The sequence below is a fragment of the Amycolatopsis sp. TNS106 genome (assembly GCF_019330265.1).
In the GTDB taxonomy this organism is placed as follows: domain Bacteria; phylum Actinomycetota; class Actinomycetes; order Mycobacteriales; family Pseudonocardiaceae; genus Amycolatopsis; species Amycolatopsis lurida.
Genome location: NZ_CP024972.1, coordinates 1311425 through 1369095, shown reverse-complemented (window position 1 = coordinate 1369095; position 57671 = coordinate 1311425). Strand labels below are relative to the sequence as shown.

51 protein-coding genes and 4 tRNA genes (2 of these 55 running past the window's edge) are annotated in these 57671 nt (G+C 67.1%); 18 read left to right on the top strand and 37 right to left on the bottom strand.

Annotation, left to right across the window (positions count from 1 at the left end; translation table 11 throughout):
- From CVV72_RS06060 to CVV72_RS06050, 3 genes are all read right to left on the bottom strand, one after another.
- Positions 1-258: the beginning of a phosphatidylinositol mannoside acyltransferase gene (locus CVV72_RS06060; RefSeq protein WP_034307832.1), read on the bottom strand. The gene continues 660 nt to the left of window position 1, outside the view; 258 of the gene's 918 nt are visible here — the first part of the coding sequence; the start codon lies at positions 256-258; the stop codon falls past the left edge of the window.
- Positions 255-896 carry a phosphatidylinositol phosphate synthase gene (gene pgsA, locus CVV72_RS06055; RefSeq protein ID WP_125683102.1) on the bottom strand — a complete coding sequence of 214 codons (642 nt, stop codon included), beginning with the start codon at positions 894-896 and terminating at the stop codon, positions 255-257. Before pgsA ends, CVV72_RS06060 begins: the two co-directional genes overlap by 4 nt.
- Positions 897-998: 102 nt before the next feature.
- Positions 999-1541 carry a MarR family winged helix-turn-helix transcriptional regulator gene (locus CVV72_RS06050; RefSeq protein ID WP_219151432.1) on the bottom strand — a complete coding sequence of 181 codons (543 nt, stop codon included), beginning with the start codon at positions 1539-1541 and terminating at the stop codon, positions 999-1001.
- 118 nt (positions 1542-1659) lie between these two features.
- Between CVV72_RS06050 and CVV72_RS06045 the strand changes: the two genes are divergently transcribed.
- Positions 1660-2202 carry a YceI family protein gene (locus CVV72_RS06045; RefSeq protein WP_034307837.1) on the top strand — a complete coding sequence of 181 codons (543 nt, stop codon included), beginning with the start codon at positions 1660-1662 and terminating at the stop codon, positions 2200-2202.
- A 78-nt stretch (positions 2203-2280) separates the two neighbouring features.
- Here CVV72_RS06045 and CVV72_RS06040 read toward each other — a convergent pair whose 3' ends face one another.
- The 5 genes from CVV72_RS06040 to CVV72_RS06020 form a co-directional block, all read right to left on the bottom strand.
- Complete coding sequence (locus CVV72_RS06040) at positions 2281-2817, bottom strand: HIT domain-containing protein (RefSeq protein WP_219151431.1); 537 nt, start codon at positions 2815-2817, stop codon at positions 2281-2283.
- Positions 2814-4841 carry a threonine--tRNA ligase gene (gene thrS / locus CVV72_RS06035; protein ID WP_255632550.1) on the bottom strand — a complete coding sequence of 676 codons (2028 nt, stop codon included), beginning with the start codon at positions 4839-4841 and terminating at the stop codon, positions 2814-2816. Before thrS ends, CVV72_RS06040 begins: the two co-directional genes overlap by 4 nt.
- A 180-nt stretch (positions 4842-5021) precedes the next feature.
- Positions 5022-5636 carry a malonic semialdehyde reductase gene (locus CVV72_RS06030; RefSeq protein WP_219151429.1) on the bottom strand — a complete coding sequence of 205 codons (615 nt, stop codon included), beginning with the start codon at positions 5634-5636 and terminating at the stop codon, positions 5022-5024.
- Between the two features lie 109 nt (positions 5637-5745).
- Positions 5746-7272 (bottom strand): sugar transferase, encoded by a 1527-nt coding sequence (locus CVV72_RS06025; RefSeq protein WP_219151428.1) that lies wholly within the window; start codon positions 7270-7272, stop codon positions 5746-5748.
- Positions 7273-8164: 892 nt separating this feature from the next.
- A tRNA-Val gene (locus CVV72_RS06020) sits at positions 8165-8236 on the bottom strand.
- 400 nt (positions 8237-8636) lie between these two features.
- Here CVV72_RS06020 and CVV72_RS06015 point away from each other — a divergent pair.
- The 4 genes from CVV72_RS06015 (at position 8637) to CVV72_RS06000 (ending at position 9443) form a co-directional block, all read left to right on the top strand.
- Positions 8637-9062 (top strand): SsgA family sporulation/cell division regulator, encoded by a 426-nt coding sequence (locus CVV72_RS06015; RefSeq protein ID WP_033293569.1) that lies wholly within the window; start codon positions 8637-8639, stop codon positions 9060-9062.
- A 136-nt stretch (positions 9063-9198) separates the two neighbouring features.
- Positions 9199-9271, top strand: a tRNA-Gly gene (locus CVV72_RS06010).
- 25 nt (positions 9272-9296) lie between these two features.
- Positions 9297-9367 (top strand) — tRNA-Cys (locus CVV72_RS06005).
- 1 nt (position 9368) lies between these two features.
- Positions 9369-9443: transfer RNA gene (locus CVV72_RS06000), tRNA-Val, on the top strand.
- Between the two features lie 9 nt (positions 9444-9452).
- Here CVV72_RS06000 and CVV72_RS05995 read toward each other — a convergent pair.
- On the bottom strand, positions 9453-10322 hold the full coding sequence (locus tag CVV72_RS05995; RefSeq protein ID WP_255632549.1) for a site-specific integrase: 870 nt from the start codon (positions 10320-10322) through the stop codon (positions 9453-9455).
- 233 nt (positions 10323-10555) lie between these two features.
- Between CVV72_RS05995 and CVV72_RS05990 the strand changes: the two genes are divergently transcribed.
- Positions 10556-11173 carry a hypothetical protein gene (locus CVV72_RS05990; RefSeq protein ID WP_219151427.1) on the top strand — a complete coding sequence of 206 codons (618 nt, stop codon included), beginning with the start codon at positions 10556-10558 and terminating at the stop codon, positions 11171-11173.
- An 81-nt stretch (positions 11174-11254) separates the two neighbouring features.
- Here CVV72_RS05990 and CVV72_RS05985 read toward each other — a convergent pair whose 3' ends face one another.
- The 5 genes from CVV72_RS05985 to CVV72_RS05965 all read right to left on the bottom strand — a co-directional run bounded on the left by CVV72_RS05985 (position 11255) and on the right by CVV72_RS05965 (position 19296).
- Positions 11255-11797 (bottom strand): DUF4034 domain-containing protein, encoded by a 543-nt coding sequence (locus CVV72_RS05985; RefSeq protein ID WP_219151426.1) that lies wholly within the window; start codon positions 11795-11797, stop codon positions 11255-11257.
- A 429-nt stretch (positions 11798-12226) separates the two neighbouring features.
- Complete coding sequence (locus tag CVV72_RS05980; RefSeq protein ID WP_219151425.1) at positions 12227-16114, bottom strand: NACHT and WD repeat domain-containing protein; 3888 nt, start codon at positions 16112-16114, stop codon at positions 12227-12229.
- Entirely contained in the window at positions 16111-16545 is a 435-nt protein-coding gene (locus CVV72_RS05975; RefSeq protein WP_219151424.1) for a hypothetical protein, read from the bottom strand. The genes CVV72_RS05980 and CVV72_RS05975 overlap by 4 nt, the downstream gene beginning before the upstream one ends.
- A 20-nt stretch (positions 16546-16565) precedes the next feature.
- Complete coding sequence (locus CVV72_RS05970) at positions 16566-18695, bottom strand: PQQ-binding-like beta-propeller repeat protein (RefSeq protein WP_219151423.1); 2130 nt, start codon at positions 18693-18695, stop codon at positions 16566-16568.
- A 10-nt stretch (positions 18696-18705) separates the two neighbouring features.
- A complete protein-coding gene (locus CVV72_RS05965; RefSeq protein ID WP_219151422.1) occupies positions 18706-19296 on the bottom strand; it encodes a TIR domain-containing protein in 591 nt (196 codons plus the stop codon).
- Between the two features lie 163 nt (positions 19297-19459).
- Between CVV72_RS05965 and CVV72_RS05960 the strand changes: the two genes are divergently transcribed.
- Positions 19460-20596 (top strand): helix-turn-helix domain-containing protein, encoded by a 1137-nt coding sequence (locus CVV72_RS05960; RefSeq protein ID WP_219151421.1) that lies wholly within the window; start codon positions 19460-19462, stop codon positions 20594-20596.
- 187 nt (positions 20597-20783) lie between these two features.
- On the opposite strand, the gene CVV72_RS05955 is transcribed toward CVV72_RS05960, so the two are convergent.
- The 3 genes from CVV72_RS05955 to CVV72_RS05945 all read right to left on the bottom strand — a co-directional run bounded on the left by CVV72_RS05955 (position 20784) and on the right by CVV72_RS05945 (position 22917).
- Positions 20784-21203: an OB-fold nucleic acid binding domain-containing protein gene (locus CVV72_RS05955; protein ID WP_219151420.1), complete on the bottom strand. Its 420-nt coding sequence runs from the start codon at positions 21201-21203 to the stop codon at positions 20784-20786.
- 147 nt (positions 21204-21350) lie between these two features.
- Positions 21351-21602, bottom strand: a complete 252-nt coding sequence (locus CVV72_RS41915) for an integrase core domain-containing protein (protein ID WP_370641948.1) — start codon at positions 21600-21602, stop codon at positions 21351-21353.
- A 37-nt stretch (positions 21603-21639) separates the two neighbouring features.
- A complete protein-coding gene (locus tag CVV72_RS05945; protein WP_219151418.1) occupies positions 21640-22917 on the bottom strand; it encodes an IS256 family transposase in 1278 nt (425 codons plus the stop codon).
- Between the two features lie 219 nt (positions 22918-23136).
- Here CVV72_RS05945 and CVV72_RS05940 point away from each other — a divergent pair, with 219 nt between their 5' ends.
- From CVV72_RS05940 to CVV72_RS05930, 3 genes are read left to right on the top strand one after another with little or no spacing between them, the layout of a single operon-like run.
- Positions 23137-23919: an alpha/beta hydrolase family protein gene (locus tag CVV72_RS05940; RefSeq protein ID WP_219151417.1), complete on the top strand. Its 783-nt coding sequence runs from the start codon at positions 23137-23139 to the stop codon at positions 23917-23919.
- Positions 23916-24950 carry a rhomboid family intramembrane serine protease gene (locus CVV72_RS05935; protein WP_219151416.1) on the top strand — a complete coding sequence of 345 codons (1035 nt, stop codon included), beginning with the start codon at positions 23916-23918 and terminating at the stop codon, positions 24948-24950. The genes CVV72_RS05940 and CVV72_RS05935 overlap by 4 nt, the downstream gene beginning before the upstream one ends.
- 21 nt (positions 24951-24971) lie before the next feature.
- Positions 24972-26369: a bifunctional lysylphosphatidylglycerol flippase/synthetase MprF gene (locus CVV72_RS05930; protein ID WP_219151415.1), complete on the top strand. Its 1398-nt coding sequence runs from the start codon at positions 24972-24974 to the stop codon at positions 26367-26369.
- A gap of 293 nt (positions 26370-26662) precedes the next feature.
- Here CVV72_RS05930 and CVV72_RS41910 read toward each other — a convergent pair whose 3' ends face one another.
- On the bottom strand, positions 26663-26821 hold the full coding sequence (locus CVV72_RS41910) for a polymorphic toxin-type HINT domain-containing protein (protein WP_219151414.1): 159 nt from the start codon (positions 26819-26821) through the stop codon (positions 26663-26665).
- Positions 26822-27560: 739 nt separating this feature from the next.
- On the opposite strand from CVV72_RS41910, the gene CVV72_RS05920 reads away from it, so the two are divergent.
- The gene (locus CVV72_RS05920) at positions 27561-29417 is read left to right on the top strand and encodes a serine/threonine-protein kinase (RefSeq protein ID WP_219151413.1); all 1857 of its coding nucleotides are present in this window, start codon (positions 27561-27563) and stop codon (positions 29415-29417) included.
- Between the two features lie 9 nt (positions 29418-29426).
- The gene (locus CVV72_RS05915; protein ID WP_219151412.1) at positions 29427-31271 is read left to right on the top strand and encodes a serine/threonine-protein kinase; all 1845 of its coding nucleotides are present in this window, start codon (positions 29427-29429) and stop codon (positions 31269-31271) included.
- Here the strand turns inward: CVV72_RS05915 and CVV72_RS05910 are convergent.
- The 12 genes from CVV72_RS05910 to CVV72_RS05855 all read right to left on the bottom strand — a co-directional run bounded on the left by CVV72_RS05910 (position 31268) and on the right by CVV72_RS05855 (position 48600).
- A complete protein-coding gene (locus CVV72_RS05910) occupies positions 31268-32077 on the bottom strand; it encodes an RICIN domain-containing protein (RefSeq protein ID WP_219151411.1) in 810 nt (269 codons plus the stop codon). The genes CVV72_RS05915 and CVV72_RS05910 overlap by 4 nt on opposite strands.
- Before the next feature lie 78 nt (positions 32078-32155).
- Positions 32156-32293, bottom strand: a complete 138-nt coding sequence (locus CVV72_RS41505; RefSeq protein ID WP_255632755.1) for a hypothetical protein — start codon at positions 32291-32293, stop codon at positions 32156-32158.
- A 266-nt stretch (positions 32294-32559) separates the two neighbouring features.
- Positions 32560-33807: a hypothetical protein gene (locus tag CVV72_RS05900; protein WP_219151410.1), complete on the bottom strand. Its 1248-nt coding sequence runs from the start codon at positions 33805-33807 to the stop codon at positions 32560-32562.
- A 961-nt stretch (positions 33808-34768) separates the two neighbouring features.
- On the bottom strand, positions 34769-35236 hold the full coding sequence (locus CVV72_RS05895; protein WP_219151409.1) for a hypothetical protein: 468 nt from the start codon (positions 35234-35236) through the stop codon (positions 34769-34771).
- Between the two features lie 328 nt (positions 35237-35564).
- A complete protein-coding gene (locus CVV72_RS05890; RefSeq protein ID WP_219151408.1) occupies positions 35565-37163 on the bottom strand; it encodes an ABC transporter substrate-binding protein in 1599 nt (532 codons plus the stop codon).
- A gap of 10 nt (positions 37164-37173) precedes the next feature.
- Entirely contained in the window at positions 37174-38076 is a 903-nt protein-coding gene (locus CVV72_RS05885) for a serine hydrolase (RefSeq protein ID WP_219151407.1), read from the bottom strand.
- Entirely contained in the window at positions 38073-39461 is a 1389-nt protein-coding gene (locus tag CVV72_RS05880; protein WP_219151406.1) for a serine hydrolase, read from the bottom strand. The genes CVV72_RS05885 and CVV72_RS05880 overlap by 4 nt, the downstream gene beginning before the upstream one ends.
- A gap of 123 nt (positions 39462-39584) precedes the next feature.
- Complete coding sequence (locus tag CVV72_RS05875; RefSeq protein WP_255632548.1) at positions 39585-41231, bottom strand: CdaR family transcriptional regulator; 1647 nt, start codon at positions 41229-41231, stop codon at positions 39585-39587.
- A gap of 764 nt (positions 41232-41995) precedes the next feature.
- Complete coding sequence (locus tag CVV72_RS05870) at positions 41996-42286, bottom strand: STAS domain-containing protein (protein WP_219151405.1); 291 nt, start codon at positions 42284-42286, stop codon at positions 41996-41998.
- The gene (locus CVV72_RS05865) at positions 42286-46389 is read right to left on the bottom strand and encodes a SpoIIE family protein phosphatase (protein WP_255632547.1); all 4104 of its coding nucleotides are present in this window, start codon (positions 46387-46389) and stop codon (positions 42286-42288) included. The genes CVV72_RS05870 and CVV72_RS05865 overlap by 1 nt, the downstream gene beginning before the upstream one ends.
- Positions 46390-46567: 178 nt before the next feature.
- Positions 46568-47800 (bottom strand): PP2C family protein-serine/threonine phosphatase, encoded by a 1233-nt coding sequence (locus CVV72_RS05860; RefSeq protein WP_255632546.1) that lies wholly within the window; start codon positions 47798-47800, stop codon positions 46568-46570.
- Entirely contained in the window at positions 47800-48600 is an 801-nt protein-coding gene (locus CVV72_RS05855) for an alpha/beta fold hydrolase (RefSeq protein ID WP_219151404.1), read from the bottom strand. Before CVV72_RS05855 ends, CVV72_RS05860 begins: the two co-directional genes overlap by 1 nt.
- Before the next feature lie 131 nt (positions 48601-48731).
- On the opposite strand from CVV72_RS05855, the gene CVV72_RS05850 reads away from it, so the two are divergent.
- The 3 genes from CVV72_RS05850 to CVV72_RS05840 all read left to right on the top strand — a co-directional run bounded on the left by CVV72_RS05850 (position 48732) and on the right by CVV72_RS05840 (position 50371).
- A complete protein-coding gene (locus CVV72_RS05850; RefSeq protein ID WP_219151403.1) occupies positions 48732-49160 on the top strand; it encodes an N-acetyltransferase in 429 nt (142 codons plus the stop codon).
- 441 nt (positions 49161-49601) lie between these two features.
- Positions 49602-49757 carry a hypothetical protein gene (locus CVV72_RS05845; protein WP_101607226.1) on the top strand — a complete coding sequence of 52 codons (156 nt, stop codon included), beginning with the start codon at positions 49602-49604 and terminating at the stop codon, positions 49755-49757.
- A gap of 104 nt (positions 49758-49861) precedes the next feature.
- Positions 49862-50371, top strand: coding sequence for a hypothetical protein (locus CVV72_RS05840; protein WP_219151402.1), 510 nt, complete (start codon positions 49862-49864; stop codon positions 50369-50371).
- Between the two features lie 243 nt (positions 50372-50614).
- On the opposite strand, the gene CVV72_RS05835 is transcribed toward CVV72_RS05840, so the two are convergent.
- From CVV72_RS05835 to CVV72_RS05825, 3 genes are all read right to left on the bottom strand, one after another.
- Positions 50615-51001, bottom strand: coding sequence for a hypothetical protein (locus CVV72_RS05835; RefSeq protein WP_219151401.1), 387 nt, complete (start codon positions 50999-51001; stop codon positions 50615-50617).
- Positions 51002-51320: 319 nt separating this feature from the next.
- On the bottom strand, positions 51321-51620 hold the full coding sequence (locus CVV72_RS05830) for a DUF2695 domain-containing protein (RefSeq protein WP_219151400.1): 300 nt from the start codon (positions 51618-51620) through the stop codon (positions 51321-51323).
- A 50-nt stretch (positions 51621-51670) separates the two neighbouring features.
- Positions 51671-52189, bottom strand: coding sequence for a hypothetical protein (locus tag CVV72_RS05825; protein ID WP_219151399.1), 519 nt, complete (start codon positions 52187-52189; stop codon positions 51671-51673).
- A gap of 138 nt (positions 52190-52327) precedes the next feature.
- On the opposite strand from CVV72_RS05825, the gene CVV72_RS05820 reads away from it, so the two are divergent.
- A complete protein-coding gene (locus tag CVV72_RS05820; protein ID WP_219151398.1) occupies positions 52328-52636 on the top strand; it encodes a putative quinol monooxygenase in 309 nt (102 codons plus the stop codon).
- A gap of 525 nt (positions 52637-53161) precedes the next feature.
- On the opposite strand, the gene CVV72_RS05815 is transcribed toward CVV72_RS05820, so the two are convergent.
- Positions 53162-53335, bottom strand: a complete 174-nt coding sequence (locus CVV72_RS05815; RefSeq protein ID WP_219151397.1) for a hypothetical protein — start codon at positions 53333-53335, stop codon at positions 53162-53164.
- Here CVV72_RS05815 and CVV72_RS05810 point away from each other — a divergent pair.
- Positions 53334-54044 (top strand): hypothetical protein, encoded by a 711-nt coding sequence (locus tag CVV72_RS05810; RefSeq protein ID WP_219151396.1) that lies wholly within the window; start codon positions 53334-53336, stop codon positions 54042-54044. The genes CVV72_RS05815 and CVV72_RS05810 overlap by 2 nt on opposite strands.
- Before the next feature lie 513 nt (positions 54045-54557).
- Here CVV72_RS05810 and CVV72_RS05805 read toward each other — a convergent pair.
- The gene (locus tag CVV72_RS05805; protein WP_219151395.1) at positions 54558-55277 is read right to left on the bottom strand and encodes a hypothetical protein; all 720 of its coding nucleotides are present in this window, start codon (positions 55275-55277) and stop codon (positions 54558-54560) included.
- 284 nt (positions 55278-55561) lie between these two features.
- Positions 55562-55891: a hypothetical protein gene (locus CVV72_RS05800; RefSeq protein WP_219151394.1), complete on the bottom strand. Its 330-nt coding sequence runs from the start codon at positions 55889-55891 to the stop codon at positions 55562-55564.
- Positions 55892-55995: 104 nt separating this feature from the next.
- Between CVV72_RS05800 and CVV72_RS05795 the strand changes: the two genes are divergently transcribed.
- The gene (locus tag CVV72_RS05795) at positions 55996-56421 is read left to right on the top strand and encodes a hypothetical protein (RefSeq protein WP_219151393.1); all 426 of its coding nucleotides are present in this window, start codon (positions 55996-55998) and stop codon (positions 56419-56421) included.
- 141 nt (positions 56422-56562) lie between these two features.
- Here CVV72_RS05795 and CVV72_RS05790 read toward each other — a convergent pair whose 3' ends face one another.
- Positions 56563-57671, bottom strand: partial view of a DUF11 domain-containing protein gene (locus CVV72_RS05790; protein ID WP_255632754.1) — the final stretch only. It continues 3529 nt past the right edge of the window; the window shows 1109 of its 4638 coding nt (coding positions 3530-4638); the start codon falls outside the window, past its right edge; the stop codon is at positions 56563-56565.

Here is a 57671-nt window from a genome sequence, read left to right as displayed (position 1 = left end):
CCGGAACATCTCGTGCCAGTAGCGCGCGTAGGAGCGCATCGCGCGGCGGGTCAGTTCGTCGAGCTCGACACCGTCGGCCTGCGGCACCACCCTGGCGAGATTGCGCCGCAACTGGCGGACGCCGCCTCCGTCTCGGCGGACGGCGAGGTCGGCGCCCAGCCCGAAGGTCACCGCGCCGGCGGACTCCGGCAGCCAGCGCGCGAGCCGCCAGCCCGCCGCGTAGCCGAAGTCGCTGAGCCGCTGGGAGAACCCGCTCATGCTCCGCCCTCCGCGGCGGGTGGCCCGGCCGCTTTGGCGGCCCTCGCCGCCTTGGCCACCGCGGCTGTCCGCTGCAGCAGGGTGATCACCGAAAGCACCGCGAGGAGCCAGAGCGAGATGTCCACGGTGTACGGAACGCCCAGACCGTGCAGTCCGGTTCCCACGAGGGCGATGATCAGGCGTTCCGCGCGTTCGACGAGGCCGCCGTCGGCCTCCAGCCCGGAAGCCTCGGCGCGGGCCTTGACGTACGAGATGACCTGCGCGAGCACCAGGCAGATCAGCGCGGCGGCCGCGGCCGGGCGGTTGTCGTCGTGGACGAAGCACCACCACGCGATCGCGGCGAACAACGCGCCGTCGACCAGTCTGTCGCAGGTCGCGTCGAGGACGGCCCCGAACGCCGTGCCGTACCCGCGGGCGCGGGCCATCGCGCCGTCGAGCAGGTCCAGCATCGCGAAGCCCCAGACGGTGAAGGTGCCCCACAGCAGCATGTCGTTGGGAAAGAACCCGAGCGCGCACAACACCGCCCCGGCCGTGCCGATGACGGTCATCGCGTTCGGGGTCAGCCCGGCGCGCACGAGCACCTTCCCCATCGGGTCGGTGACGCGGGAAACGGAGGCGCGCGCGAAAATGTTGAGCATCGGTTCTTCAGGTGCACCTAAGCAGCAGGGTCGGGTGGCCGCCCGAAGCCTATCCACCCGCACCGACAGCAGTGACGCGCCCGCCCCCGGACCGGGTTCCGGTCAGTCCGCTTTGGCCAGTTCGGCCGAGCTCTCGAGGTCCGCGAGGGTCTCTTCCCGCATCGCCAGTTCCGCCTCGGCGGCGGCGCATTTCGGCGACAGCCGCCCCAGGACGGCGGCGCTGATCTCGCCGAGCGCCTTCACCTGTTCGGGGGTCAGCGGATCGAAGAGGCTCTCGCGGACGGCCTCGACGTGCCCGGGCGCGGCCTCCTCCAGCGCCGCGAAACCCTCAGGGGTCAGCACCGCCCAGGAGCCGCGTTTGTCGGTGGGGCAGGACTCACGGCGCACCCAGCCGTTCGCCTCGAGCCGCGCGACCGCGTGGGAGAGCCTGCTGCGCGACGCTTTGCGCGCGTCGGCCAGTTCGCTCATCCTCAGCCGCCTGTCCGGCGCTTCGGACAGGGCGACGAGCACTTCGTAGTACGTATGAGGCATGCCCGCCTCGTGCTGAAGCTGGCCCTCCAGGTGCGCTTGCAGCATTCGCGTGGCCGCGGAGAAGTCGCGCCAGACCTTTTGCTCCTCGTCGGAGAGCCATCGGGGTTCGGACATGCCGCCCATTCTACCCCTGGTTGAATGCTCAACCAAATTGCGCTACAGTCATGGTTGAGCGCTCAACCAGACGAGGGTTCACCAGGACCACACTCAGACTTTTTGGAGATCGACTCTCATGACCACCACCGAGATCCCGGGCTACGTCGCAGGCAAGTGGACGATCGACACCGCCCACTCCGACATCGCCTACACCGTGAAGCACCTCGGCCTGGCCAAGTCCCGGGGCAACTTCACCGCCTTCACCGGTGAGGTCGTCACGGCCGACAACATCCTCGACTCGTCGGTCACCGTCGAGATCGACGCCTCGTCGGTCGCCAGCGGTGTCGACGGGCGCGACACGCACCTCAAGTCCGAGGACTTCTTCCACGTCGACGAGCACCCGGTCATCACGTTCCGCTCGACCGGCATTCGCGAGGACGGCGGCGACTACGTCATCGACGGCGAGCTCACCTGGCGCGGCAAGACCGTCCCGGTCTCGCTCGAGGCCGAGTTCAACGGCATCGGCACCAACCCGGCCAACGACAACGCCACCACCCTCGGCGTCTCGGCCACCGCGACCGTGAACCGCCGCGACTTCGGCATCGGCCCGGAGGGCAACGCCTTCCTGTCCGAGAAGGTCAAGATCGACATCGAGCTGCAGGCCGCGCTCAACGCCTGAGCCACTGCGCGTGAAGGCCCCCTTCCCTCGGCTGAACCGAGGGAAGGGGGCCTTCACGCACTTCACAGCCCAGGCGGCCTACCAGGCGTCCGCCAGCAGCTGCCGGGTCTCCCCCAGCAACTGCGGCAGCACCTTCGTATGCCCGATCACCGGCATGAAGTTCGCGTCGCCACCCCACCTCGGCACCACGTGCTGGTGCAGATGCGCGGCGATCCCCGCGCCGGCGATCACGCCCTGGTTCATCCCGATGTTGAACCCGTGCGCCGACGAAACCTCCCGGATCACCCGCATCGCGTGCTGGGTGAACTCCGCCACCTCGACGGTCTCTTCCGCCGTCAGATCCGTGTAGTCCGCGACATGGCGGTACGGCACGGCCATCAGGTGACCGGGGTTGTACGGGTACAGGTTCAGCACCACGTACACGGTCTTCCCGCGCGCGATGATCAGCGCGTCCTCGTCGTTCTTCTCCGGAAGATGACAGAACGGGCAGCCCTCGTCGGGCTTCTTGGACCCCTGCACGTAGGCGAGCCGATGCGGGGTCCACAGGCGCTGTAACGCGTCCGGGACCCCCACCCCGTCCTGTCCGACGACTTCAGGGCCATCGGGGCCCGTCACCGGAGTACCGCCTCCAAGCCCGCCGCGGTCGGCGAAGCGTTCTCGCGGCGCTGGACCCAGCCGGCGATCGCCTCGACCGCGTCGGCCACCGGGACACCGTTGATCTGGCCACCGTCGCGGAACCGGAACGACACTGCACCCGCTTCGACGTCCTTCGCGCCCGCCAAGAGCATGAAGGGCACCTTCTGCGTGGTGTGGGTGCGGATCTTCTTCTGCATCCGGTCGTCACTCGCGTCCACGTTGACCCGGATCCCCTTGGCCCGCAGCGCCTTCTCGACCCCGCGCAGGTGATCGACCTGGTCCTCGGTGATCGGGATGCCGACCACCTGGACCGGCGACAGCCACGCCGGGAACGCGCCGGCGTAGTGCTCGGTCAGCACGCCGAAGAACCGCTCGATCGAGCCGAACAGCGCGCGGTGGATCATCACCGGGCGCTGTCGGCTGCCGTCGGCCGCGGTGTACTCCAGTTCGAACTTCTCGGGAAGCATGAAGTCCAGCTGGATGGTCGACATCTGCCAGGTGCGGCCCAGGGCGTCCTTCGCCTGCACGGAGATCTTCGGCCCGTAGAACGCGGCGCCACCCGGATCCGGCACCAGTTCCAGCCCCGAGTCCACGGCGGCCGTGCGCAGCACCTCGGTTGCCTCGGCCCAGACCTCTTCGGAACCGATGTACTTCTCGTCGTTCCGAGTGGACAGTTCGAGGTAGAAGTCGTCGAGACCGTAGTCGCGCAACAGGTTCAGCACGAAGTCCAAAAGGGACTTCAGCTCACCGGGCACCTGCTCGAGGGTGCAGAAGATGTGCGCGTCGTCCTGCGTCATGCCCCGGACCCGGGTGAGCCCGTGGACAACGCCGGACTTCTCGTAGCGGTACACCGAGCCGAACTCGAACATCCGCAGCGGCAGTTCCCGGTAGGAACGCCCGCGCGAGCGGAAGATCAGGTCGTGGAACGGGCAGTTCATCGGCTTGAGGTAGTAGTCCTGGCCGGGCTTGCGGACCGTGCCGTCCTCGTTGTGCTCGGCGTCGAGGTGCATCGCCGGGTACATGCCGTCGCGGTACCAATCGAGGTGACCGGAGGTCTCGAAGAGCGCGCCCTTGGTGATGTGCGGCGAGTAGACGAAGTCGTACCCGGCCTCGACGTGCCGCTGGCGCGAGTAGTTCTCCATCTCCTGCCGGATGATCCCGCCCTTGGGGTGGAACACCGGCAGGCCCGAGCCGATCTCGTCGGGGAAGGAGAACAGGTCCAGCTCGACCCCGAGCTTGCGGTGATCGCGCCGCTCGGCCTCGGCGAGCCGCTCCAGGTAGACGTCTTGCGCCTCGGTGGATTCCCACGCGGTGCCGTAGATCCGCTGCAGCTGCGGGTTCTTGTCGTCACCGCGCCAGTAGGCGGCCGCGACGCGGGTGAGCTTGAACGCCGGGATGAACTTGGTGGTCGGCACGTGCGGGCCGCGGCAGAGGTCGCTCCACACGCGCTCCTTGGTGCGCGGGTCGAGGTTGTCGTAGATGGTCAGCTCGCCGCCGCCGACCTCCATCACCTCGGAGGTGTCCACTGTGGAGTCTTCGGACTTGATGTCCACGAGTTCCAGCTTGAACGGCTCGTCGGCCAGTTCCTTCTTGGCCTCGTCGACCGAGTCGAAGACGCGGCGGGAGAACTGCTGCGCGCCCTTCACGATCTGCTTCATGCGCTTTTCGAGCGCCTGCAGGTCTTCCGGGGTGAACGGGGTGTCGACGGCGAAGTCGTAGTAGAAGCCGTCCTTGACCGGCGGCCCGATGCCGAGCTTGGCCTGCGGGAACTGCTGCTGCACGGCCTGGGCGAGCACGTGGGCGGCCGAGTGGCGGATGACGCTGCGGCCGTCCTCGGTGTTCGCCGCGACGGCTTCGACCTCGACCTCGGCCTCCGGGGCCCAGGAGAGATCGCGGAGGTTCCCCTCGGCGTCGCGCACGACGACGATCGTGTCCGGCCCCTTGGTCGGCAGCCCGGCTTCGCGGACCGCGGTGCCCGCCGTAGTGCCCGCCGGTACCACCACGCGCGAGGCGGTTGCGGCTGCTACTGACGACGGCTGGGACACGATGGACTCCTCGCGATGCAAGCGGATGTTTCGTGTGATGTTAGTCGTCACCCGTCGCACGGCTCACGCGCATTACCCCTAACAGCACGAAGGCCTCCTTCCCATCGGAAGAAGGCCTTCGCGTATCGCGGAACGAGGTCAGACGGTCTCGACGACCTCGTCGAAGTCCAGCCGCGGCAGGCGGTCGAACCAGGGGTTGTCGCCCGGCTTGCCGACGTTGATCACGACGAGGGACTTCCACGGCTTGTCCGCGAAGAACTCCTTGTCGATGCCCTCGGCGTCGAAGCCGGTCATCGGGCCGGCGGCCAGCCCGGCGGCACGGACACCGATGATGAAGTAGCCGACCTGCAGCAGCGCGTTGAGCTTGGCGGTCTCGACGCGGCCCGCCTCGTCGGCGAACAGGTCCTTGGCGCCCGGGAAGTGCGGGAACGTGCGCGGCAGGTTCTCGTGGAACTCGGTGTCGGCGGCCAGCACGACGGTCACGGGCGCGGCCTCGGTCTTGGCGCGGTTGCCCTCGGACATCAGCGGGGCGAGACGCTTCTTGCCCTCGTCGGTGCGGATCACCAGCGCGCGCAGCGGCTGGTTGTTCATCGACGTCGGCGCCCACTTGACCAGCTCGTAGATCGCGCGGATCTGCTCGTCGGTCACCGGCTCGTCGCTGAAGCTGTTCGCGGTGCGGGCCTCGCGGAACAACAGGTCCTGAACGTCCTGCGGGAGGTTCAAGGCTTCGGTCGGCTCAACGCTGGTGGTCATGGGTGGATCTTCCTTCCGTACGCGTCCTGTACCCGGTCCCAACCTAGTTGAGCGCTGAACTATTTCTCGCTCAACTATCTCTGCGTGTGGGTCCGGTCACAGGAGCGCGTCAGTAGGCGCCTCGCCCCTGCACCACGGCACGGAAGGTCTTCCACAGGATCACCAGGTCGAGGGCGAGCGACCAGTCCTCGACGTAACGCAGGTCGAGGCGGATGCTCTCGGCCCAGCTGAGGTCGCTGCGGCCGCTGACCTGCCAGAGGCCGGTCAGCCCCGGCTTGACCAGGAGACGGCGGCGCGCGTCGGGGGCGTACTTCGCGGTCTCCTCGGGCAGCGGCGGCCGGGGGCCGACGAGCGACATCCGCCCGCTCACGACGTTGAGCAGCTGCGGCAATTCGTCGAGGGAGTATCGGCGAAGGAGGCCGCCGACCCGGGTGACCCTCGGGTCCTTGCGCATCTTGAACAACGGGCCCGCGCCTTCGTTGTCCGCCTGGAGGTCCTGCTTGAGCTTGTCGGCGTTCGTGACCATCGTGCGGAACTTCAGCATCGTGAAGGCGTGCCCGTCGCGGCCGACGCGACGCTGCCGGTAGATCACCGGTCCGCGGTCGTCGAGCTTGATCGCGACCGCGATCGCCAGCAGCAAGGGGGAAACGAGGGTGAGGAGCAGGGCGGAACCGAACCGGTCGAGCGCCTCCTTCACCAGACGGCGGCCGCCGGTGAACATCGGCGCGGTGACCCGGAGCAGGGGCATGCCGAGCACGCCGGAGACGTTCAGCCTGGGACCGGCGACCTCCATCAGCATCGGCGCGACCACCATCTCGGCCGAAGTGCCTTCGAGGTCCCAGGCGAGCCGCTGCAGGCGTTTCGGATTCCAGTGCTGATCGGCGGTCACGGCGACCACCCGGTAGCCGCCGCGGCGGACGTGGCCCGCGAGATCGTCGAACTTCCCGACGATCGGGACGCCTTCCACCTCACCGCTCCCCCGGTCCACACCGGCACCGGAGTACGTGCAGACGGCTTCCACGCGCCACCCGACATGCGGATCGGCCTTGGTACGCGCGATGAGGTCGGCGACCGTGTCGGGACTTCCGGCCGCGAGCACCGGCAGCAGGCATTCACCGAGCCGCCTGCGCCGGTGCAGCACCTGTCTCAGCGCGTACCGCTGCAGGAACATGAAGACGGAGATCATCGGGACGACGATGAAGACCCACGGCTGCACGGCGAGCGCACCGAAGAGCAGGCCGCCCAACGCGACCAGAACGGCGGTGGTCACCAGGCCACGCCCCAGCGTCCGGTACTCCTCCGCGCCCTCGCCCAGCACACGCGGGCTCCAGGCTCGGCAGACCGACAATCCGAACAGGAAGGCCGCGGCGGTACCGAGCGCGTGCATGTCGTGCGGATCGGATCGATCGATCAAGAAGGCGCTCATCACGATGAGCACGAAAGCGGTGAAAACGTCACTACCGATGACCCAGGCGCGGTAGCGCGATTCCCAAGCCGCGTAAGGCGGCCGCGCCGAAGTCGTGCCGACCGCGGCGACGTTGCCCGTACCCCGTTGCGGGGGGAGCGGGATCGACTGGAGGTCGATGTGCTGCGGCGTCCCGTTGACGGTGGACGACGGCCGCACCGACTCTTCCATCAGACCTCCCGGAGTGGGGATTCCCGAACGCCGGATCGACACGCTGTGTAAATGAGAGCGATTTCGAAGAGTGATCGATTCGCAAGCTTTCTCAACGGCCGATGGGGCGACACACGCCAAGGTATCGGCCACTCTCCGGCCATCGTTACAAGGATTTCCAGCCACACCCTTGGCGGGCATCCGGCAAATGAATGCCGTGTTGATAACAACATGATGACGATGCGTAATAGACCGTATCCGCCGAACAACTACTCAAAGTAGTCATGAATTCCCCTGTCTCGCGGCCACTCGGAGCACCGCCTCCCCGATCGGCCGAACAGCCCCGAAAACTCCACAGTGGACGGTTCGCGCGAGTCGATCACCGGCCGGTCTACTGTGGATTTCCCGTACTCGGAGAACGTTCGCCGCCCGGGCGCGCTGACCGCAAGCCGACCTACCTTGTCAATCGGTCACCGGAGTGGCGTTTCGTCACATCACGTCAGCATCACGGCGAGCGCCGCCGCCGGGGCCGGACGGCGAGGCTCTCCCCCATGGCCCGCATCACCTTTTCCGTGGTCTGGACCTTTCGGCGGACGTTTCGTGCCGAGGATCACAAAGAAGTCTCGATCGCCGGGTCGTGCGACATTTTCGTGACGTGACGCGGGATGTCCGACGAATGTCCACTCCGGCCGGAACGATGGGCTTCGGGGATCTTCGAACCGTGCCATCCGCGCGACCCGCGGCCAGGGCGGGAAATTCGGCCGTGCCGCCGGCGCCGCCCGGCACGGCAGAAGTACCGCCCCCACATAACCCGCGTCCGACCTGGGGATCGAATGCCACCGGACAGCGCACGGCGGACACTGCCCGAGAATGAATCAAGGCCCCGGACCATCGGTCCAGGGCCTTCATCCGGTGGGCGATACTGGGATCGAACCAGTGACCTCTTCGGTGTGAACGAAGCGCTCTCCCGCTGAGCTAATCGCCCGCTCGCGGTGTCCGGCAGACTCTACCCCACGACTTTAGGGGGCCTGCAAACGGGTGGTTCCGCCCGACCACACTCCGCTCACCAGCAAATACGGAGCGAACAACCACGAGCTAGCCGGGGCTGTCCCCGCCGGGGGGTGCCCGCGACGCGTTTCGACATTCGTGCGACGGTGCTATCGCGTGACGACTAAACCGCGCAGTATGTACATGTGGACTGCCTGCAGGGCGCATGTAGGGCTGCGCGTCGCGCGGGTGATGATGGGGTGATGGAGGATGAACCCGGGGTCCGATGACCCCGTCCGGGTGATCTGCGGCAAAACCGCGTTCCGATCGGCCGGCCGATACGTCACATCATCGCCACTCGGTTCGACCGGGCCGGGAAGGAGACGAAGGGTAGGACGATGCGCAACGATCACGTGACGCTCCGCTCGACGGCGGTGTTCGACCTCCTGGCGCCGCGGACCCCCGCGGTTCCGGTCAAGGTGGAACTGCGATACGACACACGCGACCCCTACGCGGTCGTGGCCGCCTTCCGTACCGGCCGCGCCGGCTGGGTCGAGTGGGTCTACGCACGCGACCTCCTCGCGGACGGCCTCCTGGCCGACGCGGGCGACGGCGACGTACGCATCCGCCCCTCCGTCGAAGACCCCGAGTCCGTCCTCATCGAACTGAACTCGCCGTCCGGGCACGCCATGTTCGAGGCGTCCGCTCAAGAGCTGGCCGACTTCCTCGACCGGACGTACGACGTCGTGCTCCCGGGCAACGAGCACCTCTGGGTCGACGTCGACGATGCCCTGACCCACCTGATCCCCCACGATCTGGCCTGATGACGGGCTTGCGAACAGCAAGTGGCACCCCGGTTGCAGGGCCGTTTTCGGGATCGGATAGTGTTCACACACACCACGGCGACGGGGTGAGAGACAGAACCACGAGGTTCTGACCTCCCATCCGAACCGAGGATGTGCGGATGTAGCGCAGCTGGTAGCGCATCACCTTGCCAAGGTGAGGGTCGCGGGTTCGAATCCCGTCATCCGCTCGGAAGGCCCTCTCGGGCCTGACACGGTGGAGTGGCCGAGAGGCGAGGCAACGGCCTGCAAAGCCGTGTACACGGGTTCGAATCCCGTCTCCACCTCGCGCGATTAGCTCAGCGGGAGAGCGCTTCCCTGACACGGAAGAGGTCACTGGTTCAATCCCAGTATCGCGCACCATCTGTTTTCTCAGGTCAGAAGCCCTGCTCCTCCTTGGAGGGGCGGGGCCTCAGTCGTTCTCAAGACGGCATCCGGTGGCCTTCGGAGCCGTCTCGAGCCGCATGTCCCCGAACGTGGCGTGTAGGTGCGGGAACCACTCCCCAGCTTCGTCCGCTCACTCGGCGTGAGCGCGACCAACGAACCGATCCACCGGGTCTCGAGCGCCTGCAGAATCTGACGACGCATCAGCGGAGTCACGTGGTCGTAGACCCTCGCGATGCCTTTCATCTTCTGCCCCAGCCGCGCCCGACGGGCAACCTCGGGGATGCCGTCCTCGGCAAGCCAGGTGCTGTGACTGTGCCGGCCCTCGTGGAAGGTGAACGTCGGCAGGATCGGCTGCACCACTTCCGCCGACCGCGTGTGTTCAGCGTCACTGCCGTCCCACACCGGGCGCCAGTAGCGGTTGCGGAAGTTCGACCGCCGCAACGGCTGCACAGCACGAAACCCGAGAACGAACCCTGCGAGCTCAAGCCCGCTCTCGTAGAGACGCATCGACGCCCTCAGCGCCTGCACCGGCGTCGCGACAAGGTTCTCGACCTCGAACTCGCCCGACGTGACACGAATCCCGGCGCACGGGTTCGCAGGAATCTTCCGAGCCTTAACCGCGGCACCGAGGATTGTCGAGAACAGCGAGAAGATCGACGCCACCGACGAGTCGGCGTAGTCCTCGTACAACTCCGAGAGCCACTTCTCGATCTCGACGTAGCTGTTGAAGATCCCGGCCAGCGGCCAGGACGACCACTGTGGGAGCAGATGGTTGTCCAGAAAGGACCGGTACTTCGCCGATGTCGTCGGCTCCAGCCGCGGACCGACCGCGTCCATGAACTCCTCGGCGAACACGCCGAACAACATCTCCGCTTCCCGCGGGCCCAGCCACAGGTTGCGCCGGATCAGCGCCTCCTGCTCCACACCCCACGCCTCGGCGGCCTTCTCTGAGTCGAACCCGGCTCGGCTCCCCCACGTCCCATCAGGACGTTTGAACCGAGAACGCCATCCTGGCGTGCAACGTCGTCTACAACGTCGCCGACTCGCGCCCCTTCCTGCACGCCCTGACCGGACACGCCCGGCGGCGAGTGATCGTCGAAGTGGGCGCCGCGCACCCGCTCACCGAACTGAACCCGCTGTGGCGACGCTTCCACGGCATCGACCGTCCCACGGGACCGACCGCCGAGGAATTCCTCGCCACGCTCAGCGAACTCGACATCGAACCCACCACGGTCCGGTGGCGCCGCCAACCGGAGGCCGAGTACGCCACCTTTGCCGAACTGACCGACGTCACCCGCAGGCGGCTGTGTCTCCCCGCCGACGCCGAACCCGAGTCGGCCACCGCGCTGCGCGAACTCGGCGTCGACCCGGACCTGCCGCCGGATCTCGGCTCGTCCGGGCGCGATCTGGTGACGGTCAGCTGGCTGGGCCGGGCCGGGCGTTTGACGGCCGCCACCCGCTCCACCGTGCCGAGCTTGAGCCGTTCGCTGCGCGTCACCTCGAATCCGGCCGGAGCGAGCAACGGCAGCCGGCGAGCCGACGGCACCGTCGTCGAGCCCGCGCGCGCCGTGGACGTGCCGCTGGCTGTGCGTCTCGACTTCACCGAGGGAAAAGTGTGGTTCGTCGGAGGCGACGAGATCATGGTCGTCTTCTCGCCCGAGAAGATCCGCGACATGGGCTTCAAGGACATCACATTTCTTCAGTAGCTCAGTTACGCACTCGTCGGCATGTCAGTGCGTCAGCTGCGGCCCGGCTACGCCTCGTTCCCGGGCTCGAACCTCGCGCGATCAGTCGTGATGCCTGTGAGGGGGTTGAGCCGTCGGAAGAGTCGAACGCAGTGATCGCGCGACTGCCTGCACAACGGGCGCGGGTAACCCCAGGGTCGGCATCGATTGCAGTTCCACCTCGAACTCGAGATCGACCTCTGCACAGTCGCAATCCAGGTACTCCTCCACGGCCAAGCAACGGCTGGCCAAGTCCGAGTCGAAATCCGGCGACCCGAACCGGGCCATGAGGCGAATCATCGGCGCGGTGACCACGGCCGGCCGAGCACGAAGGTCGTCCGCCATCAAGCGGGCGACAAGATCCGCTGACTCATCCTGGCCGGGAACTGAGACCCCGTACCGCTCACACGCGGCGGCCACCAGCGGTTCAGTGTCCCACCCGCTCACCCGACGACTCAGGCCCGCCAGCTCAGCGATCTCAGGATCTTCAATGCCCTCAAGAAGCAGGCTGACCGCCACATCCGGCCAGTCGCCCGGCTGCAGGACACCATGGGACTCCGCCACCTTCGCCACCAAGAGCGCCGTTCGCACCGAGACATCGTCCACCCGTCGACCTTAACGTCCGCTCATCGGCATGAGCGGGAGTTACACCGCTCGTTTACAGTCCCTCGACCTGATGCGAGCAGGGATATGGAATCGTTGGTGCTGCTGTGCCGCCACGATCGCCTCCGTCTTCTGGACGGGACCTCGTCACGGTCGTCGGTGTCGCTGTGGACAAACTGATCCGGACCCAGTTGGCGGGCACCGACACTAGGTCGACGTCGTGGTTCTGCCGCAGGCAGGTACCCGTCGGTGGCGTGCTGGTCGGTGCGCTGGCGCAGGGCTGTGTCACCCTCGGAGTGGGAGCCGCGCCCAACAGCGTGAGCTCGCGCAGCTCCAAGAGTGGATCCTTGATGCATGCTGCGGCGGGCAGCACGATTCGAACGTTCTTCTTCACCAGTCGCTCATGTTCTCTGCTCTCGTGAACTGTGCCGATCATGCCTGAGGGCAGGGTGGCGTGTACTCGACTATCGGGACGTATGTGCTCCAGTTCTGACTGTTCAAGGCGCCGGCGCTGTTCGCGCAGATGGCCCGGATCGCGGCCTCGACGTTCAGGTTCCAGACAGTGGCGACCCCGTTGTCGGTGGTGGCGGCCAGGGAGTGACCGTCCGGACTGAACGCCAACACAGAGACGGGTCCGGTGGCGACGGTCAGCGGTTCACCGATCTCGGTCGGGTGGTCGGGGTCGACGACGTTCCATAATGCGATGGTGCCCACGCTCGCATGGCCTGCGGCGGCCAGGGTTTTGCCGTCAGGGCTGAACGCGATCGACCAGAGGCTGCTGCCGGGCATCACCAGGGGCTGGCCTCTCGGGGTGAGGTGATTAAGGTCGGTGCTGTCCCAGAGGGTGATGGTGCCATTGCTGTTCCCGGTGGCCAGGGTGTGGCCGTCAGGGCTGAAGGCCACCCAGGTATGGGTTCCGGCGGGTTGAGGTAGCGGTTGACCGATGCGAACCGACGGTGCGAAAGCCGTCGTGCTCCACAGACCGACCTCGTGGGTGCTGCTGTCGCCGCCGGTGGCCAGCGTGCGACCATCAGGGCTGAACGCGATCGACACGATGGATCTCGTGTGATCCGTACGGATCTCGCCTTTGGTGGTGGGATGCGCGGGGTCGCTGACGTTCCAGAGGGCGATACCGGAGGACTTCTCGTAGTCGTCTCCGGCCGCGGCCAGGGTATGGCCGTCGGGGCTGAACCCGAGGGAGAAGATCAGCCCGCCGGCTCCGGTGAGTGGCTCTCCGAGGCGAACGGGATGGTCAGGTTCGGCCATGTTCCACAAGGTCACGGTGCCGACGCTGTCGCCGGCGGCCAAGGTACGACCGTCAGGACTGAACGCCACTGCATTGACCGCCTGGGAACTCACAGCCAAGGGCGCACCTCTGGGGGCCGGATGACTGGGATCAGTCGTATTCCACAAACTGACGGTGCCGTTCTGGTTCCCGGCGGCCAGGGTGCGGCCATCCGGGCGGAACGCGACCGAAGCGAGGTTGCCACCCCCGCCGATCAGCTGCGTCGGCGGCAGGTTCCACAGATCCACGTTGCCATCGGCATTCCCCGCCGCGAGAGTGCGGCTGTCAGGGCTGAACGCGACCGCCATGACCGGTAGAGGAGGACCCGCCAGCGGCTTGCCCAATGGTGACACACGCTCCGGGGCGGTGACATTCCACAAGTGGACGGTGTGATCGGCGCTGCCTGCGGCCAGCATGTGACCGTCGGGACTGAACGCGACCGACATCACCGCTTGGGCGGGCCCGGTCAGCGGCTTGCCCAACGGGACCGGATGTTCCAGGTCAGTGAGGCTCCACAGGCGCACGGTGTTGTCTGTGACTCCGGCGGCGAGTGTGTGACCGTCGGGACTGAACGCGACCGAATTGACTCCGCTACCGACGGTCAGCGGCTCGCCTCGGAGCTTCGGGTGACTCGGGTCGAGGGTGTTCCACAGCCCGATGGTGTCGGTGCCAGTGCCCGCCGTGGCACCACAGGCGGCCGCGAGTGTGCGACCGTCCGGACTGAACGCCAAGGAACGGAGATACATACAGGTCGCGAACGCCTCTCCTTCCGAGGTGACGTCACTGGGGCGGGCGACATTCCACAGGCTCACGATTCCAGCGGCCCGTCCAGCGGCCAGAGTGCGGCCGTCCGGGCTGAATGCCAGCGAATTGAAGGAGCTCATGAAGTCGAAGGGACTCACGCCAACGCTCGCCGGCCGGCCCAGCAGGACCGGATGGCTGGGGCTGGTCAGATTCCACAAATCGACGAAGCCGCCGGAGCCGGAGTTACCGACGTGGTTGGAATGGCCACCGACAGCCAGGGTGCGGCCGTCCGGGCTGAACTTGACCGCCAGGACGGAGTCGACGGAAGCGTCTTCGGGAAGGGGCCCGCCCAACGCGACCGGGTGGCTGGGGTCAGAGACATCCCAGAGCTGGACGATGTTCTTGTTCACGTAGCCGACGGCCAGCGTGTGCCCGTCCGGGCTGTAGGCCACGGTGTAGGCAGAGCCCTTGGATCCAGGCAACCGGATACCCATCGGCGTGTTCTCAGCGGTGATCAACCGGGATGTCGCCTGCGGGGTCGGGTTCATGCGGTAGGCGACCAGGGCGAGTTGCGCGGACAGCGCGGGCTCGGTGGGCGCCAGCTGCAAAGACTTTGAGGTGACGGCGGCATTGACAGCTTCGTCGCGAGCTTGGATCGCGTTGGCGTTCTGCACGAACGCGACCACGGCGGCGACAGAGGCGACCACAGCGAGCACGCTGATCGCCGCGACGGCTGACCGCCGGAGCCGCTGCCCGCGACGCTGATGGCGCTGGGCGGTGGCCAGAAACTCGCGGGCCTCGGCGCTGAGGTCCTGCGTGTGCTTTTCGGCCCAGGTCTGAGCGAGCTCCAGGCGGTTGCCGCGATACAACGCGCCTGGCTCCTGCCCGGCGTCATCCCAGGCAGCGGCGGCCTCTTCGAGGTCCTGCCGGACCAGGTTGCCGTCCCGGTCCTGCTCGATCCACTTCCGCAGGCGCGGCCAGGCTTGGATCAACACCTCATGCGTGATCGTCACAGCGTCCTGATCGCGAGTCAGGAGCCTGCCGCGGGTGAAGTTGTCCAGGACAGCCTTGGTCGCCTCCGGATCCGGTGCGTGCCTGAGCAGATCGTCGTATCTGGCTCGACGACGGGTGTCGTCCGCGTCGCGTCCCACGGTGACCAGTCGCAGGAACACCCACCGTGCGATGTCGCGACTCGTCGGCGGAAGCGCGTCGAACAGCCGGTCCGCCGTATTGGCGAGAGCACGCTGGATCCCGCCGGTGACCCGATATCCGTCCACGGTCAGCCGGTGGCCGCTGCGTTGCTGCCAGGTTGCCCGTAGCGCGTGTGCCAGCAGTGGCAACCGACCGGCGGCGCCCGCGCCTGCCAGGCCTCCGACCGCTCCGAGGTCGGTCAACAACACTTCGACCAAGCCGTCTTCGACCTCGAGGTTCACATCCGCGGCGGGAAGGCGGATCGCCTCCTTGAGTTCGCTCTCGGTCATCGGGCCCAGCACCACCGGTCCGGCCTGCAGTGCCGCCCGAAGCTGTGGATAAGGCGTGCAGGCGGCGTAGAAGTCCGCACGCACGCTCAGTACCACCGCGGTATCGCCCGCGGGCTTGGCCAGGTGGTCCAATACCTCGACGAACCACTCACGCTCGGCCTCATCGGCGCACGCCGTGAAGACCTCCTCGAACTGGTCCACCACCACGATCAGACCAGTCTCGGGACGCTCGCCGGCCTTCGACGCGGCGTCGGAACCAGTCATCCTGCGCAAATCCAGCGAACACCGCGCTGGATCGGACCGCCAGGACTCGGCCTGGCCGCGGGCATCGTCGGCATCAGCTCCGGCGGCGACGGCCAGCGCCAGAGCGGGGGACGCCGTCGGGGTGAGCAGCAACCGTGGCCACTCGCTCGATCCCTTCACTGGCAGCCGGCCTCCACCCAGCGCCGGGAGCACGCCAGCCGCGAGGAGCGAGGATTTCCCCGCCCCGGACGGACCGATCAGCATCAGCGGACCGCCCTCGTGTATCCGGGCGTCCATCCGCTCCAAGACGGTGTGGATCATCTGGTCCCGGCCGTAGAACCAGTCCCGTTGTTCCTCGCCGAATGACATCAACCCTGGATACGGACACAGCATCGCGCGAGCTTCCGGACCAGGCCAGGTGCGGCGCGGCCCGTCGGGCTTGTTGATGATGGTCAAATCCCGGCCCGCCAGGTTGGCGTCTCCCCCGCCCGTGACGGATGCCTCCAGCTTGATCGACTGCCGGAGCGGGTGTCCGCTGGATCGAGTGCGGTCGTCCGGCTCGGTCACTCGGCCCCGCCCTTGGCGATGGTCATGTCCCTGCCCGCCAGATAGGCGTCGCCGCCGCCGGAGACTCTCGCCTTCAGCGTCATCGAGGCTGCGGTCTGCTGCCCCGCTGATCCCGCATCACGTGACATCTCGAACAACAGCGTACGAATTTCGTTGGCAGCCTCCGGTCGCTCCGCGATCAGCCTGGCGAGACGTGCCCGCCACTCGGCGACCAGCAGGCCCTGGAGTTCCACGCTGTCACCGGCCTTTGTGGCCCGCACCAAATCGGCGCGGGCCTCGGTCAGTTCGGCTTCGACGGGCTCACGATGCGAATGCCGCCACAATGACAGGACCGAGGCCTTGATCGCGGCCCAGCCGTCCGTGGCCAACAGATCGATCAAATGCTCGGCGGCGGCCGATGCTAGTTCCCCAGCCATATTCGAGATATCCACGCTTCCTCCCCGTCGCCGTCCTATTTTCCGTGGGTGGAGATCGCGGTCAAGGTCAGATTCGAGGCGATGAACACGTGGTCACCACCCACGGTCCACTTGAACCCGAGATCAGGCTGCCCTGGGTCGTTGTACTTCCACCGGGCCTTGCCTGTGGCCGCGTCGATGGCCCACAGTGTCTTGGCCGTGTCGGTGACGAACACGGTGTCGGCCGAGCACTGCGCGCTCTTGCCGGTGGTTCTGAGAGAGGCGTTGAACATGTTGGAGCCGCCGATGCGGCTGGCTCCGGTGAGCCTTGCTACCCACTTGAGAGTCCCGTCGGCGGAACTGACGGCAGCGAGATCGCTGCCCACCGGCACGTAGATCGTCGTGCCGTCCAAGCTCGCGGTCAGGCTGCCGAGCCGGACCTGGTCCCCACTATTCGCCTCGAACGGCTGATGCCACTTCTCCACACCGGTCGCCGCGTCGACGGCGAAGAGTGTACCGCCGGAACCACCGGCGAAGAAGAAGAGCCCAGCGGCGTAGCACGTCAACGGCCAGCCGGTATTGAAGTAGTACGCGGCTTTCGGAATGGCTGTCTTCCAGCCACGGGCGCCCTGCTTGCCGGCGTCGATCATCTGGACCTGGCCCGCCTGGCCTCTCGGGACGCTCGACGCCGCGAGCAGGTGCGAGCCCGATGGCGGCACCAGCACATTATTGATATCCGTACCTTCGACCCGCCACAGTCCCTTGCCGGTCGCGCCGTCGAACGCCCGGATGTAACCGGTCGTCTCTTCCGAGGTCGAGGACGTCCGGGATTGCACCCGCCCACACACGTACACGGTGTTGCCACTGGCCGCGACATATCTCGCGTGGTAGGTCGAGGCACTGCCGGCATCGGACATGGCCATGGAGGTCGCCCACTTCGCGTCCCCAGTGGTCCCGTCGACCGCGGCCACCGTGTGGCGCCCACCCGGCAGGTCGCAGAGATAGTAGAAGACCCCACCCGCATACGTTGTCGGGGACCAATCGTTCGACCCGAACATGCTGGTGGAGTTCAGCGCGCGCAGCGCGGGCTTACCCGTCGAGGCGTCCACGAAGGCCGTGGTCTGGTCCGTGACGATCATGACCACCTTGTCGGAGGCCTCAAGGTACGTCGGGGCGCTGCCCCCGGCGGCCGTCCATGCCTTGGTCGCATCCGGTGCGTCCAGGATGACCGGAGTCGGTTCGCCTGTCGACGACGTCGCTGGTGAAGGCGTCCGCACCGAGGGGCCGGCGGGCGTCGGCGACAGGTCCTCGGAGGAGAACGCCACGGTTGCGGCGGCCGCGCCACCGATCAGGAGCGCGCCTCCAGCCAGACCGACGATCATATGTCGACGGCTGATCTTGCCGCCGACCGTTCTCGACTCCGTTGCCGCGGCGAGTACCTCGATCTCGGCAGTCAGCTCTACCGGCAACCAGTTTCCTGAAGGAAACGGCAGATCCTGGCGGTCGAGATAGTCGACGACCTGCTCAGCGGTGGGCCGTCTCGAGGGATCCGGGTCCATACAGCCGCCGATCACCTCGCGCAGCGACGTCGGCAGCGCGCTGGTGACCGTGTCCAGCTCGGCGCCCCGGACACGCTCAAGCTCACTTCCCGAGGCCGCGAACAGCACCGTTGCGCCCAGATCGAACATGTCGTCCATCGGTGACCCGGCGTCGACAGTGCCGAATGCGGAAATACAAGGTCCGTTTACCGTCAGCAACACCGAGTCCGGCCCTACATCGGCGTGGATCAATCCATCCGCATGAATTCGGGTCATCGCCTGGGCGAGCCCTGCGACGACCTTCCGCAGGGCCGGTTCCGCCAGCCGGCCGTATCGGTTCACCGCCCGCCGAAGCGGCAATCCCCGTACGAACGCGGTCGCCGACCAGGGGGGCTGCGCGTCCGGGTCAGCATCCACCATCGGCGCGATGAAGTCCCCGGATACCGCCCGGGCCGCCTCGACACGAGCCCGGAACCGCTCCCGGAATTCCGGAGCCGCAGCCACCTCAGGCTTGACCACAGTGACCAGGACGACACGCCCGTCGTCCGAGCGTCCCACGAAAATCTCTCCCGCACCGGCCGTGCCCCATTTACCGATCAGTGAATACGGACCTGCCTGCTGGAGATCACCCGCTTCGAGTTTGTCCACGTCCCCACTCCTAAGCCAGCCTGATCGTCTGATCGCGCGCCGCCTGGTACGCACTGCCTCCACCGGACACATGCGCTGTCATGGTCACCGTCGATTCGGCGGCAGGTTCCGTGCCGGCCGCCGGCCCACGCCCGATATCAGGCAGCAGTGCCCCCACCGCGGTACACAATCGGTCAAGCCCCTCCGCGAGGTGAGTCTCCGGAACACGGGCAAACTGCAGCCTGCCGAGCTCTGCGATCTCAAGTGGCAACGCCGATGCCTCGGGCAGCATCGTCCCGTCACCCAGGAGGACAGGGACGACGCGGTTTCCCGCCTTCAGCGCAGTCGCGATCTCCACGCGGACCCAATCATGGGTCCGATCGAGGAGCCGCGCGCCGTCGTCGCCACGGGCATCGAGCCATAGCGTGCCGATGAGCACGAGCATCAACTCGCACTCGGCGGCCTGGCGCCGCAGGATTTCGGCGAAATCGGCACCCGCCGGGATCGACTCGCCCGACTTGAAGAACTCGCCCTCCCCGAACCGGTCGACCAAGGCTTGATAGACGCGGTCCCTCATCCAGCGCGAGTCCGCTTTGCGGAAGTTCAGGAACACACGGGGCATACCGCCCCACCCCCTTAGGCCACCTTGACAAAGGCTTCGGAGATACCGTATCGGCCGAACGCAGGACTTGACCTCTATCCAGCTATTCAACCTGATCTGAATAGCGATCGGACGTCCTTCACCGTTTTGTGTTCCACCCGCGCCACCGCCTACCCTGGCCGGTATGGGCGACTTCGGTGTCGAACTGGCAAGGCTTCGCGCACGGCGGGAATGGACCGTACGTGAGCTCGCTCGGCGCGCGAATGTGTCCCAGGGTCAGATCTGCAATCTGGAGAGCGGGCGCCGCAACCCGACGTCCGCCGCGGCTGCGGCATGCGACGCGGCGCTCGGCGCAGGCGGCACACTGATCGAACTCGTCGAGACCGCTCGCCACAACGCACCGGGCGACGGCCCCGTCGAGCTCGACCCGGTCATCGCCGGATACCGGCGGATCCTGGAGGAGCTGAAGGACATCGGCAGGTCCGCCGGTCCTCGATTCGTGGACACCTCGCTGCGGTCCATCGCGCGAATCCTGACAGAGACCGCTGCTCGGGCCGATGCTGACGGGCGCGATGAAATCTGGCTGCTGGCCTCGAAATTCGCCGAGTACACAGGATGGATGACGCAGGAGGCAGGGAACCCCGCCGGGGCGTTGCACTGGACCGAGCTCGCGGTTCGCTGGGGCGCGAACGGCGGAGACGAGACAATGGCCGCTTATGCTCTCGTCCGCAAAGCGTTCATTGCCGAGCACCGCGGCGATGCCGCCACCGCGATCAAGCTGGCCTGCCAGGCGTCAAGCCATCCTGCCGCCACGTCATTGATCCGTGCCCACGCAGCGCGGCGCGAAGCCCAATGTCACGCGTCCGCCGGCGACTACGGGGCCTGCCAAGCAGCCTTGGAGCGCTCGCGAGACCACGCTCGACAGGACAACAAACACGAGGCCCGCTGGGGCCCACGCATCGACAACGGAAACCCACGCCTCATCGAAGCGTCATGCATGGCCAGCCTCCGACGTTTCGAACACGCCGCCGACCTCTTCGCTATCGAACTCGAGCGCCACCCCTCGTACCCACACAACAGCAACTCCCGCACGCGCTTCACGGTCCGGCAGGCCACTGCCATGGCCGGCATCAATCACCTCGATCAGGCGTGCCATGTCATCGAGGCACTCCTGCCCACGATCCGAAAACTGGACTCCGCCACCATCCGGGCAGACTTGGGCCGCTTTGTGGGCCAGGCGCGGACTAAAAAGATCACGCCTGGCCAGCGGAACCTCGTCGAAACCGCGGCAGCCGTCGTGCACGGACAGCGTCCGGCTTGAGTGGTGCGGCGCTGACGCAATCAGTATTCCTGGCTGTCCAAGGTCGTTTGTCTGATCCAGGCCTCGCCGTCCGCTATGGTCGCCAAGATCAGTCTCAGTTCGATAGCATATTGGCCAACCGTTGGTCAAGATCATCGAGAATTGGCCGCGCGAATTGAGACCTACAAGACCCTGCATTTGTTTGTTCTCAACGAAAATCTCGCGATTTTCCGGCAAGCCCACTCAGGCCGAGTGGTTCGAAGTGGTCGACTGAGAGGCTGGTGACGCCTTGGTGGGATTGGACGACTCCGTGGACCAGCAGGGCGGGTGAGCTGCGCACGATCTTCTGCTCCCGGTCCCACAGGCACTGAGTGACCACGATGTTGAGCATGCCGGTTTCGTCTTCGAGGTTGAGGAAGGTGATGCCGCCGGCGGTGGCGGGGCGTTGGCGGTGGGTGGCGGCTCCGGCGACCCAGATCGTAGCGCCGTTCCCGGCCCGGGTGACGGCGGCGGTGGTGAGTGCGCCGCCGGCTGTCGAGATATTCGCGCAGGTATTGCATGGGGTGTTCGTCCGGGGAGATGCCTGTGGCCCAGAGGTCGGCGCGGCGGTGATCTCGGAGGCGGTCATGCCGGGGAGGGCGGGGGCGTCGAGGCCGGAGGCGATGCCGGGCAGGTGGGTGTCGCGGCTGGCGACGGCGGGTCCGGCGTGTGGGTCCCGAGAACTGTGTCACGTCATGCGACCTGCTGATATTCGTGGATCAGTCCGCCGAGCCGATCACGCCGACGAACCCCGTCCCGTGCCGGTCACGCGGCCGGGTACCAGGACTCGATCGGGCGGCCGTTGATTCAAGGAGCGATGGGGCCGATGCCGGTTGAAGTGATCGACATACGCGGCCAGCACTTGCTCCAGGTGACGCTGGTTGACGATGAGTATCCGATCCAGGCATTCGCGACGCACACTGCCTACCCATCGCTCGGCGATCGCGTTCGCCCGAGGAACTCGGACAGGGCTCCGCGGCCCTGTCATGATTTCCGTGTAAGCCACGGATGCTTGTGTGGTTATTCTAATGGATTGGTAGACGGCCGGGGAAGAGGACTACGAGTGTGTTGAGGGCTTGTTTCCATCCCCAGGTTCCGGTTCCTGATGGTCCTCCGCGGTGGCTGGTGATGTTTCGGAGTCCGAGATAGAGAAGTTTCATGGCGGCGGCGTCGCTGTCGAAGTGGCCGCGGTTCTTGGTGAGTTTCCGGAGCTGGAAGTTGATGTTCTCGATCAGGTTTGTCGTGTAGACAACTCGGCGTAGCTCGGCTGGATAGTCCAGGAATGGGGTGAATTCGTTCCATGCGTGCTGCCAGACTTGGACTGCGGCGGGGTATTGGGTGCCGAATTCTTTGTCGAAGTTCTTGAGTGCGATCTCGGCGGCCTCGAGCGTGGGTGCGGTGTAAATGGATCGCATTCCGGCGGCGACTTTCTTGCGGTCACCGTAGGAGACGAACCGCATCGCGTTTCTGATCACGTGGACCACGCATGTTTGGACCACGGTGTCGGGAAAGACGCCGCGGATCGCGTCAGGCAGTCCGGTCAGCCCGTCGCAGCAGGCGATCAGGATGTCCCGCAGGCCCCGGTTGCGCAGGTCGGTGACGACCTTGGCCCAGAACTTCGCGGCTTCGCTGTCGGCGATCCACAAGCCGAGGGCATGCTTGCGGCCTTCGACGTCCACACCGACGGCCAGGTAGGCGACCTTCGTGGTCACCACACCCTTGTCCTTGATCCGCAGGCGGATGCCGTCGACGTAGAGAATCGGGTAGACCTCGTCCAGCGGACGCGTCTGCCACAGAGCGATCTCGTCGGCGACCACCTCGGTGACATTGGAAATCAGTTCCCGAGAGGCGTTCACGCCATAAACTTCATGAAGGTGCGATTCAATATCACGGGTCGTCATTCCACGGAAATACAGCGACAAGATCACCTCGTCGATATTCCCCAGGCGACGCGCGCGTTTCGGCACGATCGCCGGTTCGAACGAACCGTTCCGATCGCGGGGCACCGCCAGCTCGACCGGCCCATTGGTCGTGGACACCGTTTTCGTCGACCGGCCGTTCCGGGAGTTCCCGCCGCCGTTTCCGGCGGGATCTCCTTTCTCATACCCGAGATGATGGGTCATTTCGGTATCCAGCGCGCGTTCGAGCACTGCTTTCGTCATCTGATTCAGCAATTCCTGCACACCCAAAGAACCGCCGCTCGCGTGCGCTTCTTTGACCAGCGCGTCCAATACCCCCGGCGGAAGCGCTCCGGCAAGCACTTCAGCCGACGACGAGCCGGCCGGGCGAGATGTGTTCTCCATCACAGAAAGGGCCTTCCTGGATCGCCAACGACGATCCGATCTTGGTCCATCCGCGGCTTACACGGTTGTCATGACACGGCCGCCTTCGAACTGCCGCCTGCCAACGAGGTCCCGTTCACGAGCCTGCACTCGGTGCCTGGTCGGCCCGTTCCGCGATCAGCGGGACATCCCCTGCTCGAGGGCTGGCACCCACCGTCCACGATGCCGAAGAACGGGGTGGTGACCCAGGTTGCCATTCCCGCCACGGCGTCCCGCTTTCCGGTTACCCGCGACGCGTATCTCTACCTCCCGCCCGCCTACCGGACCTCGCCTCGCCCGTTGCTGCCAGTGCTCGTATTGCTCCATGGACAGCCCGGCGGGCCCCGCGACTGGATCAACGGCGGTCAGATCGCGACGCTGATGGACCGGTTCGCCGCGGCGCACAAGGGACTCGCGCCGGTCGTCGTGATGCCGGACGCCACCGGGAGCGCCTTCGCGAACCCGCTCTGCGTCGATTCACGTCTCGGCCACAGCGAGACCTACCTGACCGGGGATGTCCCCAGCTGGATCAAGAAGACCCTGCAAATCGACCCGGACAATTCGAAATGGGCCGTAGCGGGCTATTCCTACGGCGGAACGTGCGCACTCCAGCTGGCCTTGCGCAAACCGGCGGTGTTTCCCACCTTCGTGGACATCTCCGGCCAAGACGAACCGACCCTCGGCTCGCGGGCCAGAACCGTCGACGAGATTTTCGGCGGGGACGAGCAAGCGTTCCGCCGGTTCAACCCGGTCGACCTGCTCACCACACACAGCTACCCCGGATCCGCGGGCGTCTTCAGCGTCGGCAGGTCCGACTCGGTGTTCTTGCCGCAGCAGAAGCGCGTCTTCGAAGCCGCTCAGCGCAACGGGATCAAGGTGACCTGGCGTGAAACGCCGGGGGCGCACAACTGGCAAGCATGGTCCGCCGGGCTGAGCGATTCACTCGCTTGGCTGGCCGGCCGGATGGGACTGGTCAAGCAGTGAAGGCATCGTTCGGCAAAGTCTCCCGGCTTCCGCTGGGCATCCCCTTCACCACCACCATGGTGGTGCTGCTCTGGCTGATCGGGCTCGCCACCGGGAGCCTGTGGTCCGGGCCGTCCGGCGCCTTGCTGGACAAGGTCGGCTTCGGCTTCGACCAAGCGCTTCGCGGTCAATGGTGGACACCGTTCACCTCGACGTTCTGGTCCGGCGGACTCGCCCAGTACCTCGGGAACACCGTACTCGTCGCGGTCTTGTGCGGATTCGCCGAACGGCACCTGTCGACCGTGCGGACCATGTCGGTCTTCCTGATCACCCAGGTGCTGGGAACGACGGCGACCGCGGTGATCGTCATCGGCTCAGGCGCCGACGAATGGTGGTCCGCCGATCTGCTGTCGGCGGTCGAGGTCGGCCCATCCGCCGGTGCCGTCGGTGTCGCCGTCGCCGCAACTTCCGCGCTGTCCACTGTCTGGCGGAGGCGCCTGCGCCTGATCCTCCTGCTGGCCGTGATCATGCTCGCCTTGTACGTCGGCTCCTTGATTCAGCTGTCCCAGGTCTTCGCGGCTCTGATCGGGCTTGCGCTCGGCATGCTGACAGTACGTAAAAGTGCGGAGGAGCCGTCACCGCCGTCCAGAGGCGAGGCCCGGCTACTGGTGGCCTTGGCCGTCGCGGCTTCGGCGGTCGGCCCGCTGGTCGCCGCGGTGTCTCAGACCGCGAGCGGTCCCCTCTCGGTGTTCCAGTACCTCCTGGTCGGATCGCAACCGGATCCCGGCTTCGTGGATTCCACGTGCGCCGATCCCGGCGCGCTGGTGGAATGCCGCAGGCTGCGCGCCGAGGTCCGGATGAGCGGTCTCGGCTCCGCCCTCATGTCGGTCGTCCCGGTCGTTCTGCTGCTGGTACTGGCCGAGGGGCTGCGCAGAGGCCGGAAGTTCGCCTGGTGGGCCACGATGGCCTTGAACCTCGCGCTCGTCGGGCTCGGCTCCGTACTGTTGACGTCCTATGCGGACGAGCCGTCGCCACGGTCCACAGTGGACTAGGTACAGACACTAGCCCCGCTGGTGCAGCCGGTCGCCATCCTCGTCTTGCTGATGGTGACCAGGGCGAGGTTCGACGTGTCGGCGCCACGGGGTACCTACCGCAGGTTCGCCGGTCTCGCGGCCGAGGCGCTGCTGATCTGTGCGGTCGTCTACGTCTGGGGCGCTTACCTGCTACGCGACCAGTTCGAACCGACGGCGACGATCGGCGGAATCCTCACGGACCTCCCGACCCGGTTCGCTCCGCCCGGCTACCTCGGCGCCATCGAAACGACGGTGCTGCCCAACGGCTGGCTCGCGACGATGCTGCACCAGTGGATCGGCGTGCTCTTCTGGCTCGTCGTGCTCACCGGCGGGTTGATCACGTTCAGGAAGGCCATCGTCGAACGACGCGCGTCCGACCGTGCCCGTGCCCGGGAGTTGCTCGAAGCCCATGGCGGTACCTCGATGTCCCACATGGTCACCTGGCCGGGCAACGACTACTGGTTCGCTCCGGACGGCCAGGCCGTCGTCGCCTACCGCGTCATCTCCTCCGTCGCGCTCACCACGGGCGAGCCGGTCGGCGCACCCGCCGCGAGAGGCGCCGCCGCACAGGAGTTCTCCCGATTCTGCGTCCGCAACGGGTGGACACCGTGCTTCTACAGCATCACCGACGAACTCCGGCAAGACCTGCCGGCGTGGAACTCGGTTCAAGTCGCCGAAGAGACCGTCGTCCCGCTGAAAGGCCTGGAATTCAAGGGAAAGAAGTGGCAGGACATCCGCACCGCGATGAACAAGGCCAAGAAGTTCGGTGTCACCACCGAGTGGCTGTCCTATGCGGACGCTCCGCCGTGGATGTCCGGCCAGATCAAAGCCTTGTCCCGAGACTGGCTGGCAGACAAGGGACTACCGGAAATGAGGTTCACCCTCGGCGGCCTCGACGAGCTCGCCGACCCCGACGTCCGTTGTCTTGTCGCGGTCGACGACGAGCGGCGTGTCCACGGCGTCACGAGCTGGCTCCCCGTCCGCGACAAAGGGCGGATCGTGGCCTGGACACTGGACTTCATGCGCCGCGGCCCGGACGCCTTCCCCGGCGTGATGGAATTCCTGATCGCGTCCATGGTCATCCGCTGCCGCGACGAAGGCTCCGAGTACCTCAGCCTGTCGGGCGCACCACTCGCGCGGCTCGACCGGGACGAACAGACCGCGGTTCTGCAACGACTGCTCGACGTCGTCGGCAAGACGCTGGAACCCGTCTACGGATTCCGGTCGCTCCTGGCCTTCAAGGCCAAATTCCAGCCCACGTACCTCCCGCTGTACATGGCCTACCCGCGGGTGGCGGCGTTACCAAGCGTCGGCAACGCCATCGCCAAAGCGTATCTGCCGAGGATCACGTTCAAGCAAGCGTTCCAGCTGATCGGCAAGGTCATCACCCGCCGCTGAACGGCCCGACCTCGCCCGCGGGGGCCGCTCGACGACCGACTGTCGAGCCACTCGTCGGTTCTCCGTCGAGTGACCTTTGAAACAACTCGTGGCCCGGCATTCCGTCGTAATCCCGGAAGCCCGGAGTCCTCGCTGGAGGCGATAAGCCAGTTCGTGACGTCGTCGGACACGTTCGTGTGGATCGCCTGTGGGGTTCCAAAAGTCGCTCACCGGCGCTGACCAGTGAATTTACGCCACCCGACGCGACCGCTTGACCCCACACCCGCCGTGTCCGGCGAACGGGGGGGGGAACCTCAGTTGTGAACGAGGACCGAAGTGTCTCCGGCGAGGACATAGTACGTGTGGTGGGCATTGATGGTGAGATTGTGGACACGAGCGGGCGCGTCCCTGGCCTGGGTCGCGGTGACCTGCGCCAAGGTACCGGTGCTGGTCCGGAGCCGCGAACCCGACACGAGCTCACTGTTTCAAGGCGCGCCAATTCCGCGCATAATGCACGGCGTACGACCACATGTCGTCGGCGACAGACAGGTGTTGCCGCCGGTACAGCACGTGTTCAAATTGCCGACACAGCAGAATCCCCCGCCGTCACACGACGGCCACTAAGCGGCGGAGGCCGCCGTCAGACCCAAAGCCTGTATCCATCAGACCCCCATGTGCCACATCTTGCTCGTCTGTCACATATCAGCTTGACAGGCGGTCCCAAACTCGCCAAGGTGCCGGATACGCCACAACCTGGTCGGCCGAACTACCACCACAGAGCGATCCCTGAAAGTCGAGGCGTCAGATGTCTCGCGAGGGGACGGCGCCGTGGTGGCGGAGCCGTCCGAGCCCGCCCACTCTGAGAGCAGGGCTCTTCCCGGGGCGTCGCTTCGACTCCTAGAACCGGATGCGTGCCTCAGCTGCTCGAAACGGGTCGTCAATCCGGGGACAGGCGGGGCATCGGCGACGCATGCAACTGGATCGCCACCGGCTGAATTCGTGACAATCGGCGGCATCCCGCCACCAGCCGGGCCGCTCGGGGCATTACCATATTGATCCTCGACCCTGCCCGCCGGGCCAGGCTCCGCAAGCGCCGCGATTCAGCTCGAACCCGTTGCGGTGAATACCGAGACGAACGCGCCGTGCCTTTCCATGGTTGTCGCCGATGAGCACGTCGACTTTTGTATCATCGCTCTCTATCGAGGGGGCGTCGTGAAATCTCTGAACGCTGGTGAACCCACCGAGGTGGGGCGTCACCGGGTGTTCGCCGTGCTCGGCCAGGGCGGAATGGGCCGGGTGCTGCTGGGCCGTTCGCCCGACGGGCGGCTCGTCGCCGTCAAACAAGTACATCCGGGCTTCGCCCACGATGCCGGTTTCCGCGAGCGGTTCCGCCGGGAGGTCGCTGCTTCGAGAATGGTGTCCGGCGCCTTCACCGCCGCGGTGATGGACGCCGATCCCGAAGCGCCGACTCCCTGGCTGGCGTCGATGTTCGTACCGGGTCCCTCGCTCTCGGAGGCGGTGACGGCCGGTGGGCCATTGCCGCCGTCCTCGCTGCGGTACCTGGCCGCAGGGCTGGCGCTGGCGCTCGGAGAGATCCACCGCGCCGGGCTGGTCCACCGCGATCTCAAGCCCGGTAACGTCATTCTCACCGGAGACGGTCCGCGGGTGATCGACTTCGGCATCGCCCGTGCCATCGAGGGCGACTCCGAACTCACCCACACCGGAGCGATCATCGGCTCGCCCGGGTTCATGTCGCCGGAGCAGGCACGCGGACAGGAGATCGGCCCGGCGAGCGACCTGTTCTCGTTCGGGTCCCTGCTGGTGATGGCCGCGACCGGGCAGGGCCCGTTCACCGGATCGTCCACTCCGCACACTCTCTACAACGTCGTGCACACCCGGCCGGATCTGAGCCGGGTTCCGGAGGACCTGCGCCGGATTGTCGAACCCTGTCTGGCGAAGAGTCCCGGTGACCGGCCGGACTCGGCCTGGGTACTGCGTCAGCTCGGCCCCATCGCGCCGGCGGCTGCCCCGTGGCCACCGCCGGTGCCCCAGCTGATCGACGCGCAGCAGGCCGAGGTGCGGGAACTGCTGAACCCGCCCGCGCCGAAGCGCTCCCGACGCGGGCTCTACACCACCTTGGCCGCGGCTGCGGCCGTGCTGGTGGTCGCCTCCGTCGTCGTGGCGGTGAACCTGCCGCAACGGCCCGGGCCAGCACCCACGGCCGCGCCGGCGCCGCCGCCCGGAACGGCGGTGACCACGCCGGTCAACCCGGATCCGCTCGGTCCGGACAACCTGCGCCGGGTCGACCTGTGCAAGGTGCTGGCGGGCTGGGAGGCGCCCATGCTCGGTGCGCTGACGGCGTCTTCGCCCGGACGAAGACTGGACTGCCTTTACGGTGCCCTGAAACTCGATATCGGCCCCAGGTTGATCGAGGGCGTTCCAGCCGGGGAGCTGGAAGGACTGCCGTTGTACACCAGCACCTTCGGCGATTCGTGCGCGGCCGCCGTTCCGGTCGCCGGTCTCCAGAGCGTCGTGCTCCTCACCGAGATCCGCGGCTCTCTCTCCTCGGACGAGAAGTGCACTGTGGTGAAGGCCGGACTCGGCGAGGCGGTGCGGCGGATCCGCGCGGGTGGTCACGGACGCGATATGGCCCCCCAGTCGCTGATCGGGCTGGACCCCTGCACGCTGCTCTGGCCCGAAAGGGTCGCTCGGTTGATCGGCCCCGTGCGGGCCACCGTCCTCGAAGATCTGCACCAGTGCGTCTACGACGGCGACGACACGTTCCGTCTGACCGTGGAGCAGGGGTATCCGCCACACGGACCGGAGCAGGCCGCCGCCGGTGGCGTCGTGCCGGTAGAGGTCGGCGGTACGACGGTGTATCGCGACGAGCGTCCACCGCAGGGGCCTCCGGCGTGTGTCCTGACCTGGCAGCACCGGCCGATGAGCGAGCGCCTCGGTGAGAACGTCAAGGTGACGTACGAGCGTGGAAGCCGCAGGACCATGCAACAAGCCTGCGCCAAGGCCGAGGAGGTCGTCAGTGTGCTGCTCACCTGGTTGCCGAAACCCTAGGACCACTCCGTGAAACCTCTGCGTGCCGGTGAATCCCGGCAGGTCGGTCCCCACTGGATCATCGCCGAACTCGGCGAAGGGGGCATGGGGAGGGTCCTACTCGGACTCGCCCCCGACGGCCGGCTCGTGGCCGTCAAGCAGATCCACGCCGAGTTCGCCCACGACCCCGGCTTCCGGGAACGTTTCCGCCGGGAGATCGCCGCCTCACGCCTGGTCTCCGGCGCCTACACCGCCGCCGTCATGGACGCCGACCACGAAGCCGAATCTCCTTGGCTCGCCTCGATCTTCGTCACCGGGCCCGATCTGCGCACGGCCGTGGACGCGACCGGCCCGCTCCCCGTGGAAGCCGTTCGCCGGCTCGCCTCCGGACTCGCCGCCGCACTCACGGACATTCACCGGGCCGGACTGATCCATCGCGATCTCAAGCCCAGCAACGTCATCCTCTCCAGCGACGGGCTCCGCGTCATCGACTTCGGCATCGCCCGTGCCGCTGAAGAAGCGCAGAACCTCACCCACACGGGTGCCATCATCGGCTCGCCCGCGTTCATGTCGCCCGAACAAGCCGGAGGCGGCCCGATCACCCCGGCCACCGACATGTTCTCCCTCGGCTCCATCCTGGTCATGGCAGCCATCGGACGTGGTCCCTTCAGCGGCGCGTCGGCACCACAGACGCTCTACGACGTGGTCCACACTGAACCCGATCTTTCCAGCGTGCCAACAGAAATCCGGCGCATCGCCGAACCGTGCCTTGCCAAGGACCCCGCCCGCCGGCCCACCCCCGGACAGCTACAGGACTTCCTCGGTCCTGTTCTGTCGGACACCGAACCCTGGCCCGAGGCCGTACACGCCCGCATCCGGCATCAAGAAGCGGAAGTGCGCTCGGTGCTCTCGTTGCCGATTCCCGCGTGGCAGCCTCCCCCGAGACCTTTGCCGGTCAAGAAACGCCGGCCGGGATTGCCCATCACCGTGGCGCTGGTGGTGGTCGCCGCCCTGATCGGCACCCTGATCGTCGTCATCCAGGCGATCACCTCACCACCGGATCCTGGCACCGCGACCATGCCGGTGGCCGAGGCGCTGACCCTGGACCGGCTCCGCCGTGTCGACACGTGCAAGGTGCTCGACGGCCGGTACTCCGAGGACCTCGGCGCGCTGGAGCCGGACTCGAACCCGATGTCACCGGACAGGTGCACTTACAAGGGGCCTAAGGGCCTCTATTTCGATCTCCGGCTCGGAGAACCCGTGGTCAACGGCGGCATCGGCACGACGAACCGCACCGCCGAAGGACTACCGCTGCTGCGCGCCTCCTTCAGCAGGGGTTGCCACTCGCTGATTCCGATCACCGACGAACCGGCGCTTTACGTGATGCTCTACAACGACACGAACGTGGGCGACAAATGTGCGGTCGCGGACAGCGCGCTCACCGTCGTGCTCGCCCGCCTGCGCACCCGCGAAGTCGATCGTCAGGACGACGCGGCCGGTGTACTCCCCCTCGACCCTTGCGCTCTCCCTGACGCCACCGTGGTCGCCCAAACCATGACCGACGTCCGAGCGGTCGCCGCGGGCCTGCGGAACTGCCGGTGGCAGCGGGGAGACGAACAGCTGGACGTGCGAGTCCAGCGGAGCCTGTACATCGACGACGACAACGGTGACCCCGTCGATCTCGGCAACGGAGTCACCGGTTACGTGACCGGTGACTCCGAGTCCTCCTGTCAGCTCTCCTGGCCGCACCGCACCCTCCCGGACGGTGACGCCGAGTACATTTCCGTGTGGCTGCAGGGATACAGCGGTGAACGGGCCTGCGAGCGGGTACGCGCCGTCGCCGCCTCCGTGCTGAACCGGCTTCCGAAGCGCTAGCGGCTTCGGACCCCTCGCCCAAACGTGGCGAGCCGGGCCGGTTGATGCTCCTCTCCTCGAATAGTGAGGCGCGAGAACGGCGGCCAGGTCACCTCCGACCAGCAACCCTCGTCGCGGACTTCCGGATCGCTGACCGGGCCACAGCGCGGGGCCATGCAGCGGTGCCGCCCGCCCGTGCCGGGCAAGGACATGCGCGCGTCGGGCCGCTTCGGCGTGGAAGGCGACCTGGAGCCGTGGCCGCTCCACGGCCAAGATGTGCCTGTATGCCTCCGTGATGGCGTGCTCGAGGCGAGCCAGCGCTGTCCGGCGCGGGGTTCGAAGGTGAAGGTCTGGCCGGCCCCGGACGAGTCGCACGGCAGTTGGAACACTGGTGTCCAGTCGGCCATCGACACGTCGAGCACGCCCAGGCAGAGGTTGCTGTGCGCCGCATGAAGTCGGAAGCCCGTCGATGGGCTCTCACTAGGGACCAGCTGGAAGTCCTCGGCGGCTCCGGTGTCGCAGAAGCCGTTGTACACCGCCGCGCCGGCCTCGACTGATGCCTTCGGCACGCCCATGCAGCCGCCGCCGAACCGTGGATGGTGAGTCAGTATCCGATAGACATCGTCGCGGACCAGGCGCAGCGCCATCGTCGGCATGGCGCGCGCACAGTCGCGCTGATAGACCCGACCGCTGTCCTCGGACAGGCACAGCGTCGAGTGCGCGAGCTTGATCCGGTAGCCACCCGTAGGCGGCAGGGTCTCTGGCGAGACGGCCGCGTGAAGTGCGGTGGACACGCGATCGGGCGGGGAATCCGCGGCGATCAGCATGCTCGCCCCGGCTGCGCATGCCAGGACCGCGAGCCAGGCCGGAACACGACCCTTCTGCGGTGTCGGCGAGGCATTCCCTCACGTCGTCAATGTGGCAAATCGGCTCGACATCGGCGCGGCTGCGGGTGGCGGAAGCAACCCGGCGTCCGCGCGGAGGATACGTTCGTGCAGCTCACGGACAGGTGGGCTGGGGTCGGCGCCAAGTTCCTCAGCCAGTTGCCGTCGCAGCCTGTCGTAGTGGCGTAGCGCCGCGGCCTGGCGGCCGCCGCGTACGCGGCGAGCATGAGAAGGCCGGTGAGACGTTCGTCCAGCGGGTGGTCAGCCAGACCCGGTCGATGAGGCGATCGGCAGAGACGGCTTGGTTGGCATCGACCAGCAGGACGCACAGGACACCGCGCTGTCGGCTGTGCCCTATGTCGACGCGCTCGCCGTACACCCATACTTCGACGTCCCCCAGGACGCCCAGCGTCACTGTCTCCCGTTCATCCCGCTCCCCCGGCCCGCGCCTCGGCGGCCGTGTACTCGACCCTGATCACGACCGACCGCTCGTTGGGCACGGTGAACTCGCTGTCGGGCACGACTTCCATCCGGCCCGCGACGTTGTGCAGGCGCCTGGTGATGTCGTCGATGCGGCCGGCGATTACCCGCTCGTTCCGCTCCGGGCTGCCGGTCTGGCTCGCCCGGCCGGTGATCCGCACCGGTTTCCGCCCGGAAACGATCAATTCACGCACCGGCGCCGGGAGGGACGCCCACCACTCGTTCACCCCCAGAATGCCGTCGTTTCCGGACCTGAACCTGCCCTCGGCGGAATAGAAGATGGTCTTCATTTTCGTGATCTTCGGCGGGATCCGCACCCGGATGTTGACCGCGAAGCTGCACGTGACCGAGGTGGTGCCGCTCACCGTCATTCCGACCGCGTGCGAATTGGCCTCGCTCACCGCGTAGCTGCCGCCCGTGGTCAGCGATCCCCCCACTCCGCCCGGGGTGGCGGCTCCGGTCCCCGATCCGGTGAGCGTGGTGGTCGTCGTCCTCGTTCCGGTGTCCGTCGTGGTGGTGGACTGGAGCGCCAGGAAGACGACGCTGACCGTCAGAGTGCCGGAATTCTCGCCGTCTAGCGAAGTGATGGTCGGAACCCCTTCGAGGTACCCGGCGGCACCGATCGTGCCGCCGGGAGTGGTGTTGGCGAAGGCCACTCGGCCTTCCGGTGTCACCGTGAAGGGCGCCGAAACCCAATAGTCGATGGGACCACCACCGGCGTGGATGTGCCGTTCGTTCGTGCCGTAGAGCCTGCCGGGTTCCTGGACGATGCCGTGGTGGTGCCAATACCAGGGCAGCCGGAGCTGCACGGTTCCCGTCGCTCCGGGATCGACTTCGACCGTCTCCGTGGCGTTGCTGAGGAACCAGGCCGGATGACTGACCGAGCGGTTCCCGTCGGCGACGTCGACGGACGCGTTGGCGTTGACCATCACGCTGCTGTCGTTCGTCCCGCCCCAGCCGGCGAAGGTACCTCGCTTGTTGACGTCGCGCTGGACGGTGAGCCCGGGCTTCTTCGCCCCGAGATAGGCGGTGACGGCTTTGTTCCCGGCGAGGCGTTGCAGGTTCGCCACGTTCGCCACGCCCGGCAGCACACCGGGCGGGAGCTTGTCTTCCGTGGCCCGGGGACGAGTGCTCCGGTCGCGGGCCGGACCGGACGACCCGAGTCGTTGCCTGTCGACTTCGCGCTCATTCATGAATGCGGCACCTCGCCAACGTGAATTGCCGGAGATCGAACTTCACGCACGTTCCCGCAGAACAGCACAATACCGTCACACTGTTCGGGGCTCGCCGATCTGCCGGGGCGTCACAATGGGCACCATCGGCTTCCCTGTCGGGCAGACGCCACCCGGACGGGTCACTTTCAGGGGAACACTCGACTGCCGACGAACGGCCGGAAAACATGCCGCTCCGCGTTCGAGTCCTCTTGGACCACCATTGCGCGAGCCCGGATGGCCGGACGAACTGGACGCAGCCCGTGTCGTCTACACCCATGGGTGCGACGCCATTCCGGAGGACATTTCGGAGGCGGTCATCAGCGAAGTGCGCTACCTGCTCACCGTCCGACCGGGCCTGACCTCGACGACCGTGGGCGGGGAATCCGTGGCGTTCGCCAGCCCAGCCGCGACGATACCGCCGGCCTGGACACGGGCGGTCGATCGGTACCGGCTCCACCGCGGATCATCACATCCAGCACCGACAATCCAGGCAGGCCGAAGACCTCAGTTTTCGGGAAAACGCGCGCCGGTACCTTGCCATAGACCCGATGATGCCTTCCTTGGTCCGGCCAGCGAAGTCTCGGACTCCGGGCGGCAACTGTCGGTGAATCGGCACGGACGACGGTGGCGGCACTGTCAACCGGCTAATCTCCCCTCCCCGGACTGGCACCCTGGGACGGAATTCGAAGAAGAATTCATGATCGCTCCAGTGTTCATGGTCCATGCCTGTCACCCCGCCCACCAGACGATCGCGGCGGCTCCCCTCAGCCAGACCGGACAACTACCGATCGTCGGCGCCGGACCCGCTCACCACGCCGGACTTCCTGCATTCCCCACGGCCAACGTTCACGTTTACTGCAATGACACGTGGTATCTCAAGGTTCATCCGGCGCCGCAGCGGCGGACACCGGAAGTCCTCGCTGTGCTTGGTGCTGAACTCTCACCACCAGGGTTCGGTGCACTTGGTGGTCCGCGGCTGGTCACGCAACATGCCACAGGCCCGGAACTGCCAGGTCGGCGATGGGTTCGTCCGCTGCGCCGCGCTGGTCTTGGTGGCTTGCGCATGCGGGATCACGAACGGCCCGCACTGGATCCAGCTCTGGCCGCCGTTCTTCGTCCAGTCCATCCAGACCAGGTCGCCCGCCTGCGTGGCGCCGCGCGCGTGCGCCCACCCGCGCAGCCCTTGGACATAGCCCTTGTACAGGGTCACCGTCATGAGCCCGCCCACCACCATGACGCGGACCGGTTCGCCAGTGAGACCGTCGGGTATGTCCACGAAACCGTTCACCCCGCGCTCGCACTCCGCCGTGGATTCCGCGGTGATCGGATCCGCCGAAGCCGGTGCTGCGGCGGCGAACGAGGCCGTGAGAACCATGACGAAAACGACCAGCGATGTCTTCCATCGCATAGTTTCCCTCCCCAGAGTTGTTTCCTCAGAACGCCATTCACCCACTCCAAGAGGAGGCTTCGTCAGCGGAAAGAGGAAACGATCACCCGAAGAGCGGAAGATCGTTCTCACGGCGCGCTAACCGCACGCCGCGTGACCGAAGGAGCTGACAACAAGTTTCGCCGCCGACGGGTCGAGGAGGACAGCAGGGTCGTCAACAAACACTCGAAGTGACCCGGCTATTCGAGGACGTCTCCTGGCATCCGGCGTCAGTATTCCGCGCTCGCAGCGCCCGACCGTCGGCAGCCCGACCCCGAGATGCTGGGCGAAGGGGCGACCACGCCGGTCGTCAGGCATACATCCGGATCGACGTCGGCTGGAGGAAGGTGTTCGAGATCTCGAACCGCGCCTTGTTCCCGAAGGTCGGGAGTACCGAGTTCGCGAACTGTGCGACGTCCTGGTCCTCGAACAGCGCCGTCTCCGCGGCCAGCCAGTCCGGGCAGCCCTCGACCCCGACCCGGGTGGCCGCTTTGGCGACCAGCGCGTCGTACCGCGGGTTGTCGATATGCGCGAAGTTCGTGCCCTCCGGGGGACGACCGCCGGACACGAACGGGGTCAGCTGGCTCGGCAGGTTCAGGCTGACCGGTGCCATCGAGAGGTCCCAGTCGCCGGTGGCGAACAGGGTCTGGCTGGTCGCCGGGCTGTCCAGGCCCCTGAGCGTGACGTCGACGCCCGCCTCCTTCCAGCCCCGCTGCATCAGCTCGGCGGCCGATACCATGGTCGATCCGATCTGCGTGCCGTAGATGGCGGTCAGCGCGAGGCGCTTGCCATCCTTCATCCGAATGCCGTCCGGGCCCGGTTTCCAGCCCGCCGCCTCGAGCGCGGCCTTGGCCGCGGCGAGGTCGAACCCGGGGATGTGCCCGGTGGCGGAGTCGCCGGTGCACGCCAGGGGTTCCATGGTGATCAAGCCCCGGACCGGGGCGCCGGCGTCCCGGGTCAGCACCTTGGCGACCGGGGCGAGGTCGAGTGCCTGCACCAATGCGCGGCGCATCGCCTGGTCCGCGCCGAACCGGCCGGGCGCCTGGTTGAACCACAACTCGCCGAACGCCACGGTCGTGTCGGCGTGGAACAACCCGCGCGCCCGCAGCCGCTGCTGGTCCGGCCCGATCACCTGGGCGGCGTTGAGTTCGCCGGACAGCAGCAGGTTCGCCACGGTCGTCATATTCGGGATGACCCGGATGACCACCTTGTCCGGCAAGCCCTTCTGCCCGGGATCGAAGGTCCCCGGACCCCAGTTGTAGTCCTTGCGCCGGGTCAGCGTGTAGTGGTCGTTCGGGACGATTTCGGACACGGTGAACATGCCGGTGCCGTTCTCGCCCTTGGCCAGGGTCGTGCGGTCGGCGAGGCCCTTCGCGCAGACGATCGGGACGTTGCCGACGTTGCGCAGCAGGAACGCGTCCGGTGCCCCGCTGGTGATTTTCACGGTGCCCGCGGAATCGTCGGCGACCGCCTTCGTGCCCACCTTCACCGTGTTGCCCGCGATCGGCGACTTGTTCGCCGGGTCGCCGACGAAGTTGATGTTCGCCGCGACGTCCTTCGCGGTGAGCGGGCTCCCGTCAGGACAGGTGATGCCTTTGCGCAGAGTGAAGGACGCGGTGGTCGTGGTGGCCTCCCACTGTGCCGCGAGCCCGGCTTCGGGTTGCCCCTTTCCGTCCACGCCGAGCAACCCGTCATAGAGATAACGACCGATCTCACCGGCGATCGAGAGCACGGTGAGCGCCGGGTCGAGCGTCCCCGGATCCGAAGCGACGGCATAGGTGAAAGTCTTGCCGTCGGCCAGGTTCCGGTTCGCGTTCGGATCCGTCCCGGAGTTCGCCGGGGCCCCGCAGGCGCTCACGGTCAAAGCCACCACGACTGCCGTCACGGCGGTGTGCCGAGCAGTTTTCATGGGAGTTCTCCTACTGTGTCGCATTCTCGGCAAGGAGGTGGTCGACTGCCAGCCGGGCGACGGCGCCGATGGACGCGTCGACCGCGGGGAGGCGATCGTCGAAGGAATGGGCGCGCGTGAACACCGCGACCGCGAACCGGCGGCCGTCGGGCAGGGTCAGCACTCCCGCTTCGTTGCGGATGCCCGGCAGCGTCCCGGTCTTCGCGGCTATCCGTACCTCTGAGGGGAATGCGGAGGACAGCCGGTGCGGCCAGATCTGGTGAGCCATGATCGTCCGGACGCGTTCGCAGGCTTCGGGCTCGCCCGCCCGGTCGGTCCAGATCGCGTCGAGCAGTTCGGTCGTCTCACGCGGCGTCGACGAGGTTTCCCTTTCCGGGTCGCACATCGACAGGTTCCGCACCTGTTCTTCGGTGGCTTGGGCCAGCAGGCCGTCGATCTCGGCGAGGTCGGTCCCGCCGAGTTCCTCGAGCGCGATCAGGGACGAGTCCTCACAGGAGCCGATCAGCCGGGTGCGGGTCAGTCCGAGGTCGGCGACCACCCGGCAGATCGTCTCCTGGCCGATCCGGTTCCAGATCACGTCGGTCGCCGCGTTGTCGCTCATCGTGAGCATGAACCAGGCGAGGTCGCGCCAGGTCATCCCGACGTCGTCGGCGCAGCCCGCGGTGCCGATGCCGCCGATCCGGTATCGCGCGGTCACCTTCGTGTATTCGGTCTCGTCGAGCCTTCCCGCCACCACCTCGCGGGCGTACGCGAGCGCGATCGGGATCTTGAACACCGAGGCGAGGACCACCTGATCGTCGGCGCCGACCGACACCTCGGCACCGTCCGGCACACCGACTTCCCTCGCGTGCAGCGACCCTTCAGCACCCGCGGCGGCGAACACGGCCTCGATCCGTTCGCGGATGTCGTTCATCGCGACACCCGCCGGTCCGCGCGTCCGGTGTGGAGGAACCGGGCCCGGCCGGTGCCGTCGTCGCCGACGAACTCGTGGGCCACGTAGGCGCCGGGGACTTCCGGAATGACGGCGACGAAGGTTTCACCGTGCCACGGCAGCAATTCCACCATGCCCGAGGGTTCGTCGAGGTCGGCGAACTCCCCCTTCGGAGTGCGCCGCAGCCAGAGCCGGCCGCCCTCGGCGGTGACGACGGTGGAGACGACCCGGGACGAGTACTCCCCCACGTACCGGGAAAGATCGGCCGAGGCCAGTGCGGGATCCGGTTCGGGCAGCGGCGGGACCGTGATCCCGGCGAGTTCGCGCATCAGCTTGGCGGCGATCTCGTGGTAGACCTTCAGCGTCACCCCTCCGTTGGTCAGCAACGCGAACGCGACGTCGCGCTCCAATGCGATCCGCAGGAAGGCCGACTGGCCGATCGTGCCGCCGTCGTGGCCGACCACCGTGCCGCCCTGCCAGCCGAAGTCCACCCAGCCGAGGCCCCAGTGCGTGCCCATGATGCCGAGATCCGGCACGGCGACCTGCCGCTCGCGCATCGCGCGCACCGATTCCGGCGACAGCACCCGGACACCGCTGTCGGCCTTACCCTCGTTCAAGTGCATGCGGGCGAAGGTCAGCAGATCGCGCGGGCGCATGACCAGCGTCGTACCGGCGGGTGCGTTGGAGCGGGCGAGCGACCAGACCTTCGTGGGCACCGGCTCGCCGCCCGATTCCGGCAGGATGTGACCGACCGCGGCGCGATGACGGATGGCGTCCTCGGCCCCGCAGCCGGCATGGGTCAGGCCGAGCGGGCCGATCAGCCGTTCACGCACGCAGTCGTCCCAGCACTTGCCTCGCAGCACCTCGACGATGCGGCCGAGCACGCAGTAGCCGGCGTTGCTGTAGGAGAACCGCTCGCCCGGCGGGAACAGCTGTGGCACGTCCGACAGCAACGGGATGAGCTTCGCCACCGCGTCCTCGCCGGTCCCCGTGTCGGCGAAGACGTCGCCTTCGAACCCGCCGGTGTGACACGCCAGCTGCCGGACGGTGATCGTGGCCGCGGCGCGGGCGTCGGCGACCTGGAACTCGGGCAGGTAGTCGCGCACCGGACGGTCGAGGTCGACCAGGCCCTCGTCGACCAGCTGCATGATCAGCGTGATCGTCCAGACCTTGGTGATCGACCCGATCTGGAACACCGATTCCGTTGTGGACTCCACTCCGGTGGCCGTGTTCACGACACCCGCCGCGTGCTCGACGACCTCGCCATCGGCGAACACCGCGATCGCGGCACCGGGCACCTGGTGCTTGTCCAGCAAGAGGGAGAAGTTCTCCCGGAGCCAGGAATCGATCTCGGAGATTTTCGACATGCGCACCTCTTGTCCGGTGTGGATGGTCCGGCGTTGCGGGAATGCTAAGTCGCGGCAGGACGTCCCTTGTTCGTCGGAACCGAGGAGACCGGCGGGGAAAGTTCATCCGCACGGACAGGGGTGTCAGGCTTCTCCGGACCACATGCCATGGAGCAGCAGATGCAGCTGCACCATCGCCGCGAACCGGTCCCGGGGGTCGTCTAGGTCGATTTCGCCTACCTCGGCCAGCCGTCGCAACCGGTAGCGGAAGGTGCTCGGATGCACATATGCCGCCGCCGACGCGGCGTTGACGTCCCCGAACGAATCCAGCCAGCACCGCAGCGTGTGCACGAACTGGGACTGATGTTCCCGGTCGTAGGCCAGCAGCCTCGCGATCGGCCCGGTCGCGGCATCGCCGCGGGCCGCGGAAAGGTCCGCCAGCTCGAGCATCAGCGCGTCGACGTGCGCGTCCTCGGCCGTGATCACCCGCTTGGAGCCGCCGTTGCCGAGCAGCACCCGCAACGCCCGGTCCGCCCCGCTGCGGGAGTCGTACAGGTCCGCGCCCTCGAGTGCCGGCGGTCCCACGCCGATCGCCGCGGAGACCCGGTGCCCGATTCGTTCCAGGAAAGCGGTCGCGACGCGCACCGCGCGTTCCTGATGATCGCCGTGATTTCCGGGCACCGGCACGATTCCGTACGCGACCTCGCCGATGAGCGCGACCGCCGAGCGCGGCTGGACCGCGCTCAGATGCATGGCGAGGGCATCGGTGACGCGTTGGCGTTCGGTAGCGAGCCAGGGGCCGTCGTCGGCCGGGTCGAGCAAACCCATCGCGAGCACGACGGCGGGGTGGCCCAGCAGGCCGAGGCGCGCGACGGCTTCCGGGGCCCGGCGCCCGCCTTCGAGCGCGGTGCTCATCAAATCGGCTCGCAGCCGACGTTCGACATCGGCTCCGGCCCGCAGCCGGAGCAGGTGCAACGCCACGATCTTCGAAGCTTCCACCAGCGCCACCGCACGTTCTTCGCTCAGCGCGTGATCGACCACGGCCCAGATCGAGCCGAGCACCTCATCGCCCGCCCGGACGGCGACCACCACCCGGGGGCGGTTCTCGCCATCGTCGTCGTCCGGATGGAAATAGACCGGTCCCGTCTCGCGGTAGAGGCGGTCGAAGAAACCGCTCCGTTCCAAGCCACGGGTGTAGCGTTCCGGTACCTGGCGGCCGAGGATTGTTTCGACCCGCGGCGGATCGGTGTCGTCCTGACGGCCGGAAAAAGCGAGCACCCGCGAGTCACGGTCCTCGATGGTGATCGGCGCGTCGAGCAGCGCGGCGATCGCGTTGGCGAGCGCGAACAGATCGCCGGTCGGGATTCCGCCGAGTGCCTCCGGGGAGACGTCGCCGACGTCGCCCTCGGCCAGCAACGTGCGGAGCATCGCGGCCAGCTGCGTCCACGACGCCCTGCTCGCCAGCCCGACCAACGCCACCCCGGAGGACGCGGCCGCCCGCCCCAGCTCGGCCGGAGCGGAGATCGGCGAGCGCACGATCAGCGCGGACGCGCCGCGTTCGCCGACCTCGTGCAGCAGCTTCCCGATCTCACCGGGATCGCGCACCCCGACCCCGAGGACCACTGCTCGGTCGGGGAACTCGGCGTCGTCGTACGGGTCGTGGATCACCACGCCGCCGAGGGGGCGCCGGGAGTCCCGGCCGACCGCGATCGGTTCGAGGAGCACGCCCCCGAGTGCTTCGATGACGCGGCTCAGACTCGTATGCGGTTTGCTCGGCACCGGTGTCCGCACTCCCGAAGGTAGGTCCGGCCTCGCCCGAACCGGCTGGTTCGACCGGACGGAAGGGTATTCCGGCCTCGACGCCCGGCACGGTCTGCCAGATCGGCCGCGTCCTGGCAGGTCACCGCGGTTCACCTGCGCATACTTCCCCTCCTAACATCGCTGGTGACGACCCTAAGAGGATTCGCGGGCGGCCCGGTTCGTCGCGCCGGATGAATCCCAGCGTGAACTTCCCTCCGAAAGCACTAACCCGGGGCTGGCCTCACGGATTACCGGACCTCGAACACCTTGACGTTGGTGATGGCGGCCTGGCACGAGGACTGCTGTTTCCCTTGAATTCGAGGAAAAGGGCGGCCGCGGCGTGCCGGCCGGTCCCGCTGCGTTGCAGAAAGCAGGCCTGACGCCGTGCCAGCGTCGAGCTCACGCCGATGGCACTCCCTCGCCGTCGCGTCTCGCCGGTGCCCGAGTTCCCGGACCGCCACCTGCGACCAGCCGTTGTTCGTCCGAACAGGTGCTCGGCGGAATGCTCACAGGCCGTACACCGCCGACGACGGGTCGGCCGATCGCGAACCTTGAGGTTGTTCTGGCCGGGGTCACGACCACCTGGTCGCGCGACACAGGACATCATGCCGAGCAGAAGTGCGGCACGGCGCTACCGCTGGCCGATCCCACGCCATTCCGCAGGCCGACCTGCGGACATGATGCTGGTGAGCAGCGCGATGACACCGATGATCCAGGGGCGGCACACCACTCGACTCCGACGTGAGCGCCGGCGATCACCGCTCGACGTCGACGAGTTCGGCGAGTCCGCTGACGGTGAGCACCGGCACCAGCAGCGCGTTGGTGCGGATACGGATCCGGTCGGCATAGGCGAACAGGGCGTTGATGCCGCCGCTGTCGAGGTACTCCACCCCGCGCAGGTCGACGACGGCCGTGCCCTTTCGCGTCGCTTCGGCGAGGGCTTCGCCGAAGGCTTCGACGTTGCTCATGTCGATCTCGCCCGAGGCCATCAGGAGGACAACGCCGTCCTCGCGGCTGTCCGTGGTGAGAGTGAGTTCAGTGCTCATCAGGAAAACCTCGCCTTCATCTGGACGGTTGTTCCGGCGTTTCCCTGTTCGACGGTGACCTCGTCCATGAAGGCACGCATCAGGATCAAACCGCGTCCGCGATCGGAATTCGCGTCCGGGCTGGGAGTCTTCCATGAGCCGCTGTCCTTGACGATCAAGGTCACGCTCTCGGCCGAGGCGGACGCTTGGAGCCGGACGAGGCCATCGGGATCGTCACGATGGCCGTGCTCGACGGCGTTGGCGATGGCCTCGCCCGCCGCGACGAGAATGTTCTGGAGCAGGTCGACCTCGAGCCCGCAGTGCTGGAGCCAGTCGCGCAACGCCCGGCGCACGAACGCCAGTTCTCCCGCGTCGGCGGGGAAGCTCACATCGAGCGGGCCCGGCCTTCGGTAGGTCAGCAGCGCCACATCGTCCTCATATCCATCGGGCGGAGCCAGCTCGGACATGAGCAGTCCGGCCAGTCCTTCGAGAGTGGAATCACGGTTCGCTGCGACCACCGCGGCCGCGCGATCGATACCGTCGCCGAGCGAGCAGCGACGCCGTTCGACGAGACCGTCGGTGTACAACACCAGCGTGGCGCGTGGCGGGATGACGACGCGGGCCTCGGGACGCGGTCTGCCGGGCCGGACACCCAGCGGAATCGAGCGGCCGCCTTCCAGTAGCTGGGGTGTCCCGTCCGCGTCGACCAGTACCGGCGGAGGGTGCCCGGCCGCGGCATAGCTCAGCTCGCCGGTGTCCGGCGAGAGCACCGCGCAGAACGCGGTGGTGCAGACGGCACCGGGCAGACGGGCGGCGAAGCGGTCCAACCCGCTGAGCGCCGCCGCCGGGCTGGGGTTCTCCATCAGCAAGGCACGGCACGCGCTGCGCAGCTGCCCCATCACGGTGGCCGCGGCGAGACCGTGGCCCACGCAGTCGCCGACGGCCAGTGCGATACGTCCGTCTTCCAGCTCGACGACGTCGTACCAGTCACCACCGACCTGCAGCGGGCTGTTGGCGGGCTGATACCGGGCCGAAAACCCGTCGGGCAGCCGGTGCGGGCCAAGGATCGCGTGCTGGAGCGCGAGCGCGATCTCCCGCTGCTGATCGATCTGATGCGCTCGGGCCAGACCTTGCCCCAGGCGTCCGGCCAGCAGCGTCAACAAGGTCTCGTCTTCAGCGGTGAACGGCCGGGATTCGGCCAGTTCGAGCCACAGGACCAAGCCACCGTCGGGGTGCTGAAGGGAAATCCCCACCGTTCCGGGCTCACCTGTCACGAGACTCAGCGGTTCGGAGTCACGCAAGGCGGCGACAGCGTGCCGGGAGCGCGTCGTCAGGTTCGCCCAGAGGACCGGTTCTCCGACGATCACCGGATCGGCGTCGCGGGAATGGGCGGGAAAGAAGACGGCCAGTACCCGTCGCGCCTTCCAGACCCGGCGGAATTCGTCCATCGCGGCGATCAGCGCTTCCTCGATCGAGTCCGCCTGCGCGAGTTGCTGGTTCAAGCCGGACAGGGCGCTCTGCCGCTGAATCGCGTAGTGTTCCGCGGTCACGTCCCGGAACGTGCCGACCGTGACGCGTCTGCCGCTGTCGGGATCTTCGACCTGGTTGAAGCTGGCGGTCGCCCACAACCGGTGCCCGTCGCGGTGGGCGACGGGCACCGTGCAGCTGCCCCGGCGGTTCCGCAGCAACGTCTCGAAGGCGTCCGCGACGAGCCGGTAGGCGTCGGGATCGGTGTCCGCGTCCGGCCACCACGGGTGGACCGGTCGGTAGGGCAGGCCTTCCGGGCCGTAACCGAGGATCTCGGTGAACGCGCTGTTGATCTCGACGACGGCTCCGTTTTCGTCGCAGACGAAGAAGGCTTCCTGCAACGAGTCGATCAGCGCGGCACGCCACCGGGCGGAACGCGCGCGCAACCGGGCGAGTTCGACGTTCGCCCGGACGCGGGCCAGGAGCTCGGCCGAGGCGAACGGCTTGACGAGGTAATCGTCGGCGCCGGCTCGCAACCCCTCGATGGAGGCTTCCTGACCGGCCCGTGCCGAGAGCAGCAGAACGGGCACCGCGGCGGTGCGCGGTTCGCCGCGCAGTTTCCCGACCAGGCCGAGCCCGTCGAGTCCCGGCATCATCACATCGCTGATGACGAGGTCCGGCGGCCTGGTGCGTACGGCGTCGATCGCCTCACCGCCGTCCGCGACGGCCTGGACCACGTACCCCGCCCCGGTGAGAAGCCGGGTCAGGTATTCGCGCATGTCCGCGTTGTCGTCGGCGATCACGACCCGGGCTGGAGTGGCCGGGCGCCACGCCGCGGTATCGGAGTTCCGAGCGATTTCCGGCGTATCGGAGGACCAGCGCCCGGCCTCCAGCACGAATTGTTCCGCGGTGGCGGCGGGGCCGGAACGGTCACTGGACGCGGCCAGCGAATCGGCGGGGAGGTGACCGGAACCGAAAGGGAGCCGAGCGGTGAACGTCGTGCCCACGCCTTCGGTGCTGTCAGCGACGATGGCGCCACCGTGCAGTTCCACGAGTTCACGCACCAGTGCGAGACCGATCCCGCTGCCCTCATGGGAGCGAGCGCGGGTGTTCTCGATCCGGTGAAACCGCTCGAACAGGTGAGGCATCTCCTCGGACGGCACCCCGACCCCGGTGTCGGCCACGGCGACGGTCGCCCCCGTCGCGTCCTGGGCCACGGTGACCGTGATGGCTCCTTCGAAGGTGAACTTCACCGCGTTGCTCAGGAGATTGAAGACGACCTTCTCCCACAGGTCGAGGTCCAGGTACACCGGTTCTGTCAAAGGACGGCAGTCCACGATGAAGCGCAGACCGGCCCGCTCGACCGCCGACTGGAACACACTGGCCAGTTCGGCGGTGACGGACGCGAGGTCCACCGGCGCGAAGCGGGCCCGCATGCGCCCCGCCTCGATCCGCGAGAAGTCCAGCAGCGTGTTGACCAGCTTGCTCAGCCGCGATCCGTTGCGGTGGACGACCTCCAGATCCGCACGAGCGGCGTCGTCCAGGCCCGACGAGCTGGAGAGCAACCCCTGCACCGGTCCCATGATCAAGGTGAGCGGAGTGCGGAACTCGTGACTGATGTTCGAGAAGAAGACGGTTTTCGCCCTGTCCAGTTCCGCGAGTTCCTCCGCGCGCCGCTGCTGCGCCTGGAAGCTGCGGGCGCTGGTGATCCCGGCGGCGATATGCGTCGCCACCAGTTCGATGAAGCCGCGGTAGCCGTCGTCGAGATCGCGATACCGGTTCAGCCCGGCCACCAAGAACCCGTGGGGCACCCCTCCCTGCTGTCTCAGCGGAATGACCAAGGCCTGGGTGGGAGGCGCGGGCCACTCCCCCGCGGGCAGTCCGGCCATCCCGCCTTCGTCGAGATCGAGGAGCGCCGTCCCGCCCTCGGACATCTGCTCGACCGGCAACGACGGCAACGGCACGGTGAGACCCTCGGCGAGCCCGGTCGAAGCGGCGAGCCGCGCCGAGCCGTCGTCGGCGAACAGGTAGATCAGGGTGAACGGAAGGTCACGGGTGTTCCGGTTGAGCTGGCCGACGGCGAAGGCGAGTACCTGGGCCTCGGTGGTGATCACGCTGGGGTCCGAGCCGAGATCGCGCAGCGTCGCCATCCGGCGCTCGCCGATGATCCGATCGGTCTCCTCGCTCACCACGCACAACATGCCGACCACCTGGCCGTCGTCGTCGCGCAGCGGGCTGTAGGAGAACGTGTGGTAGCTCTCCTCGGGGTAGCCGGAGCGTTCGAGGAACAGCAGCAGCCCTTCGTCCCACGTCGCCTTGCCGGTGGAGAGCACGGTCTCGATGCGCGGGCCGATGTCGTCCCAGATCTCGGCCCACACCTCGCTCGCCGGGCGGCCGAGAGCCCAGGGGTACTTCCGTCCCAACGTGTTGTGCCGGTACGCGGAGTTGCAGAAGAAGGTGAGCTCCGGCCCCCAAGCCATCCACATGGAGAACCGCGAAGAAAGCAGGATGCCGACAGCCGTCCGCAAGCTCAGCGGCCACCCGTCGGGCAGCCCGAGCGGTGTGGCCGCCCAGTCCACTGCGGCCAGCTCGCGGCCCACCTCGCCATCCGCGGCGAACACATCGATCCTGCCGCTCACGGCATCCTCAGAAGGCACTCGAAACTCTTTCCTGTCCCACTGCCACTGCGGCCGCGTTCACGTCGCGAGCACGGTATACCCGCTCAAGGTCCCGATGACGCGTTCGAAATGCGACCTTGACAGGCCGGCTAACAGCCACCGGCGCACAATCCACAAAGGAGGCTGCTCGGCGCCGCCTCAATCGATCGCGCAGTGGTCACGACCGTTCTTTCCCTGCGCCGGGGATCCCCAGCGCGAACAGGGCCGTGTCGTCCTCCACGCCGTCGCCGAAACCGGCGAGGAGCCCGGCCAGCACGTCGACCGTCTCCTGCGGGCCGGCCGGGGCAGCCGAGGCGAGGAACTCCAGTAGTCTCTCCTCGTCGTAGCGATCCCGGTCGCCGGTGGGCCGCGCCTCGGTGAGTCCATCGCTGTAGAGCAGCAGGACGTCCCCGGCGGTAAGCCGCACCGTGGTCTTCACGAAGCGAGCGTCAGGCAGCGCGCCGACGAGCATTCCACCGCGGGTCTCGACGAACTCCACGGAGCCACCGGAACGGATCAGGATCGCCGACGGATGTCCCCCGCTGGCGAGCGTGAGCGTGCAGCCGTCGGCAGTCGGCCTGAGGGCTCCGTAGACGACGGTGCAGAACCGTGGATCCGTACCTTGGAACTCTTGCTGCAGCACGATGTTCAGGTTTTCGAGCACCGCGACGGGGTCAGGGTCGTAGACGGCCGCGGCACGCAGTGTGTAGCGGGCCAGGGACGTGATCGCGGCCGCGGTGGCCCCCTTTCCGGAAACGTCGCCGAGGAAGAATCCCCACGCGTCGCCGGTGAGCGGGAACAGGTCGTAGAAGTCGCCTCCGACCTCGTCGATCGAGGCGGGATAGTAGTAGGCGGCGGCCGCCATCCCGGGCACGGTCATCAACTTGGGCGGCAGCAGGGTGCGTTGAAGCGTGGTGGCGAGTTTGCGCGCGCGGTCTCGCTCGTGATCGGCTTGCTTGCGGGCACGTAGCAATTCCTGTTCGTAGGCACGGCGCTCACGGGCGTCGAAGACGACGAGACGAATCAGCTGGGCCGTACCGTCGCCGCCGGTCTTGACCGTCGCGGTCACCAGTACCGGCAGGCGGGCCCCGTCGGCGCACCGCAGTTCCAGCGCCAGCCCGCTCGCCTCGCCGTGCATGGCGAGCATCGGCGAGACGTGGGTCTCGTAGTACATCCGGCCGCCCACGGTCAGCAGGTCGGCGAAAGCCATCCTGCCGATCAGCTCGTCGCGCCCATGGCCCAGCCAGTCCAGCAGGGTGGTGTTGATCTTGGCGATGGTGCCGTCCATCAACGTCGACAGGTACCCGCACGGCGCGTGCTCGTACAGGTCTTCGGCGCTGTCCTCCAGCAAGGCCGGGAACGCGGCTCCGGTGAGGCTCTCCCCGTCACCGTGCTCTTCCCTATCGCACATCACGGCGTACTCACGAACGCCGTGATCGCCTCCGCCGTCGCTTCCGGTGCGCTCAACTGGGGGCAGTGCCCGGTCGCGTCGAGAGTCACCAGTTCGCTGGCGGGGATCCGCGTGTGCACGAACCGTCCGACCTCTTGCGGGGCGATCGCGTCCCGCGCGGTCTGGATCACGAGCGTCGGGACCTCCACCTTCGCCAGGTCGTCGCGGTTGTCGGAGAGGAACGTCGCCCTGGCGAACACCCGCGCGATCTCGGGATCCATCCGGCAGAAGCTGTCCTTGAGCTCGTCGCCGAGTTCAGGGCGCCCGGGGTTGTCCATGATCACCGGGGCCATGACCGCCGACCACCCGACATAGTTGGACTCGAGCGATTCGAGCAGTTCCTCGATGTCGGCGCGGCTGAACCCGCCCCGGTAGTCGCCGTCGTCGATGTACCGGGGCGACGGAGTGAGCATCACCAGCTTCGCGAACCTCTCCGGCGACCGGTTCACCGCCAGTACGGCGATCATGGCCGACACCGAATGTCCGACGAGCGTGACATCGCGCAGGTCCAATTCCGCGCAGATGTCTAGAACGTCCTCCGCGTAGGCATCGAGGCTCGCGTACCGCTCGGGTGACCACGAGGCGACCTCGGACTTCCCCGCGCCGATGTGGTCGAACAGCACCACCCGGAACCGCTCGGCCAACTCCGGGACGACGAGCCGCCACAGGTTCTGGTCACAGCCGAATCCGTGAGCGAGCAGCACGACCGGACCGTCGGACCGTCCGGTCACCACCACGTTGCTCCTGCTCCGCGCGTTCACCAGCGCATCCTTCCACGTGAACACCGGTCACGCGGCGCGGGTGCGAGTCTCGCGACCGTCGAGAGGTCGGCAGGCTCACTCGTCGAATAACGCGGTCGTGGACGTCTCGGGGATTGCGATACGGTCGAGCTGTGGATGTTCTACTGCTGCCGTTGTCCCGCGAGAACGTTCGCGCGGTGTGCGAGCTTCGGTTGGCCGAAGACCAACGCCATCTCGTCGCACCTGCCGCCTATACCGTCGCCGAAGGCAACTACGAACCGGGCGCGATATTGCGGGCCATCTACCGCGACGACACGCCGGTCGGCGTTCTGCTCGTGGAAATCGAGAACGGAATCCCGCACCTGGTCAGGTTCATGGTCGACGCGGACCACCAAGGCCGCAAGATCGGCAGCCGCGCCGTCGAACTGCTGGTGGACGAACTGCGCGCCGGTGGCTGGACAACGCTGGAGACCAGCGTCGTACCAGTCGAGGGCGGCGCCGAAGGCTTTTGGCGCCGCTGCGGTTTCCACGGCACGGACCGGACCCACTACGGCGAGCCGGTCTTCGTTCGACCGCTGTAATTCCGGTGAAACCTGCCGCCCGTCAGTTCGCGAAGTCACGCCGACCGCGGTACTTCGCCGGTCGACGCCACCAAAGCCGCGCAGCGTGATAACGAAATGTGCCGACGACGCGCCATCTCCCTCAGCTCGCCACCAGCACGCTCACGACTGACACCTCGACCGACCAGAATGGCCTCCGCTCGCTCGACATCATCAACGGGCACGATTACTTTCCTGCGAAACAACACTAAGTTCCTCCGGCAGCACTTCACGACGACTCAAGGGATCTACCCAAGAGCCGCGGGCTTCAACCGTGGAACCTGACGACCGCAGCCTCGATTTCCCGCCATTGACGAGAAAACCGGCTCATCGGCGTTTGATGGAACGCCAATGCGGGCATCACCAGCCCAGTCCCCATCGTGGCGGCGGATTCCTTCGGCCGTTCCAGGAAAGTGAGTCACCATGATCGTGCTCGGAGTCATCATTCTCGTGATCGGCCTGATCGTCGGCATTCCCGTGCTGACCACCATCGGTGCCGTTCTCGCCGTCGTGGGCGTGGTTCTCGCGATTCTCGGCGGCACGGGACGCAAGGTGGGCGGCCGCGCCCACTGGTTCTGAGCCACCAGACGTTCCCACCGACGGCCCCGGCCCACGTTTCACCCGGACCGGGGCCGTCGGTTTCCCAACGACACTTCTTGTTCACCGCACCTGCGAGGACCACGATGCCTGAGCCGACGACGCCGGAACCCGTCCCGGCCGAACTACGGGCCATGGCCGCCGAGGCCGACGCTCTCGCCGAGCGGACCGCGGAAATGGCCGCTCGGCTGGAGGCCTCGGGCGACGGGCACTTGCAACGGCTCGCGCAGCCGATGAACAAAGCCACGGACGATCTGGCCGATTACACCGGCGAGATCGCCAGGACCGCCGCATACCTGACCCGCGTCCGAGTGGCCCGCGATCCCCATCTGTGCGACGTTCCCTGGGGCGTCTGCCCCACCCACGGCGTCACCCTGCGCTCGCTCGGAGACCGGGCTTGGTGTACCACCACGGACTGCGGCAACTCCTGGAATTACGACCGGCTGCACACCCCCTGCACGGAACCGGCCGCGGCGATCGCCACCGATCGCGACGGCGCAACGGGCTCGCTCTGCTCGGCCCACGCCTCGGACGCCGCACAGCGACTGGACGGATGCAGCATCGAATATCTCGATCACCGGGCGACGAATGGCTGACCGACTTCCTGGGACCGAAGACCGGCCGTGGAGCGCAGAGTGGAGGATGGTCGACCGAATCGACGCGTTCACGCAGGGAGACCACCCAACCGGGGTGCGACGTCAGCAGTTCCGTGCGGCGTTGGCCGAGCTCCCAGCTGCGCCCTCAGCAATACAGTGATCAACGAGGACCTTCTCTGTGGCGCGAGGTCCATCGTGATGGCGGATGAAGGCCGCACCCGGATCGGGTGCGGCCTTCATCGCTTACCGGGAATTCGTGCTCGCGGTCTGTTTCGCAGGATCCTGCTCCGCCTGGCCGAGCACCACGTACCAACGCCCATCCTTACGGGTGAGCGTCAACCGCTCGGCATATCCTCCGCTGCCGGTCAACTGGGCGTTTGCCACGTCCGGTGAGATGTCGCTGGAGATGTCGACGTCGCCGAGGCTGATCTCCTTGCCGCCGAAGTCGTCGATCCGGCGCCGGACCTCGTCGGCCGCGTTGTTGCCCGGTGGAGCGAGCGCTTCGAGCGCCGGGGCATCACGCGCGTTGAGAGCCCGGACGTAGGCGTCGACCGCGGCCTGCGGCGACTCGGCTCCGCCGTCGTCGCCACCACCGCAACCGGTGAGCAGGCCGGCGCCGACGAGGACCACGAACAGCCCTCGCCGGCATCGGTTGGTGAACGAGTGCACGTGGCGCGTACTCTCCCGATCCCGCGCGACCGGTGACGAACAGCGAGTGGCCGGCCTGTTCAATGTTGATCACCGTTGGGTTGATCATTCGGTGCCTGCGAAAGGGGCGGGAGCAGAAGGGAAAACCCGGCGGTACCGGCATTGAGCCCGACGCCCACGGGCTCGGCCGGTCGAGGGGCGGGTTGACCTCCAAGGTGAACCTGACCGTCGAGCAAAGCCGGAGACCTGTCCATCATGATCACCATGTTCGGCGAATGGCTCCGCCCCGCCCGCCAGCGCCCTACGCCGTCTGATCCGGGTCTGTGTTGGCCAAGACCTCGCAGTCGCAATACCCGCCGGCATCCCCGAGCGCCTCTCGCAGCATCGGCCAGTCGACTCCCTGCTCCGACGCCCACATCTCGGTCAGCCGGACACTGTGGTCACAGCCTTCGGCGCCAAGCCGCTCATCCAGCCAGTCATACAACGCGTCCAACTCCGCACGATCAAGCCCCAGAGCATTCCAGGCGGTGACACGCTGCTGCTCCTTGTATGCGTTGCGCAACGCCTTGCGCCGCGCCTTCTCGCCCGAATTCACGAACATATTGTTCAACACACCTGGATCTCTGTCGAAAACAGGCCCCTAGCGCTGATTCACCAGCTCACCCTGCCGATTCTTGCGGCGCAGCTCGGCAAGTTCTCTTTCTCCGCACTGGTGAGCCACGTCGTCGAGCCGGCCTCGTCGGCTTCGACCTGGGCCATCCAGGTCCGGAGGCAGGAGTCGATGATCGCGAGATTCTTCGCCAGCGCGGCGACCGATTCTCGCCCAGCTAACGGCGGTGTCGTCGGAATCGACGCTGGCGCTGCTGTCTCGCTCGACACGCAAGCATGCAGTTTCCACGGGAAATCCGGCGCGATCAGAGGTCCTGGAGGTCCGGCGACCAGGCGGGGAACGCGTCCGTGCTGGGTTCCCCTGGCGTCCTCCGTCGGGGCGAGCAGGCCCACAATGCGCGGCGCCTCGCCAAGCAGGCAGCCGCACCAGCGCTGCTCGCCACGGCCATCACCACGGCGGACTTGCAGGACGCCATGACGCGGCTGCTGGCAGATCCGCTGCTGCGTCGCGCCATGGCTGATCGTGGACGCGAGCTGGGCACCCGGACGCCGCCGACGCACGCGCGCCGGTCATCTCACGCAAAACGAGAGCGACCCGGGTCGGAGTGGTCTCAGCGGTGAATCGTGAGGGTGTCTTCACCGCTAATTGTGGAGTCCTCCGTACACTTCGGCGGAAACCGTGGCCTGGAAGAGGGACTGATGATTGCGCTTTATGTGCGGTTCGTGCTCAAGGACGAGGCAGCTGCGGTGGGATTCGACGAGCTCGTTGCGAGGACCACGCCGCTGATCGAGGCTCGTGAGCCCGGGACACTTCAGTATGTCGTACACCTGGTCGCAGATGCTCCGTTATCTCGCGCGTTTTATGAGGTCTACGCTGATCAGGCGGCGTTTTCAGCACACGAACGGCAACCGCATGTCAAGCAGTTCATGGCCGAGCGTCAGCAGTATCTGGCGAGCTATCAGGTCGATTTTCTAGCTCCGGCCGGCGGTAAGGGCCTGCCCAGATAGTCGACGGTGTGCCAAGGTCATCGCGATGACGCCTGATCGGGCGCGAGCGGAACGATCGATGCGGTCCGGGGAGCAGTCCAGTCCTGTTTTTGCTGCGCCGCAGGTCTCTCCGGCACGCCGCAGCAGTCGCCCTGAGCTGCTCGCCGTAAGGATGATCGGGCAACCCGTTGATGGCGACGACGTCCCAGGCGATCGTCAGCCACGCCCCGCAGCACGAGCGCCGAAGTGACCGGGTCAGCCGGCGGGAGGTCGGCGTTCGAACACACCGCGACGGTGTGGCCTCGCCCGGTCCTCGGGGTCGTCGTGGTCGAACAGAAGTCCGCCGCCCCGGCTCCGCAGGACGAGCATCGCGGCTCATCCGGGAAACTGATTCTCCTCATCGTGCGTGGCTTTTGGGATGGTTCTTGTGGCGTTAGAGAAGGCGCTATCCCCGCGAAGCGAGGCCTGCACGGTCGCCTCCGCCGAAACCGCTCTACCGCCGAGGCAACCGTGACCCGGCCACGGGCGTACGTTCGGTATGGGGAGTCAACCGACCGCGATTGAAATAGCCGACACCAAGGCGTGGCTGAGCAAACGCGGCATCCGGGTCGGAATACCGTCCAGGCCACTCACGGTCAGGATCGCCGCGCGGCAGACGAAGGGAAGCACGACCAGGATCCTCTGGCTGATGAGCGCCGGATTCATCAGCTTCGCGCTCATGATCACGTACAGCTACCTGCAGGAACTTCCCGGCGTGCGAGGCGTGGAGATGCCCGAAAGCCGGTACGCCTGCTTCATAGTCGCCACACTCACGCTCGGGCAATGGGCGTCGATCCTCCACCGGGAACGGCAACTGGGCGGCCTTCCGGCACCGCACCGGCGCCCGTCCACCGCAGGGGTTCTCGGCGGCTGGTATCTGGCCTCGTTCCTGATCACCTTCGTCGGTGGGGCCGCGCTGGCCGTGACCATGTACCTCACCACCTCGTCGCGCACCTTCGCCTGGACATGGCTGGTCATCCTCGGCTGGGCCGCGCTCTGCTGCACGACGATCCTCGTCTGGACCGTCAGGCGCCAGGGCCGCGGCGATGACACCGCGTCGATCGCCGTCGACGAGGAGCTGCGCTTCCAGGACAGCTGGCTCTTACCGCCCGCACTCTTCCCGGTCGCGAGCCTGATCGACCCTCTGTTCAGCCACCGGTCGCCACCGGGCTTCACCTGGTGGATGGTGGGCTACGCCGCGCTCGCGGTCGCCACAGCAGCCCTCGCGTACCGACGGCACGCGCGACGCACCCCGCTGCCGCCCGGCGATTACGGAACCGACGAGGCAACGCCCGCCCCGGACGCACCCCCTCTAGAACCGGCGAGGGAAGCGATCGCGAGCACCGATTCGGATGATGCCGACTACCCCCAGCGTGGACGTCACCCTTGAGCCTCTCCAAGTCGTCCACCGCACTGCAAGCAGCCATACAGAAGAAAAGGCGTGTACCCGCGACCAGTTCACGTACCCACGCGCTTCCGTCGAGCTTGTACTCATACGTCCATTCCGGGCTCTCCCGTAGCCGACCACCATCCGGCTTGGCCACCATCGGCTCCACCCACTTGGGAACACCCGCTCCGGCCGCCCTCGCCGTCGTCAGCGGACTGTTCGACCTGACCACCAAGTGGCTGCGCGGCGAACTCGACATCGACCGCGAACTCACCGGGCCGTCACGCACCGCGGAGACAGCTTTCCGATGCCGCCTACGTCGGCAAGGGTCTGGGAAAAATGTGGAGTCTTTCGGTCACACTGGGAGATGTCAGATGGCAGGTTTCTCGAGTGGGACTCCTGGACTAAGGAAAAAAGAAAGCCAAACACATGGGTGAATTGGACCCGGATTCAGTGAATTGACTTCCCGGCAACAAGGAGAAGCCAGTTCCCGGCCGTAAGCTAGGCGGAGCCGGGTCATCCGAGGCGCGCGCTGTCCGCGATCCTGGTGAGGTCCTCTTCGGCAGGCGAGTCCGGCATCTGCAGGTCACCCCACACCACGACCAGCAGCGTCCCCTGCGCGGTGGGCAAGGCGATCACCCGGTAGGTGGTCGACGGCGGGTCGCAGTCGTCCCTGGCGTGCGGGATGACCGTGCCCTGTACCTGCGCCCCGCCGTCCGGGCGGCGTCCGACAGGGCCGGAGGACACCTGACCGCCGCTGCGGAAAGCCCGCGTTCCCCGATACATCAACGCGTCCGCCGCGGCCGCCATCGGATCGGTGATCCGCGCCCGGTCGAGGTAGAGCTGGCCGAGGATGGCTTTCGGATTCGCTGCGCAGTAGCCCTGTTTGTACCGCGCGCCTCGGGTTCGAGCGTCCGAGATGTAGGTTCCCTCGACCGGCTGCCAGGTGGGTGGCACCTCGACGAACACGCCCAGCCCGAGCTCCAGCGTCTTCCAGCCGGGCGCCGGCGGAGTTCGGGACGTACTGCTCTCGATGAGAGGCCAAGATGAGGCAGCGCTGTCGTCCTTGCTGTTCAGGAACACCAGCAGCCCGGCCACCAGACCGGCGATCACCACCAGCACGCCGACGGTGATCCCGGCGATCATCCCCGTGCGACGCCGGTCCGGCAAAGGCGCCGGGTAACCGGGCTGGGACGGGAAATCCGGAAACCACTGCTGCTGCCCCTGTCGCTCCACGAGCGCAGGCTAGCCTTCCGGCACGCGGTTCCGGCGCCGCTGTCCGCATCCTGCCAACGTCTTGTCATGCCGACTTCTCGTGGGAAAACGACCATGATCTCGTCGCCTCCGACGAACACGCGTTGCCCCTCCGGCGGTTCCGCAGGTCAAAGCATTTCCGGAGCTGGACGCCCGCGTCGACGTGTCCGCGCTGGAAGCCACCGCGGCCGGTATCGCGCCGACCGAGGCTCAGCTGAACGAGAGCGCCGTCCAGCTCCTCGCCGAGGCGGCCGGTGGGTGGGATGTCACTGGAAAGCATCAAGTTCGACTTCGACGAGGCCTTCGGTCACCCGACTCGGTCGGGCTCGCTCAACCCGGACGTCGTGGCGGTCCTGTCCACGGTGACGGACTTCATTCCCGGGGTCGGCAGCACGAAAAGCGCGGTCGAGGCGACCGAACTCGCGGCGAAAAACGGTGCCGTAGGTTGGCGTGCTTCGTTCGACGCGCTGCCCCAAGGCGAGAACAGCGGCGTCGAAACTGTGTCGACCGTCGCCGATCTGCGGACACTGTTCGACCGCTGGACCGCAGGTGGCAGCGACTTCCGGGCCGGGGAACAAGATTTCGGACGTGTTCACGCTGCAAGACGGCACGACGATGCAGTGGCGCCAGACGTCCAAGACGGGTGGCGAGACAATCCACATCTTCCCAAGCGGCAAGAACGCATTGAGGGTGCACCTCGATGGATGACCCGCGGGCGCGGGAACTGCGTGAGATCGAATTGGCCGTGGCCCCCACGCCGGAACTGTTCGAGATCGAACGAGCCGTGGCGCCGATGCTCGACAGGGCTCTCGACGACTGGGTCCCGGTCGACACCCTGATCTGGAACGCCATCCAGGTCGTCCCCGAGGACAGCGACCGCTTCGCGGGATTCTTCGCCACCGTGCTCGGATACCTGCTCCGCGAAGGCCTGATGATCGTGGGAGCCATCGGTGACACGGGGTTTGAGCCGTGGACGTCGTCCGTCGAGGACACTGTGGAGCGGGTCATCCGCGACTGCCAAGCAGTCGATTGGTCACCTCAGGGGAGCCTGTGCTGGCTGTCGAACACCCCGAAAGCAGACCAGCGGGCCCGAGCGCGCAACCGCGTCTGGCGCAACCGGAACTGACCAGAGCCCATTCGGGGTCATGCGCCGCTCCGACTACAGTCGAGTCGCTGGTAACGGAGTCGCGACAAGGGCGGCCGGTGGCGTCAGCCGCACGAGAAGCAGCCCGACGTCGTGCCCCAGCGAGCAAGTCCGACGTGCCCGCTACGGACGCCGGCCGGCTCGGCGGCGGCCGTGGCACAGAATCCAGGCTCCGGCGAGTAGTGCACCGAACGCGAGCGCGAGCAGATCGCTGACGTGGGTTCCGGTGGCGGCAAGCGGCCCGCCGCCCGGTGGGCGCTCAGGCGGGACGTTGTCCCCAGGTGGGCCGGGATCGTCGGGCGGTGTCGGCGGTTCGCCGGAGGTGACCGGGGTTTCGGTCGAGCAGCCGGGTTCGGCCGGGGTAAGGCAATTCGCGCCGGGCGTGGTCGAGGTGACCGCGTTGCGCAGCTTCCCTTCTTCAGCACCGGCCGTGACCGAGTACGTCACAACCACCTTCTGCCCGACGGCGAGCTTGCCGTGCCACCGGAGCAGCTTTCCGTCCAGGGCGACCGATCCACTCGTCGCCTTCGCGTCACCGTTGTACGTCGCTCCACTGAGGACACTGGTCAGATCGTCGGTCACCGCGGCGTCGTCGTAGGTACCGGTGCCGGTGTTGGTGATCGACAGCGTGTAGGCGACCTTGCCGCCGCGAGCGACTCCGCTCGACGGTGACGCGGTCTTGGCGATGACCATCGACAGCACCGGTGTGCGGGTGGAGCAGGCGGGATCCGCCTGCCCTGACGGCGGGCAGTTGGTTCCCTCGTCACTCGACACGGCGTTGTCCAGGAATTGGTTCCCCCGCACGGGTTTCGCCACGGTCACCGAGTAAGTGACGGTCGCCGCCGCACCGGGGGCGACCGTGCCCGTCCAGGTCAGCCGAGGCGAGGAATAGCCGACGGTGCCGACGTCGGCGACGGCGTCGTCGTTGTACGCCGCGTCGTCGAGAACCTTGGTCAGGTCGTCGGTGAACGAGGCGCCGGGGTATGGCGCTTCACCGGTGTTGCGCACGACCACCGTGTAGGTGACCTTGTCACCCGGTGCGGCCACCGCCGGGCTGGCCGACTTGGTGATCCGTAGTGCGGGTGTCGGCAGTTCGGTGCGGCAGTCGGGGTCGTCGGAGCCCTCTTCGCAGTTCGATCCCGCGCCGGAGACCACGTTGACCAGGCGTTTGTCTCCCGCATTGGTCACCACGAACGAATAGGTGACGGTGGCCTTGGCGCCGGGGGCCAGGG

Bases quoted from the DNA above. Each gene is read 5' to 3' on its own strand.
- CVV72_RS05880 (WP_219151406.1), bottom strand. From the start codon at position 39,461: ATGTCGAAAATCTCCGAGATCGATTCCTGGCTCCGGGAGAACTTCTCC.
- CVV72_RS05830 (WP_219151400.1), bottom strand. From the start codon at position 51,620: ATGTTCGTGAATTCGGGCGAGAAGGCGCGGCGCAAGGCGTTGCGCAAC.
- CVV72_RS41915 (WP_370641948.1), bottom strand. From the start codon at position 21,602: ATGACAGGGCCGCGGAGCCCTGTCCGAGTTCCTCGGGCGAACGCGATC.
- CVV72_RS05895 (WP_219151409.1), bottom strand. From the start codon at position 35,236: ATGCGATGGAAGACATCGCTGGTCGTTTTCGTCATGGTTCTCACGGCC.
- CVV72_RS05900 (WP_219151410.1), bottom strand. From the start codon at position 33,807: ATGAATGAGCGCGAAGTCGACAGGCAACGACTCGGGTCGTCCGGTCCG.
- CVV72_RS05965 (WP_219151422.1), bottom strand. From the start codon at position 19,296: ATGCCCCGTGTGTTCCTGAACTTCCGCAAAGCGGACTCGCGCTGGATG.
- CVV72_RS05960 (WP_219151421.1), top strand. From the start codon at position 19,460: ATGGGCGACTTCGGTGTCGAACTGGCAAGGCTTCGCGCACGGCGGGAA.
- CVV72_RS05870 (WP_219151405.1), bottom strand. From the start codon at position 42,286: ATGAGCACTGAACTCACTCTCACCACGGACAGCCGCGAGGACGGCGTT.
- CVV72_RS05955 (WP_219151420.1), bottom strand. From the start codon at position 21,203: ATGACCGCCTCCGAGATCACCGCCGCGCCGACCTCTGGGCCACAGGCA.
- CVV72_RS05860 (WP_255632546.1), bottom strand. From the start codon at position 47,800: ATGTGCGATAGGGAAGAGCACGGTGACGGGGAGAGCCTCACCGGAGCC.
- pgsA (WP_125683102.1), bottom strand. From the start codon at position 896: ATGCTCAACATTTTCGCGCGCGCCTCCGTTTCCCGCGTCACCGACCCG.
- CVV72_RS05795 (WP_219151393.1), top strand. From the start codon at position 55,996: ATGGATGACCCGCGGGCGCGGGAACTGCGTGAGATCGAATTGGCCGTG.
- CVV72_RS05815 (WP_219151397.1), bottom strand. From the start codon at position 53,335: ATGAGCGCGAAGCTGATGAATCCGGCGCTCATCAGCCAGAGGATCCTG.
- CVV72_RS05845 (WP_101607226.1), top strand. From the start codon at position 49,602: ATGATCGTGCTCGGAGTCATCATTCTCGTGATCGGCCTGATCGTCGGC.
- CVV72_RS06025 (WP_219151428.1), bottom strand. From the start codon at position 7,272: ATGGAAGAGTCGGTGCGGCCGTCGTCCACCGTCAACGGGACGCCGCAG.
- CVV72_RS05820 (WP_219151398.1), top strand. From the start codon at position 52,328: ATGATTGCGCTTTATGTGCGGTTCGTGCTCAAGGACGAGGCAGCTGCG.
- CVV72_RS06015 (WP_033293569.1), top strand. From the start codon at position 8,637: ATGCGCAACGATCACGTGACGCTCCGCTCGACGGCGGTGTTCGACCTC.
- CVV72_RS05890 (WP_219151408.1), bottom strand. From the start codon at position 37,163: ATGAAAACTGCTCGGCACACCGCCGTGACGGCAGTCGTGGTGGCTTTG.
- CVV72_RS05910 (WP_219151411.1), bottom strand. From the start codon at position 32,077: ATGCTGATCGCCGCGGATTCCCCGCCCGATCGCGTGTCCACCGCACTT.
- CVV72_RS05945 (WP_219151418.1), bottom strand. From the start codon at position 22,917: ATGGAGAACACATCTCGCCCGGCCGGCTCGTCGTCGGCTGAAGTGCTT.
- CVV72_RS06045 (WP_034307837.1), top strand. From the start codon at position 1,660: ATGACCACCACCGAGATCCCGGGCTACGTCGCAGGCAAGTGGACGATC.
- CVV72_RS06050 (WP_219151432.1), bottom strand. From the start codon at position 1,541: ATGTCCGAACCCCGATGGCTCTCCGACGAGGAGCAAAAGGTCTGGCGC.
- CVV72_RS05840 (WP_219151402.1), top strand. From the start codon at position 49,862: ATGCCTGAGCCGACGACGCCGGAACCCGTCCCGGCCGAACTACGGGCC.
- CVV72_RS06030 (WP_219151429.1), bottom strand. From the start codon at position 5,636: ATGACCACCAGCGTTGAGCCGACCGAAGCCTTGAACCTCCCGCAGGAC.
- CVV72_RS05885 (WP_219151407.1), bottom strand. From the start codon at position 38,076: ATGAACGACATCCGCGAACGGATCGAGGCCGTGTTCGCCGCCGCGGGT.
- CVV72_RS05810 (WP_219151396.1), top strand. From the start codon at position 53,334: ATGATCACGTACAGCTACCTGCAGGAACTTCCCGGCGTGCGAGGCGTG.